The sequence below is a fragment of the Streptomyces sp. NPDC057900 genome (assembly GCF_042887885.1).
Classification (GTDB): domain Bacteria; phylum Actinomycetota; class Actinomycetes; order Streptomycetales; family Streptomycetaceae; genus Streptomyces.
This window is the reverse complement of the sequence record NZ_JBHVOI010000004.1, coordinates 280,990-338,660: the sequence shown is the minus strand read 5'-3', so window position 1 is coordinate 338,660 and position 57,671 is coordinate 280,990. Positions and strand designations below refer to the sequence as shown.

The 57,671-nt window shown below is 71.2% G+C and carries 45 protein-coding genes (2 of these 45 only partly in view); 16 read left to right on the top strand and 29 right to left on the bottom strand.

Annotated elements, in window-relative coordinates; all coding sequences use genetic code 11:
* The 3 genes in view from ACFVQ0_RS19030 to ACFVQ0_RS19020 are tightly spaced (each overlapping or abutting the next) and all read right to left on the bottom strand, a layout consistent with a single transcriptional unit that may run on beyond the window.
* Positions 1 to 143: the 5' portion of an SDR family oxidoreductase gene (locus ACFVQ0_RS19030; RefSeq protein WP_390089417.1), read on the bottom strand. Its footprint begins 751 nt before the window's first position; the window shows 143 of its 894 coding nt (coding positions 1–143); the start codon lies at positions 141 to 143; the stop codon falls past the left edge of the window.
* Positions 140 to 1,081 carry an alpha/beta fold hydrolase gene (locus ACFVQ0_RS19025; protein ID WP_390089416.1) on the bottom strand — a complete coding sequence of 314 codons (942 nt, stop codon included), beginning with the start codon at positions 1,079 to 1,081 and terminating at the stop codon, positions 140 to 142. Before ACFVQ0_RS19025 ends, ACFVQ0_RS19030 begins: the two co-directional genes overlap by 4 nt.
* Positions 1,078 to 2,598 carry a flavin-containing monooxygenase gene (locus tag ACFVQ0_RS19020; protein ID WP_390089414.1) on the bottom strand — a complete coding sequence of 507 codons (1,521 nt, stop codon included), beginning with the start codon at positions 2,596 to 2,598 and terminating at the stop codon, positions 1,078 to 1,080. Before ACFVQ0_RS19020 ends, ACFVQ0_RS19025 begins: the two co-directional genes overlap by 4 nt.
* Before the next feature lie 192 nt (positions 2,599 to 2,790).
* Between ACFVQ0_RS19020 and ACFVQ0_RS19015 the strand changes: the two genes are divergently transcribed.
* Positions 2,791 to 3,429 (top strand): MerR family transcriptional regulator, encoded by a 639-nt coding sequence (locus tag ACFVQ0_RS19015; protein ID WP_390089808.1) that lies wholly within the window; start codon positions 2,791 to 2,793, stop codon positions 3,427 to 3,429.
* Positions 3,430 to 3,743: 314 nt separating this feature from the next.
* Complete coding sequence (locus ACFVQ0_RS19010; RefSeq protein ID WP_390089412.1) at positions 3,744 to 4,160, top strand: hypothetical protein; 417 nt, start codon at positions 3,744 to 3,746, stop codon at positions 4,158 to 4,160.
* A gap of 72 nt (positions 4,161 to 4,232) precedes the next feature.
* Here ACFVQ0_RS19010 and ACFVQ0_RS19005 read toward each other — a convergent pair whose 3' ends face one another.
* Together ACFVQ0_RS19005 and ACFVQ0_RS19000 are read right to left on the bottom strand one after the other, a co-directional pair.
* Entirely contained in the window at positions 4,233 to 7,262 is a 3,030-nt protein-coding gene (locus ACFVQ0_RS19005) for a BTAD domain-containing putative transcriptional regulator (protein WP_390089411.1), read from the bottom strand.
* A 145-nt stretch (positions 7,263 to 7,407) separates the two neighbouring features.
* Positions 7,408 to 8,223, bottom strand: coding sequence for an exodeoxyribonuclease III (locus ACFVQ0_RS19000; protein ID WP_390089409.1), 816 nt, complete (start codon positions 8,221 to 8,223; stop codon positions 7,408 to 7,410).
* A 50-nt stretch (positions 8,224 to 8,273) separates the two neighbouring features.
* Between ACFVQ0_RS19000 and ACFVQ0_RS18995 the strand changes: the two genes are divergently transcribed.
* From ACFVQ0_RS18995 to ACFVQ0_RS18980, 4 genes are all read left to right on the top strand, one after another.
* The gene (locus ACFVQ0_RS18995; RefSeq protein WP_390089407.1) at positions 8,274 to 8,765 is read left to right on the top strand and encodes a GNAT family N-acetyltransferase; all 492 of its coding nucleotides are present in this window, start codon (positions 8,274 to 8,276) and stop codon (positions 8,763 to 8,765) included.
* A gap of 125 nt (positions 8,766 to 8,890) precedes the next feature.
* Positions 8,891 to 9,253, top strand: coding sequence for a DUF2089 domain-containing protein (locus tag ACFVQ0_RS18990; protein ID WP_390089405.1), 363 nt, complete (start codon positions 8,891 to 8,893; stop codon positions 9,251 to 9,253).
* Positions 9,250 to 9,513, top strand: a complete 264-nt coding sequence (locus ACFVQ0_RS18985) for a hypothetical protein (RefSeq protein ID WP_390089404.1) — start codon at positions 9,250 to 9,252, stop codon at positions 9,511 to 9,513. The genes ACFVQ0_RS18990 and ACFVQ0_RS18985 overlap by 4 nt, the downstream gene beginning before the upstream one ends.
* A 47-nt stretch (positions 9,514 to 9,560) precedes the next feature.
* Positions 9,561 to 9,992, top strand: coding sequence for a hypothetical protein (locus ACFVQ0_RS18980; protein ID WP_390089402.1), 432 nt, complete (start codon positions 9,561 to 9,563; stop codon positions 9,990 to 9,992).
* Positions 9,993 to 10,003: 11 nt separating this feature from the next.
* Here the strand turns inward: ACFVQ0_RS18980 and ACFVQ0_RS18975 are convergent, their stop codons facing one another.
* Positions 10,004 to 10,885, bottom strand: a complete 882-nt coding sequence (locus ACFVQ0_RS18975) for a barstar family protein (RefSeq protein WP_390089400.1) — start codon at positions 10,883 to 10,885, stop codon at positions 10,004 to 10,006.
* A 147-nt stretch (positions 10,886 to 11,032) separates the two neighbouring features.
* Here ACFVQ0_RS18975 and ACFVQ0_RS18970 point away from each other — a divergent pair, with 147 nt between their 5' ends.
* The 10 genes from ACFVQ0_RS18970 (at position 11,033) to ACFVQ0_RS18925 (ending at position 21,087) form a co-directional block, all read left to right on the top strand.
* Positions 11,033 to 11,776, top strand: coding sequence for a thioesterase II family protein (locus ACFVQ0_RS18970; protein ID WP_390089398.1), 744 nt, complete (start codon positions 11,033 to 11,035; stop codon positions 11,774 to 11,776).
* A gap of 96 nt (positions 11,777 to 11,872) precedes the next feature.
* The gene (locus ACFVQ0_RS18965) at positions 11,873 to 13,288 is read left to right on the top strand and encodes a cation:proton antiporter (RefSeq protein WP_390089396.1); all 1,416 of its coding nucleotides are present in this window, start codon (positions 11,873 to 11,875) and stop codon (positions 13,286 to 13,288) included.
* Positions 13,289 to 13,326: 38 nt separating this feature from the next.
* Positions 13,327 to 13,989 carry a 4'-phosphopantetheinyl transferase gene (locus ACFVQ0_RS18960; protein WP_390089394.1) on the top strand — a complete coding sequence of 221 codons (663 nt, stop codon included), beginning with the start codon at positions 13,327 to 13,329 and terminating at the stop codon, positions 13,987 to 13,989.
* Between the two features lie 63 nt (positions 13,990 to 14,052).
* On the top strand, positions 14,053 to 14,397 hold the full coding sequence (locus tag ACFVQ0_RS18955) for an ArsR/SmtB family transcription factor (protein ID WP_390089392.1): 345 nt from the start codon (positions 14,053 to 14,055) through the stop codon (positions 14,395 to 14,397).
* Between the two features lie 33 nt (positions 14,398 to 14,430).
* Positions 14,431 to 14,664, top strand: a complete 234-nt coding sequence (locus ACFVQ0_RS18950) for a hypothetical protein (RefSeq protein WP_390089390.1) — start codon at positions 14,431 to 14,433, stop codon at positions 14,662 to 14,664.
* Positions 14,661 to 15,449 carry a sensor domain-containing protein gene (locus ACFVQ0_RS18945; RefSeq protein WP_390089388.1) on the top strand — a complete coding sequence of 263 codons (789 nt, stop codon included), beginning with the start codon at positions 14,661 to 14,663 and terminating at the stop codon, positions 15,447 to 15,449. Before ACFVQ0_RS18950 ends, ACFVQ0_RS18945 begins: the two co-directional genes overlap by 4 nt.
* Entirely contained in the window at positions 15,421 to 16,215 is a 795-nt protein-coding gene (locus ACFVQ0_RS18940; RefSeq protein WP_390089386.1) for an ABC transporter ATP-binding protein, read from the top strand. Before ACFVQ0_RS18945 ends, ACFVQ0_RS18940 begins: the two co-directional genes overlap by 29 nt.
* The gene (locus tag ACFVQ0_RS18935) at positions 16,212 to 18,755 is read left to right on the top strand and encodes an FtsX-like permease family protein (RefSeq protein WP_390089384.1); all 2,544 of its coding nucleotides are present in this window, start codon (positions 16,212 to 16,214) and stop codon (positions 18,753 to 18,755) included. Before ACFVQ0_RS18940 ends, ACFVQ0_RS18935 begins: the two co-directional genes overlap by 4 nt.
* Before the next feature lie 150 nt (positions 18,756 to 18,905).
* On the top strand, positions 18,906 to 20,459 hold the full coding sequence (locus ACFVQ0_RS18930) for a tryptophan halogenase family protein (protein WP_390089382.1): 1,554 nt from the start codon (positions 18,906 to 18,908) through the stop codon (positions 20,457 to 20,459).
* A gap of 70 nt (positions 20,460 to 20,529) precedes the next feature.
* Positions 20,530 to 21,087, top strand: coding sequence for a flavin reductase family protein (locus tag ACFVQ0_RS18925; RefSeq protein WP_390089380.1), 558 nt, complete (start codon positions 20,530 to 20,532; stop codon positions 21,085 to 21,087).
* Positions 21,088 to 21,098: 11 nt separating this feature from the next.
* Here the strand turns inward: ACFVQ0_RS18925 and ACFVQ0_RS18920 are convergent, their stop codons facing one another.
* The 23 genes from ACFVQ0_RS18920 to ACFVQ0_RS18810 form a co-directional block, all read right to left on the bottom strand.
* Positions 21,099 to 21,932: an ArsR/SmtB family transcription factor gene (locus ACFVQ0_RS18920; protein WP_390089378.1), complete on the bottom strand. Its 834-nt coding sequence runs from the start codon at positions 21,930 to 21,932 to the stop codon at positions 21,099 to 21,101.
* A gap of 38 nt (positions 21,933 to 21,970) precedes the next feature.
* Positions 21,971 to 22,912, bottom strand: a complete 942-nt coding sequence (locus tag ACFVQ0_RS18915) for an ATP-binding cassette domain-containing protein (RefSeq protein ID WP_390089376.1) — start codon at positions 22,910 to 22,912, stop codon at positions 21,971 to 21,973.
* 30 nt (positions 22,913 to 22,942) lie between these two features.
* Positions 22,943 to 23,161, bottom strand: coding sequence for an MbtH family protein (locus ACFVQ0_RS18910; protein ID WP_390089374.1), 219 nt, complete (start codon positions 23,159 to 23,161; stop codon positions 22,943 to 22,945).
* A gap of 106 nt (positions 23,162 to 23,267) precedes the next feature.
* A complete protein-coding gene (locus tag ACFVQ0_RS18905) occupies positions 23,268 to 23,516 on the bottom strand; it encodes an acyl carrier protein (RefSeq protein WP_390089372.1) in 249 nt (82 codons plus the stop codon).
* Positions 23,516 to 24,412, bottom strand: coding sequence for a 3-hydroxyacyl-CoA dehydrogenase family protein (locus ACFVQ0_RS18900; RefSeq protein WP_390089370.1), 897 nt, complete (start codon positions 24,410 to 24,412; stop codon positions 23,516 to 23,518). The genes ACFVQ0_RS18905 and ACFVQ0_RS18900 overlap by 1 nt, the downstream gene beginning before the upstream one ends.
* Complete coding sequence (locus ACFVQ0_RS18895; RefSeq protein ID WP_390089368.1) at positions 24,412 to 25,632, bottom strand: hypothetical protein; 1,221 nt, start codon at positions 25,630 to 25,632, stop codon at positions 24,412 to 24,414. The genes ACFVQ0_RS18900 and ACFVQ0_RS18895 overlap by 1 nt, the downstream gene beginning before the upstream one ends.
* 17 nt (positions 25,633 to 25,649) lie before the next feature.
* Positions 25,650 to 26,807 carry an acyl-CoA dehydrogenase family protein gene (locus ACFVQ0_RS18890; RefSeq protein WP_390089366.1) on the bottom strand — a complete coding sequence of 386 codons (1,158 nt, stop codon included), beginning with the start codon at positions 26,805 to 26,807 and terminating at the stop codon, positions 25,650 to 25,652.
* A 46-nt stretch (positions 26,808 to 26,853) separates the two neighbouring features.
* Positions 26,854 to 27,816: a 3-oxoacyl-[acyl-carrier-protein] synthase III C-terminal domain-containing protein gene (locus ACFVQ0_RS18885; protein WP_390089364.1), complete on the bottom strand. Its 963-nt coding sequence runs from the start codon at positions 27,814 to 27,816 to the stop codon at positions 26,854 to 26,856.
* Complete coding sequence (locus ACFVQ0_RS18880) at positions 27,813 to 29,063, bottom strand: cytochrome P450 (protein ID WP_390089362.1); 1,251 nt, start codon at positions 29,061 to 29,063, stop codon at positions 27,813 to 27,815. The genes ACFVQ0_RS18885 and ACFVQ0_RS18880 overlap by 4 nt, the downstream gene beginning before the upstream one ends.
* Before the next feature lie 26 nt (positions 29,064 to 29,089).
* A complete protein-coding gene (locus ACFVQ0_RS18875) occupies positions 29,090 to 29,905 on the bottom strand; it encodes an ABC transporter permease (protein ID WP_390089360.1) in 816 nt (271 codons plus the stop codon).
* Positions 29,902 to 41,718: an amino acid adenylation domain-containing protein gene (locus tag ACFVQ0_RS18870; protein ID WP_390089358.1), complete on the bottom strand. Its 11,817-nt coding sequence runs from the start codon at positions 41,716 to 41,718 to the stop codon at positions 29,902 to 29,904. Before ACFVQ0_RS18870 ends, ACFVQ0_RS18875 begins: the two co-directional genes overlap by 4 nt.
* 211 nt (positions 41,719 to 41,929) lie before the next feature.
* Positions 41,930 to 42,637, bottom strand: coding sequence for a 2-hydroxychromene-2-carboxylate isomerase (locus ACFVQ0_RS18865; protein ID WP_390089356.1), 708 nt, complete (start codon positions 42,635 to 42,637; stop codon positions 41,930 to 41,932).
* A 72-nt stretch (positions 42,638 to 42,709) separates the two neighbouring features.
* Entirely contained in the window at positions 42,710 to 43,456 is a 747-nt protein-coding gene (gene fabG / locus ACFVQ0_RS18860; RefSeq protein WP_390089354.1) for a 3-oxoacyl-[acyl-carrier-protein] reductase, read from the bottom strand.
* A 2-nt stretch (positions 43,457 to 43,458) separates the two neighbouring features.
* Positions 43,459 to 44,577 (bottom strand): beta-ketoacyl synthase N-terminal-like domain-containing protein, encoded by a 1,119-nt coding sequence (locus ACFVQ0_RS18855; RefSeq protein ID WP_390089352.1) that lies wholly within the window; start codon positions 44,575 to 44,577, stop codon positions 43,459 to 43,461.
* Entirely contained in the window at positions 44,577 to 45,809 is a 1,233-nt protein-coding gene (locus ACFVQ0_RS18850) for a beta-ketoacyl-[acyl-carrier-protein] synthase family protein (RefSeq protein WP_390089351.1), read from the bottom strand. The genes ACFVQ0_RS18855 and ACFVQ0_RS18850 overlap by 1 nt, the downstream gene beginning before the upstream one ends.
* 56 nt (positions 45,810 to 45,865) lie before the next feature.
* Positions 45,866 to 46,126, bottom strand: a complete 261-nt coding sequence (locus ACFVQ0_RS18845; RefSeq protein WP_390089349.1) for an acyl carrier protein — start codon at positions 46,124 to 46,126, stop codon at positions 45,866 to 45,868.
* A gap of 54 nt (positions 46,127 to 46,180) precedes the next feature.
* Positions 46,181 to 47,170 (bottom strand): LysR family transcriptional regulator, encoded by a 990-nt coding sequence (locus ACFVQ0_RS18840; protein ID WP_390089347.1) that lies wholly within the window; start codon positions 47,168 to 47,170, stop codon positions 46,181 to 46,183.
* 118 nt (positions 47,171 to 47,288) lie between these two features.
* The gene (locus ACFVQ0_RS18835; protein WP_390089345.1) at positions 47,289 to 48,005 is read right to left on the bottom strand and encodes a BTAD domain-containing putative transcriptional regulator; all 717 of its coding nucleotides are present in this window, start codon (positions 48,003 to 48,005) and stop codon (positions 47,289 to 47,291) included.
* Between the two features lie 296 nt (positions 48,006 to 48,301).
* Positions 48,302 to 50,242 (bottom strand): MMPL family transporter, encoded by a 1,941-nt coding sequence (locus ACFVQ0_RS18830; protein WP_390089806.1) that lies wholly within the window; start codon positions 50,240 to 50,242, stop codon positions 48,302 to 48,304.
* A gap of 496 nt (positions 50,243 to 50,738) precedes the next feature.
* Positions 50,739 to 52,991 (bottom strand): pyridoxal-phosphate dependent enzyme, encoded by a 2,253-nt coding sequence (locus ACFVQ0_RS18825; RefSeq protein WP_390089343.1) that lies wholly within the window; start codon positions 52,989 to 52,991, stop codon positions 50,739 to 50,741.
* Positions 52,992 to 53,012: 21 nt separating this feature from the next.
* Positions 53,013 to 53,945: a kinase gene (locus tag ACFVQ0_RS18820; protein WP_390089341.1), complete on the bottom strand. Its 933-nt coding sequence runs from the start codon at positions 53,943 to 53,945 to the stop codon at positions 53,013 to 53,015.
* Positions 53,942 to 55,477 carry an argininosuccinate lyase gene (locus ACFVQ0_RS18815; protein ID WP_390089339.1) on the bottom strand — a complete coding sequence of 512 codons (1,536 nt, stop codon included), beginning with the start codon at positions 55,475 to 55,477 and terminating at the stop codon, positions 53,942 to 53,944. The genes ACFVQ0_RS18820 and ACFVQ0_RS18815 overlap by 4 nt, the downstream gene beginning before the upstream one ends.
* An 8-nt stretch (positions 55,478 to 55,485) precedes the next feature.
* Positions 55,486 to 57,671, bottom strand: the 3' portion of a protein-coding gene (locus tag ACFVQ0_RS18810) for an amino acid adenylation domain-containing protein (RefSeq protein ID WP_390089337.1). It continues 1,102 nt past the right edge of the window; 2,186 of the gene's 3,288 nt are visible here — the last part of the coding sequence; its start codon lies off the right edge, out of view; its stop codon occupies positions 55,486 to 55,488.

Below are 57,671 nucleotides of genomic sequence, written 5' to 3'. Positions count from 1 at the left end.
TTCTTCAGCTCGTCCGGCTCCAGGCCGACCAGCGCGAGCGTCGCACCGCGCGCGGAGAGCTTGCGGGCCAGCAGCTCGCCCACCCCGCGCGCCGCGCCCGTGACGACGACGACCTGACCTTCGAGACTGTGCCTGCCGCTCATGCGACCTCCTCCTTGCCCTCTACACCAGCCGTATCGCGCAACGGGAGATACCCGGTCGCGAGTTCCCGGATCTTCGCCGTGACCGCTTCCGGTGCCTCCACCGGAGTCATGTGCCCCAGGCCCGCCAGCTCGGTGAGCCCGAGGGATTCGGGGAGCGCCGCCGCGATGGCGCGGGCGTGGACGGGCGGCGTCAGCCGGTCCTCCGTACCCGCGATCACCGCGGTGGGCACCCGCAGCTCCCGTACGCCCTCTTCGAGATCGAGCTCCGCGAGGACGTGACCCCAGGCGAACCTGGGGGCACGGGGGCAGGCGTGCACGATGCGGGCACAGGTGTCGACCCGGTCCGGCGCCGAACCCGCTCCCATCGTCGCGTACTTGAGGATGCGGCGGGACAGCGGAGTGACGGGACCGAGGGGCGCGCGGGCGCCGAGGATCGCGCGGGTCAGCCGGGTCCGCAGCGCACCGGCCCGGATCGGCACGACCCGCGCTTCGGCGATCAGCCGTGAACTTCCGGTGCTGCACAGCAGTATGGCGGCGGCGTGCTCGCGGAGTCCGGCGCGGCGGGCGGCGGCCATCATCGTCATGCCGCCCATGGAGTGACCGGCCAGTATGGCCTTCTCGCCCGGCTCCAGGGTGGCGGCGAGTACCGCTTCGAGGTCGTCGGCCAGCGCTTCGGTCGTGTATCCGGCGGGGGCGGCCGCGGGCGAGGTGCCGTGGCCGCGCTGGTCGTAGGCGATGACGCGGTGGTCGACGGCCAGGTCCCGGATCTGGGCGTCCCAGAAACCGGTGTTGCAGGTCCAGCCGTGGGAGAGGACCACGGCCGGGGCGCCGTCCTGTCCGTGCACCTCTATGTGGACGCGGGAGCCGTCGGCGGAGACGGCCATGAGTTCGCGGGCGGGCACGGGGCGGGTGCTCCGGCCGGACGTCGGGCGGCTCATCCGGCGACCTCCTCGGAGACGGCCTTCTCCGTACTCCGCTGCGCGGGTACGCGGACGACCTGGTACTCCGCGATGTCGACCGCCCGGGTCGCCCTGCGGAACTCGGCGGTGGTGCCGGGCCAGACGGTGGTGTTGCGGCCGTTGGCGTCCAGGTACCAGCTGGTGCAGCCGCCGGTGTTCCAGACGGTGCGCTTCATCCGCTCCTGGACGCGGCGGTTCCAGGTGCCGACGGCGGAGGGGCGCGCGTCGAGGGCGACCTTGCCGCCGAGGACGTCCAGCTGGCGGAGGTAGTCGGCCATGTAGTTCAGCTGGGCCTCGATCATCAGGATCATCGAGGAGTTCCCGAGACCGGTGTTGGGGCCGATGATCGTCATCCAGTTGGGGAAGCCGGCCGCGCTCGCGCCGCGCAGCGCCTGCATGCCGCCCTTCCACGACTCCGCGAGGGTGTGTCCCTCCGCGCCCACCACGCGGTCGGCGATCGGCATGTCCGTCACGTGGAAGCCGGTGCCGAGGACGATCGCGTCGACCTCGGCCTCCGTACCGTCAGAGGCGACGACCGTGGAGCCGCGCACCTCGCTCAGGCCGGAGGCGACCACGTCCACGTTGGGCTGGGCGAGCGCCGGGTAGTACGCGCTGGAGAGCAGGATGCGCTTGCAGCCGATGCGGTACGACGGGGTCAGCTTGGCGCGCAGGGCCGGGTCCTTGATGGAGCGGGCCATGTTGGACTTGGCTATCCGCTCGATCATGCCCAGCTGGTCCGGGTGCTTGGTGAAGGCGGTGACCTGCAACTCCCGTATGCCCCAGAGCAGTCCGCGGCGCGCGGTGCCGGTGAAGGGGAGCGTGCGGTGCAGCCAGCGCTCCGCGCCGCTGATCTGCCGGTCCATGCGCGGCATGACCCAGGGCGGGGTGCGCTGGAAGAGGGTGAGCTTCGCGGCCTTCGGCTGGATCGACGGCACGATCTGGATGGCGGAGGCGCCGGTGCCGATCATCGCGACGCGCTTGCCGGTCAGGTCCGCGTCGTGGTCCCAGCGGGCGGAGTGGAAGACCTTGCCGGGGAACTCCGCGAGCCCGGGGATGTCGGGCAGCTTCGGGTCGGAGAGCGGGCCGGTCGCGGAGACGACGACATCGGCCACGACGGTCGTGCCGTTCGCGCTCTCGATGACCCAGTGCAGTTCCTCGCCGTCCCAGCGCATCATCGTCACCTCATGGTTCAGCCTGAGGTGCGGGCGCAGCCCGAAGGTGTCCGCGACGTGCTCCAGGTAGGCGCGGATGTGCTCCTGCCCGGAGAAGGTGCGCGGCCACTCGGGGTTGGGCGCGAACGAGAACGAGTAGAGGTGGGACGGCACGTCGCAGGCGCAGCCCGGATAGCTGTTGTCGCGCCAGGTGCCGCCGACCGAACCGGCGCGTTCCAGGATCACGAAATCGGTGATGCCTTCGCGGCGGAGCCGGACAGCGGCTCCGAGGCCCCCGAATCCGGATCCGATCACCGCCACTCGTACATGTTCGTGCTGGGCCATGCTGCCGCCTCCCCGAGTACGTCCACGACTCTGCCAGCAATCACTGGCACTGTTGGGAGACTAGAGCAGCCCCGTACCGATGGGTAGGGGTGCGGCGGAGGAAGTTACCGGCGGTACAACAAGCGCCCTCCGTCCTTGGGCGGCCGGTAGGGTGCGGGGGTGGCTGACGGACACGAGCACCGCGAATACCGCATGGAGGAGCTGGCCAAGGAAGCCGGCATCCCCGTCCGGACCCTGCGCTTCTACCGCGAGCGCGGCCTGATCTCACCGCCGCGCCGCGAGGGCCGCATCGCCTGGTACGACGACCACCACCTCGCCCGGCTGCGCACGATCACGGGCCTGCTGGAGCGCGGCCACACCCTCACCGGCATCGCGGACCTGGCCCGCACCTTCGAGAGCGGCCGCGACGTGGCCGAGGTGCTGGGCCTGGGCGAACCGACGGAGGAGACCCCGGTCCGGCTCACGCCCGAGCAGCTCGCGGACTACTTCGAGACCGAGTCGACCCCGGAGAACCTGGCGGCCGCGATGGAGCTCGGCTACCTCGGCACGGACGGCGACGCGATCGTGCACATCAGCCGCCGCCTCCTTGAGGTCTCCGCCGAACTCGTACGCGAGGGCGTCCCGCTCGCCACCGTCCTCGCCTCCGGCCGCCGCGTCCGCGAACACGCGGACGCCCTGGCGGATCTCTTCGTCTCGACCCTGCGTGATCACAGCACACAGGAAGAGCCTCCCCAACTGCGCCCGCTGGCACGCGCGGTGGTCGACGCGGAACTCTCCATGGCCCTGGACCGGCGACTGCGCCGGGAGAAGCCGGAGGCGGCGGAGCAGTAGCCGCCCGGACGGGGTGCGGGCGGCCACTCCGGAGGGCTCCCTCCGCGAAGGCGGCTCGGTCTGCAGGTCTTCTGCAAGGTTTTTGCAGCAGGGCACTGGCAGTGTCCCGGGGAGCGGGCGGCAGTCAGGGCACGTACCGCACGGTGCCTCAGGCCCGTGCGGTGAGGTGTCCGCCGTCGCCCGCCGTCGATCAGAGCGAAGGGGACCCCGGGACACGGGAGTCAGCCCGGCACACGTGGTGTCCCCACCGCTTTCCGTGCGGCACGCGGGCACAGTCCGCGCCGCACGGTTTCTCTCGCAGAAGGAGCCACCCTGTGAAGCCTCGTATCGGGCGGATACTCGCCGGCGCGACCGCGCTGGCCGCTGCCGCCCTCATGATGAGCGGCGCCACCGCCTCCGCCATGCCCGACCCCGGCATCGACTGGGACCACATCTTCAACCCCAACAGCGACGGCCCCGCCTCCGGCGTACGCGTGTACGTCGAGGAGTACGGCGACATCGTCACGGTGTGCGACACGGCGAAGGACGGAGAGTCCGCCCATGTCCTGGTCACCGATCTCAGCGTGACCAACCGCCAGTACTCCATGACCGTCAGCAGCGGCTACGGCACGTGCAAGACGCACAGGGCCAGCGACGGCGGGGTCTACAACCTCCACGAGAACGCCTACGTGTCCCTCACGTACTGGGCGAAGGGCGGCGACAGCTACGCCGAGTACTACAACGACCACTGAGCCGTCGTTGTAGTCGCCCCCAGGGCGTTGAGACGAGGGTCGCGGGTGAAGCGAGGCACGGGGGTTCCCGCTTCACCCCGACCCTCGGGCCGCGGCCAGGACGGTGCGGGCGCGGTGTTCCACCGGGCGCAGGCCCAGCTCCTGAGCTGCCGCCAGGGCGGCTTCCGCCAGCTCCACGGCGGCCTCGGCGTTCCCCTGCGCGTACCGCACCCGGGCCAGGACGGTGCGGGCCTCCGCCTCCTGATGCCGGAAGCCCGAGCGGCCGGCGATCTCCAGCGCTTCCTCCAGGTACACCACCGCCCGGGACAACTCTTCGCTGACAAGCGACAGTTCGCCCAGATTCATCAGGCAGTCGCTCAGCGCGGTGGGGTCAGCCGTCTCACGGGCGAACGCCAGCGCCTTCTCGGCCGGTGGGCGGGCGAGATCGAGGCGGCCGGTGTCACGGTGTACGCGTGCGAGGACCTCGTGGGCGTCCGCCTCGTTGCGGCGCTTGGCGTGCTCCCGGGACAGCCTCAGCGCCCGGGTTCCGTCGGCCAGTGCCGCCTCGTAATCCCCCCGGCCGTGGTGGGCTATGGCCCGGTTGACGAGCGGGCTGATGGTGCCCATCGGCTGCCCGTGGTGCAGGGCGAGCTCGATGGCCTCACTCGCGCGCTCGATCGCCGGCTCCGGCTCGCCGAGGTAGGAGTGGATCAGGGCCACGACGTTGAGGGCGAGACCGAGGAGTACCGGGCGGTCGAGGTCGCGGAGCAGTTCCACGCCGCGTTGCTGCCATTCCCCTGCCTGACGCATCTGACCGCGCCGCCCGTAGTAGACGGCCAGGTTGGACATGACGCTCACCTCGCCGGGGACGAAGCCGGCGCTGCGGTAACCCGCCAGGGCGCCGAGGAAGTGGTCCAGGTTGCTCCCCTGGTCCTCGGTGTGGTGGCCCAGCACGCCGAGGCTCTGCAGCATGGCCGCCCGCGCGAGGGGAACGCCCGCGGCCTCTGCGGCGTGCAGACCGGCGGTGGCTATCGCCTTCCACTCGACCCTGTGGTGCCGGTAGTAGACGTACATGCGCAGCTGGTCGGCGATCTGCCAGGCGATGTGAGGCGGGCCCGTCGCGGCAGCGGCCCCGACCACGGCGACCAGGTTCGTGAGCTCCTGGTCGAGCCATTCCAGGGCCTGCTTCCGGTCGGCGAACCGTCCGGAGGCGGCGCGCTCCCGCGGCAGTTGGGCGACACCCGTGTACTCGAAGGCAGTGGCGGCGTCGGCCGCGGCGAGATACCAGTCGCACAGCCGCTGCCATGCCTCCTCGTGCGCGGGCTGCGCCGCGGCGTGCTCCGCCGCGTACAGCCGCAGCAGGTCGTGGAAGACGAAGCGGTCGGCCGCGGTGCGCTGAAGGAGGCTCGCGTCGGCCAGTACGTCGAGGAGCTCCTCGGCCACGAACGGATCGGCCCCCAGCAGAGCCGCGGCGGCCTCCGCCCCGAAGTCCGGTCCGGGGTGCAGGCCGAGCAGCACGAACAGCCGGGCCGCGGCCGGATCCAGGACGGCGAGCGAGTGGTCGAAGGCGGTGCGGACCGCGGCCCGGCGGTCGCCGGCGATCGAGAGTTTGGCCAGGCGGCCGGCCCCGTCCAGGTCGGCGGTGTAAGCCTCCAGCGACCGTCCCGGCCGGGCCGCGAGATTGGCGGCGGCGATCCGCAGGGCCAGAGGCAGCCGCGCGCACTGCTCGGCAAGCCGCCGGGACGCCTCCGGCTCCGCGGTCACCCGCCCCTCACCGAGGACGCCGGCCAGCAGGGTGTGCGCCTCGTCCGGGTCCAGCACCTGAAGCCGTACGGCGTGCGCGGCATGGCTGACGCCGAGACCGCGCAGCTCGTGACGGCTGGTGATCAGCACGGCCACCCCCGCGGTACCGGGCAGCAACGGCCGGACCTGCTCGGCGTCCGCCGCGTCGTCGAGCACGATGAGCACCCGGCGGTCGGAGAGCCGGCCGCGGAAGGCCGAGGCCCGGTCGTCCAGCGCCTCCGGGATCGCGGCCGCGTCCAGTCCCGAGGCCTGGAGCAGGGCCGCCAGGACCTCGGCCGGATCGCGCGGCCGGTCACCCGCGCCCAGCAGCCGCACGTACCACTGCCCGTCCGGGAAGACCGGCCGCAGCCGATGGCCGAGATGCACCGCCATCGCCGTCTTGCCGACGCCGGGCGTGCCGGTGATGACGACGGGTGCGGCGGGTTCGCCGCGCGCAGCCGCCGCCAACAGGATCTCCAGATCCCGTATCGCCCCCTGTCGGCCCACGAACCCTGGCACGGCGAAAGGAAGTTGGCACTGGACGGTCCAGTCGCGTGCCGCGTCGTCCGTGGTGGCCGCCGAGGGCCGGGCGGGGGCCGCGCCCAGCTCCGGGGCGTCGCGCAGGATCGCCTCGTGCAGCTGCCGCAGGGCGGTGCCCGGGTCCACGCCGAACTCCTGGGCCAGGCTCCGCCGGAACGACTCGTAGTGGGCGAGCGCCTCGGCCTGCCTGCCGGAGCGGAACAGCACGGTCATGAGCTGCGCGGCGAGCCGCTCGTCCCACGGATGCTCGGCGGCGAGGCCCCGCAACTGCTCGGTGAGGCCGGCCCGCCCGCCCGCGGCGAGACGGCGGTCGACACGGTCCAGCAGCGCGGCGAGCCGTTCCTGCTCCAGGCGTGTGCGTACGGCATCGGCCCAGTCGCCGGCTATGCCGGACATCGGGTCGCCGTGCCAGAGGTCCAGGGCCTCGTCCAGAATCCGCTCCGCCTCCGTATCGCCGTCGGTGGTGCGGGCCTTCGCGGTCAGGCTCCGGAAGCGGTGCAGATCGACGTCGGCGGCAGGGGCCGTGAGCTGGTAGCCGCCGGCCCGGCGATGTATCCCCACCGTGCCGTCGCCCTGCGGGGACAAGGCGCCCCGCAGGCGTGTGAGGTAGCTGTGGAGCGTGCTTCGCGCGGTGGGGGGCGGGGAGTCGCCCCACACGCACTGGATCAGGTGACCGGTGGAGAGTGTGGCCCCCGGGGCCAGAAGGAACGCGGCCAGGACACATCGTTGCTTCGGCGAGCCGAGGGATATCGGGTGGCCGTCGCGCGACACCGCGACGGGGCCCAGGAGCTGGAATTCCAAGCGGTGCCACCCGTCCGTCGGTTTGCAGCTGGTACGGCATGCCATCGGCACCGCGCCAGGCCGGCGGAGCTCGGGGTCAACCTAGCGCGGCCCAGCCCCCGCGCCCAAGGAGGGGGCGGCCGCCCGAGGCCACCCCCCGCAACCTCTACGACTCGTACACAACGGTCACGGGCGCGTGGTCGCTCCAGCGCTCGCCGTGCGTGGCGGCCCGCTCGACGAACGCCTTCGCGGCACGGGCGGCGAGGCCGGGCGTCGCCACCTGGTAGTCGATGCGCCAGCCCGTGTCGTTGTCGAAGGCGCGGCCCCGGTAGGACCACCACGAGTACGGGCCCTCGACGTCCGGGTGCAGGGCGCGCACGACGTCGACGTACGTGGCCTCCTCGAAGACCCGGGTCAGCCAGGCCCGCTCCTCGGGGAGGAAACCGGAGTTCTTCTTGTTGCCCTTCCAGTTCTTGAGGTCCGCCTCCTGGTGGGCGATGTTCCAGTCCCCGCAGACCACCACCTCGCGGCCCTCGGCGGCGGCCCGCGCCTTCAGCCCGGACAGGTAGGGGAGGAAGGCCGCCATGAAGCGCTCCTTCTCCTCCTGCCGCTCCGTGCCGACCTCGCCCGAGGGCAGGTACAGGCTCGCGACCGTGACACCCGGCAGGTCGATCTCGACGTACCGGCCGCTCGCGTCGAACTCCTGGGCCCCCGCGTCCCCGAAGCCGCCGAACCCGATCTGGACCCGCTCGGGCGCCCGGCGGGAGTAGAGCGATACCCCGGCCCGGCCCTTGGCTGCGGCGGGGGCGTGGACGGTGTGCCACCCCGCCGGCTCCCGTACGTCCTCGGGCAGCTGCCCCGCCTCGGCCCGCACCTCCTGGAGGCAGATCACATCGGCGTCGGTCTGCGCCAGCCACTCGACGAAGCCCTTCTTCGCGGCGGCGCGGAGACCATTCACATTCACGCTGGTCACAGTGAGCATCCCGGCACGATACCGACATCCGGGCGTCGCATACATGTACGATTGCCCGCATGAATATCCACACCCGGGCCTTCGACCACCCCGACGCCGTCAAACTCAACGACTGGGTGCAGCTCGAATACGCCGAGCGCTACGGGGACGAGGGCGATGTCACACCGCTCGACGCCACGATGTTCGACCCGCCGCACGGCCTGTACCTGATCGCCTACGACGCGTCGGGCAGCCCGGTCGCCACCGGCGGCTGGCGCTCACAGGAGCGGAACGCCGAGGGGTACTCGGACGGGGACGCCGAGCTGAAGCGGATGTACGTCATACCCGAGGGACGCGGCCAGGGCCTGGCCCGCCGCATCCTGGCCACCCTGGAGGCCGACGCCCGCGCGGCCGGCCGCGTCCGCATGGTCCTGGAGACCGGCGACCAGCAGCCGGAGGCGATCGCCCTGTACCTCTCCAGCGGCTACGAGCCCTGCGAGAAGTTCGGGCACTACCGCACGTACCCCAACAGCCACTGCTTCGCGAAGCCGCTGCGGGACGGGACAGCCTGATCATTGAAGAGCAGTTCAAGGAAATTAAGTTTTCAGCGTTGACTCCTCAATAAACTCAATATAGAACTGCACATGAGCGCATGTACGTCTGAGTGCGTGCGGGTACGAGTGCAGAGGAGCCGAGGGTGGACTGGCAGGAACTGACGGACCTGACGCAGGGCCGGCCGTTCGTGGTCGAGCGGGTCCGGCTCACCGACAGCGACATCGCGGTCGAGGGGCGGTTCGAGCCGCCGCAGCTGGCGCAGCTGGCCGCCGACGACCAGGTGTTCGTCGCCGCGTTCGTGCGGTCGCACGGTTCGATCAAGGAGATGGAGCGGATCTTCGGGGTGAGCTACCCGACGGTCAAGTCCCGGCTGAAGCGGATCGCGGAACGGCTCGACTTCGTCGACACCGACCCCGCGCCCGCCGGAGCAGACGTCCTCGACCGCCTCCAGCGCGGCGAGATCAGCGCCCAGGAGGCGCTGGACGAGCTGGAGCGGCCGCGGTGATCCCGCAACTGCTGACGGTGGGCTACCGCCGCACCAACGGCAACCGGCGCCGCCTGCACATCCCGCTCCTGCCGGTGGCCGTGCTGCTGTCGCCGCTGCTGCTGCTCGCCGTGGTGGCCGGGCTGATCGCGTGCCGCCGCGCCTTCCGGCTGAGTCCGGTGAGCGCGCTGCGCACCGCCTGGTACCTGCTGTGGGCGCTGCCCGGCACCAGGTTCGAGATCGAACAGGGCCCGACCGCCTTCCAGATAGGCGTCAGATGACTCAGCTGACTCAGATGACTTCGATGACTCCGAGGGGGAGCACAGCCATGAACGAGCAACGCCGCCAGATCCTGCAGATGCTGGCAGAGGGCAAGATCACCGCCGACGAGGCGGAGCGGCTGATCGACGCCCTCCAGCGCCAGCAGCCCGAATCGGAGCAGGGAACCACGCCCCGCCCGAAGTCCCGGCCCAAGTACCTGCGGGTGATGGTGGCTTCGGAGGACGACGGCACCGGCGAGGGTCCGAGCCGGGTCAACATCCAGGTTCCGCTGCAGTTGCTGCGCGCCGGGGTCCGGATCGCGAGCCTCCTCCCTCCGCAGGCGCTCACCCGGGCCAACCTGGGCCTGAGCAGGTCGGGCGTACCGATCGACCTCACCGAACTCAAGCCCGAGCACCTTGAGGAACTCGTCGAGCAGCTCGACGAGGTCACCGTCGACGTGGACGACCCCAGCGGCCAGGTGCGCGTCTTCTGCGAGTAGCGCAGCGCTTCTCAGCGGCGTCCGGCGGCGGCCCACTCGTCCCGGTTCCACAGGACGGGCACGGCGCCGACCGGGTCGAACCGGATGTCCGGGTCGTTGCTGTGGAGGAGGCAGAAGAAGCGGCGGCGGAGCACGGCCGCGCGGCGGGCCTGGGTGGCGGCGATGTCCAGGACGGTCCGGGCCGTCTCCGGGCGGGCGGCGGTGAAGCGGTCGTAGTCGGTGATGGACAGGACGAGCCCCGTGCCTTCGGGTGAGTCGTCGTAGGGGCCGTAGCAGGCCACGTCCCCGAGGCAGTCGTTCAGCGCGTCGAGGTTGTGGCCGTAGTAGTCGGGGAACCGCAGCGCCGCGGCGAAGGCCCTGTGCATGTCGCGCTCGTGGGTCCACTCCCCCGCCGCGAGGTGGACGACGCGGAACCCCTGCTCTTCGAGGCGCTGTTCGGCATCCGTGAGGAGCTGTCGTCGCCGGAAGAGGGTGACGAAGGTGTTGTCCATGTACTCGATGCCGGGAAAACGGTTCGACGGGGGGATCCGTGCCGGATCCTCGGCCAACTCGCTCCGGTAGGCGTCCAGGAGCCGGAAGAACTCCTCGACCGGGGTCGAGCCCTCCGGGGTGTCGCGTTCGATATCCGCCACCCAGCCGCGCGAGCTGTCCGCGCCGCGCCACTCCTGGAGCCAGCGGTTGAAGTCGCCCTCGGGCCGGAAGGCGAAGTCCTCCTCGGCACCGTGCGCACCGAGCGCCGCCCGGTAGCCGGTGAGCAGTAGCTCCAGGTGTCTGAGCGAGCCGCCGGGAAGCCACATGCCGGGCCGGCGCCGGATCCGGTCCAGGAAGTCGTACACGTCCGTGCGGTCCTGCCAGGGCTCGGGTTCGCGGGCCGGGCCGTCTTCAGTCGCCATGCTCACGAGCCTACGGCGCGGACGGCTGCCGCCTCCCCGCTGCCGCCTCCCCGCTCCTGTCAGTTGGCTGTCAGCGGGGCCGGGTGCAATGGGCGGGCCCTTGGAACAGCCGAGCATGTTCGGCATACGACCAGCAGGAGCGCTTTGATGGCCTGGACGGAATGCAGAGAACCCCGCCCTTTCGCCACCCGACGGTTGGTCTGCTTCCCCCATGCCGGAGGGTCGTCCTACTTCTTCCGGGAGTGGCGCAAGGGCCTTCCCGAGTTCGAGGTGCACGCGGTGTGCTATCCCGGGCGGGCCGACCGGTTCGGAGAGGCCCCGGCCACTGATCTGGTGGCGATGGCCGGGGAGATCGCGGATGCCGTCCGGCCTCTGATGGACCGTCCCACGACGTTGTTCGGCCACAGCATGGGCGCTGTCGTCGCCTATGAGACGGCCAGGATCCTGGAGGCCGAGGGTGCTCGGCCCGCGCATCTGTTCGTCTCCGGAACCCGGCCGGCCCATTCGGTCCGGTCGGAGGCCCGAGCGGCCGCGCTGGACGACGAGAGCGCCATCGCGACGCTGGTGGACCTGGGCGGCACCGATGCCGAGCTGCTGGACAACCCGATGTTCCGTGAGCTGATCCTGCCGTACGTCAAGGGCGACTTCCAGATGCTCGGGGCCTACACCCACCGGGCGGGCCCGCTGCTGCGCTGCCCCGTCACCGCGGTGCTGGGGGACAGCGACTCCCGCGTGACGCCTGATCAGGCCGCCCGATGGGCCGAGCACACCACCGGCACCTTCCGGCAACGGGTGGTGCCCGGAGACCACTTCTACCTGGCCGCGTCACCGCCGTACGACGTGGTCCGGGAGTCCCTCGGCGCCGAGCACGACGAGACCCGACGCGGCTGAGCCGCATCGCCCGCCCATCGAGAACACGGAGAGTGTTGCATCGTGCGTGGAGAGAGCCTGTTCGGACAACGACGCTGGACCATCATGGTGTTGATCGTGGCAGTGCCCCTGGCGGTGATCGCCGCGGCCACCTGGATGGCCACCGAGAAGTCGGCTCCCGACGGGGAGGCGGCCGCCGTGGCGCACGGTCTCGACAAGGGCGGCCACTTCCTGATCGCCGTGGCGGTCATCCTGCTCGCCGCCTATCTGGGCGGACTGCTCGCCGACCGGCTCGGGCAGCCCCGGGTGATCGGGGAGATCTGCGCCGGGCTGGCGCTTGGACCGACCCTGCTGGGACGGTTCGTTCCCGGGGCGGCGGGCTGGCTCTTCCCGTCCGGCGTTCTCCCGATGCTCGACGGGCTGGCCCAGGTCGGCCTGGTCTTCTTCATGTTCGGGGTCGGCCGCGAGCTGACCGGAATGCGGCTGCGCGGCACCGGGACGCAGGCGCTCCTGGTGACCCAGGCCTCCCTGCTGGTGCCCTTCGCGGCCGGGGCCGCGGTGGCCGTGCCGCTGGTCGCGACGTTCATGGGGTCGGCCGGCAATCCGGTGGTGTTCGTGCTCTTCGTGGGATGCGCGCTGAGCGTCACCGCCTTCCCCGTGCTGGCCCGCATCCTGACCGACCTGGGACTCACCCGTACCCGGCAGGGCCAGCTGAGCCTGTTCGCCTCCGCGGCCGGGGACGGCGCGGTGTGGCTGGTGCTCACCGGGCTGCTGGCCCAGCTCCACGGCGGCGGCCCCGCCGGGGTGCTGCTGAACGCCTTCATCGCCGCGGCGATCACCCTGTTCTTCCTCGGGCCGCTGCGGAAGGGGCTGGCCCGCTGGGCGCACTCCCGCCCGGGAGCCGCTGAAGGCGGCGAGAGCGACGCGGTCACCATGGTCCTGCTCGCCGCCGGCATCGCCGCGACGGCCGCGCTGACGACCCTGATCGGGGTGCACCAGCTGATCGGGGCCCTGCTGATCGGGCTCGCCTGGCCGAGGGGCAGCGCACGGGCCGTCCGGGTGGCCGACAGGCTGTCCGGCACCGCGAAGACCGTGCTGCTGCCGTTCTTCTTCTTCGGATTCGGCCTGACGATCGATCTGGGCGCGCTCCACTTCGACCGGACCGCGGCGCTGGCGCTCGGCGGGCTGCTCCTGCTGGCCACCGTCACCAAGATCTTCGGACCGGCGCTGGGCGCGGTCCTCACGGGGATGCGCCGCCGGCCCGCTCTGGCACTCGGCGTGCTGCTCAACTCCCGCGGTCTGACCGAACTGGTCATCATCCAGATCGGTTTCCAGGCCGGCATCATCGACCAGCGGATGCTGAGCCTGCTCACCATCGTCGCCCTCGCCACCACGATGATGACCCGGCCGCTGCTCCGGCTGCTGGGCCCGGACGCGATCGAGCCGGCGCTCGAAGCGCAGCCGGACGGCGCCGGTGAACTGGGTGGCACCACCGGGCGCGGTGCGCCGGAGCTCGTCTCCCTTCCCCGATAGCCCTCGATAGCCCCCTCCCCCCTGCGCAAGGCGGTCAAATGATCGAGGAGATCGTGCCCGAGGGCGTCGCCTCCGCCGAGTCCTTCGGGGACGTGGCGGAGGCGACGCTCTATCCGCAGGAGCGGGAGGCGCTGGGCATTACCGGCGAGCCGAGGCGGCTTGAGTTCGCCACGGTGCGGCACTGCGCACGCGACGCCCTCGGAAAGCTGGGCCTGCCCCCGGCGCCACTGGTGCCGGGGGTCCGCGGCGCCCCGCGATGGCCCGCCGGTGTGGTCGGCAGCATGACCCACTGTGCGGGCTACCGTGCCGCGGCCGTCACGCACCGCTCCGGCATCCGCACCCTCGGCATAGACGCGGAACTGCACGAGCCCCTGATGGAGGGCTTGTTGCGGTACATCGCGCTGCCCGAGGAGCGGGAGCGGCAGAGCCTGCTCGCCGGCCAACACCCCGACGTGCACTGGGACCGGCTGCTTTTCTGCGCCAAGGAGGCCGTCTACAAGGCGTGGTTCCCCGTGACACAGCGCTGGCTGAGTTTCCACGACGCACGGGTCTGCCCACTGCCGGACGGCACCTTCCGGGCCCGGATACTGGCCGAGCGGCCGCCGGGGCAGCCGCCCCAGCCCGAGACCTTCGAGGGGCGGTGGCTCGCCCGGGACGGGTTCCTCCTGGCGTGCGCGACCGATCCCCGGCCTCTTCGTTGACAGCCTTTCTCTCCATGTGAAAGATTTGGCTGACACGTACAGCCGGGCGCGCTGGGGAGGCAGATGTTGAACAGCGAAGAACTGCTGACCTTCCTGTCCGCGGTGAGCCACACGCAACGGCTCCGGACCATCGCCGCCCTGGCCGGCGGCCGGAAGTACGTCAGCGAGCTGGCCCGCGAGCTGGGCATGTCCCGCCCCCTGCTCTATATGCACCTTGAGCGCCTGGAGAAGGCGGGCCTGGTCGTCGGAGCGCTCGAACTCTCCGACGACGGTAAGGCGTTGAAGTACTTCGAGCTGACTCCGTTCGAGCTGCGTCTCAACGTGCGGACGATTCTGGACGCGCTCCAGTCGGACGATACTCAGGCGGACGAGAATCATGCACGTGAGGCAGACGGCCCCACCAAATGAGAAGGACCAGAACGTTATGAGGGGGACCCGGACATGACCGGCGCCATCGTCGCTATCGCCATCGTCCTGATCATCGTCGGAGGAATCACGGTGTCTGTGGTCTCCCACTTCAGACTCCAGCGCCACCGCGCCGACGCCGTGGCCATGGCCTCCTACCGCAAGCTGGCCGAGGAGGCCGTCGCCCGGCAGGAGTCCCTGGAGACCGAACTGGCGGAGCTGAAGGCCCGGGTGGGCTCGATCGACGACATGCTCCGGAGGATCGAGTGAGCCGGCTCTCGCCGAGCCTCGTACGTACCCCCGCCTCGCTGGTCCGACTGCCGTTGTCCGCTGCCCCCTGGCTGGCCTCCGGCTACCTCGCCAGCTACCTCGTGGTGGGCAGCGCCCTCTTCGCCGTGGCGACCGCGGCCCTCCTGGTCTCCGTGGTGGCCAGCCAACTCACGGTGACGATACCGCTGTTGATCGTCGGTGCCTGGGTGGTCAGAGGCTGCGCCCAGGTCGAGCGGAGCCGTGCGTACCTCCTGGACCGGCCGATCCCGTACGCCTACCAGGACGTCACCGAGCCCGGGCTGCCCGCCCACCTCAAGGCCCGCTGCGCCGACCCCGCGATCGTCCGCGACTGCGTCTACCTCATTCTCCTCTTCCCCCCGCTGCTCCTGCTGGACCTCCTCGCACTGGCCGTCTGGCTGGTGCCGCTCGGCGTCGTGACGCTCCCGCTCTGGTACGGGCCCGCGACCGCTTCCGGCGGGACGGCGGGACGGATCGGCGCGGACCTCGCGATCGACACCCTGCCCGGAGCGCTGGTCGCCGCGGTCGTGGCGGCAGCCCTGCTGCCCTTCGCCGCCCGGCTCGTGGTGTCGGCGGCGCAGCTGCATCTGACCGTTGCCCAGGCGGTTCTCCGCCCTCCCGCCGACCCGCTCGCACAGGTCAAGGGTGTGCTCGCCCGCCCCGGCCCACTCGCCGCCGTCCTGCCGAGCCCCGCCCGTGCCAGTACTCCCACAGCGCCGACACTCGATAGGGAAACCCATGAACCGAACACCGGACGGCTCGGCTGAGGCCGTCGTCCTCCTGGACTCCGTGTACAAGACCTACGGCGGCGGAAAGAACAAGGTGGCCGCGCTCGACGGGGTCAGCATCGGCCTGCGCGCGGGCACCTTCACCGCGGTCATGGGCCCCTCCGGGTCCGGCAAGAGCACCTTCCTGCACTGCGCCGCGGGCCTGGACCGGCCGACGTCGGGCACGGTCCGGCTGGACGGCGTGGAGCTGTCCGGCCTCAAGGAACGCGACCTGACCAAACTCCGCCGTGAGCGCGTCGGGTTCATCTTCCAGGCGTTCAACCTGATGCCCGCGCTGAACGTGCGCGACAACGTGACACTGCCGTTACGCCTGGCCGGACGGCGCCCCAAGGCGTCCGACGTCGACGAGGTGATCGAACGCGTCGGCCTCGCCTCGCGCCAGAAGCACCGCCCCGGTGAACTCTCCGGCGGCCAGCAGCAGCGCGTCGCCATCGCCCGCGCCCTGGTCACCCGGCCCGCGGTGGTCTTCGCCGACGAACCGACCGGAGCGCTGGACACCCACACCGCCCGCGACGTGCTCGGCCTGCTCAGGGAGGCGGTGCAGTGGTCCGGCCAGACGATCGTGATGGTCACCCACGACCCGGTCGCGGCCTCCCACGCCGACCGCACCCTCTTCCTCGCCGACGGCAAGATCGTCGACTCGCTGGAGCGCCCGACCGCCGACATGGTCGCCGAGCACATGACCCGCCTCGGCGCCTGGGCCGATGACCAGGCACAGGGCGCGCAGCGCGGAGCGACCCGATGATCGGCCTCGCGCTGCGCTCGCTGAGATTCCACAAGGGCGGCTTCATCGCCTCGTTCATCGCCCTGTTCTTCGGTGCCTCGATCGTGATCGCGTGCGGCGGGCTGCTGGAGACCGGGGTGCGCGGGCTGGCCGCGCCGCAGCGGTACGGCGCCGCTCCGATCGTCGTCACCGGGGACCAGCACTACCCCGGCTCGAACAAGGTCTTCCAGGAGCGGGTCGGCCTCGACGCCGCCGACGTGGCGAAGGTCGGCGCGGTGCCCGGGGTCAAGGCCGCCGTGCCGGACCTGTCGCTGCCCGTCACCCTCTTCCGGGACGGCGGCAAGGGCGGCGTCCAGGCCACCGGCCACGGCTGGGCATCCGCCTCGCTCGGCCCGTACCGCGTCGCCGAGGGCGCGCCGTCGGTCGCCCCCGGCCACATCGCGCTGGACTCCCGGCTGGCCGCGAAGGCGGGCGCCCACGTCGGTGACCGCGTCACCCTGGGCATGCGGGGAGCCGCCCGCCCGTACGAGGTGGCTTCGCTGGTGAACGGTCCCGGGGAGAGCGCCACGGTGTTCCTCCCCGACGCCGACGCGACGCGGTCCGCCCCGCAGACGGGTGAGGTCGACGCCATCGGGGTCATCACAGAGCCCGGCGCCGACAACGAGCAGGTGCGGGCCGCTGTCGCCGAGGCCCTCAAGGGCGCTCAGGTGTCGGTGCTGAGCGGCGACAAGCGGGGCCGCGCGGAGTTCCCCGAGGTCGTCACCCACGGCAAGAACCTGGTCTCGATGTCCGCCGTGTTCGGCGGAATGGCCGCCATGGTCACCGTCTTCGTGGTCGCCAGCACGCTCGGTCTCTCGATCCAGCAGCGGCAGCGGCAGATGGCCCTGCTGCGCGCGATCGGCTCGACTCCCGGCCAGGTCCGCCGGATGATCCTCGCCGAAACGTTCATCGTCGGCGTCTTCGCCACCGCACTGGCCTGTGTGCCGGGGCCGCGGCTGGGCGAATGGCTGCTGGGCCGGTTCGTGGACGCCGGGGTGGTGCCCGACGTCATGATGTACCGGGCCGGCTGGGTCCCGCTGATCGCGGGCGCCGGCGCGGCGTTGGTGACCGCCGTGGGAGCCGCCTGGATCGCGGCCCGCGGTGCCGCCCGCACCCGGCCGACCGAGGCGCTGGCCGAAGCGGCCGTGCAGCGCCGCTGGTTGAACTGGATCCGGGCGCTCGCCGCCCTGCTCTGCCTGGCCGGCGGCGTCGTGCTCGCCCTCGTCACCATGCGGATGGACGGTGCCAAGGCGGGCAGCACGGCGACTCCCGCCGCCATGCTGTGGGCCATCGGCTTCGGACTGCTGGGCCCCGGGCTGACCAAGGTGGTGACGGCCGTGATCCAGTGGCCGCTGCGGGCGGTCACCGGCTTCGCCGGGCACCTGGCCCTCCTCAACGCCAAGGCGCGGGCGATCCGGATGGCCGGGGCCGTCATGCCCGTCATGCTCGCCACCGGAATGGCCACGGCCCTGATCTACCTCCAGACGACCCAGAGCGTGGGCGCGGAAGAGGCGTTCAAGGACAATCTGCGCGCAGATGTGGTGCTCACCTCCGCCACCGGCGGGATCTCCCCGTCCGTCATGGAGTGGGTGGACAAGCAGCCGGGTGTGACGGCGACGGCCGCGTACGTCCCCAGCTCCGGCTTCCTGGAGCCGTCGAAGGCCGAGATGGCCGACTACGACGGCAAGGGCAGGGCGCCGAAGGGCACCCCGGTGGAGATCAACGGCATCTCACCGAAGGGCATCGAGCGTACGACCGCGGTGCGCGTGGTGAGCGGCAGCCTCGCCGATCTGAAGGCGGACACGGTGGCGCTGCCCGAGTCGTCCGCGAAGGGGCACAAGCTCGGTGAGCGGATTCCCATGCGGCTGGGCGACGGCACCGGGGTCGAGCCCGAGCTGGTGGCGACGGTCGGTGAACAGCGCGGTTACGGAGCCGTGTTGATGCCCGCGCAGCTGATCTCCGAACACACCACCAAGGGTGGCGTACCGCAGATCCTGGTCGCCGCCGCACCCGGCACCGACACCGCCGCGCTGGCGGCCAGGCTCACCGGCCCCGGCGCGCCGGTTCCGGGACTGCGGGCCGCCGAACGGGCCTCGCTGATCAGCTCGCAGGTGAAGCAGAACGACACCCAGACCTGGGTGGCGTATCTGCTGGTCGCCATGGTGATCGGCTACGCGGTCATCGCCCTGGTGAACACCCTGGTGATGGCCACCGCCGAGCGTCGCAGGGAGTTCACCCTCCAGCGTCTCGTCGGCGCCACCCGCGCCCAGGTCATGCGGATGATGACGGTGGAGGCACTGCTGATCGCCTTCACCGGCATCGCGCTCGGCATGCTGATCGCGGTGGCCACGCTGGTACCGCTGAGCTCGGCGGTACTGGACCGGGCCATGCCCGCCGGCCCCCCGTCCATCCTGATCACCGTCATCGCCTCCGCGCTCGTCCTGACCCTGGGAGCCACCCTGCTGGCGACCCGGATCGCCCTGCGCACACGTCCCTCCGCCGCGATCGGCAGCCGGGACTGAGTCGAACCCCGGAAAAGCCGCCCGCTTTCACCTGCTGATTTCGCCCACCACTTAACAACGTGGTGGGCGAAGTCTTGTCAAACCTAAGCTCGCTCTTATGGCGTTGAAGCCCCTCGTCAACCGTCCTGCAGCGGAATTGGAGTTTGGCTAATGCTCAACAGAGTCGTGATCGTTGGTGGCGGCACAGCCGGCTGGATGACTGCCTCGTACCTCAAGGCCGCATTCGGGGAGCGAGTCGACATCACCCTCGTCGAATCCGAAAAGGTCGGCACCATAGGTGTCGGCGAGGCAACTTTCAGTGACATTCGTCATTTCTTCGAGTTCCTCGGCCTCAAGGAATCCGACTGGATGCCGGCCTGTAACGCCACGTACAAGCTGGCGGTCCGCTTCGAGAACTGGCGCAAGCCCGGCCACCACTTCTACCACCCGTTCGAGCACATGGGCTCTGTCGACGGCTTCCCGCTGGCCGACTGGTGGCTCCAGAACGGCCGCACCGACCGTTTCGACACCGACTGCTTCGTCATGGCCAACATCTGCGACGCGGAGCGCAGCCCGCGCCACCTCGACGGCGCGATGCTGAACCAGCCGTTCGACGAGAGCGCCGACGAGCCCCGCGGTCTGACGATGTCGGAGCACCAGGGCAAGACCCAGTTCCCGTACGCCTACCACTTCGAGGCCGCGCTGCTGGCCAAGTACCTCACCAAGTACACGGTCGATCGCGGCGCCACCCACATCGTGGACGACGTGGTGGACGTCAAGCTCGACGAGCGCGGCTGGATCAAGAGCGTGGCGACCGCCAACAACGGTGAGCTGGAGGGCGACCTCTTCATCGACTGCACCGGCTTCCGGGGGATGCTGCTCAACAAGGCCCTGGAGGAGCCCTTCATCTCCTTCCAGGACGTGCTGCCGAACAACAGCGCGGTCGCGCTCCAGGTTCCGCAGGACATGGAGGCGCGGGGCATCCGGCCCTGCACCACCGCCACCGCGCAGGACGCCGGCTGGATCTGGACCATCCCGCTCTACGGCAGGATCGGCACCGGCTACGTCTACTCCAGCGACTACATCTCGCCCGAGGAGGCCGAGCGCACGCTGCGCGAGTTCGTCGGCCCCGCGGCGGCGGAGGTCGAGGCCAACCACATCAAGATGCGCATCGGGCGCAGCAGCCGCTCCTGGGTCAACAACTGCGTGGGCATCGGCCTGACCAGCGGTTTCGTCGAGCCCCTGGAGTCGACCGGCATCTTCTTCATCCACCACGCGGCGGAGCAGCTGGTCAAGAACTTCCCCGGCGCGGACTGGAACCCCGTGCACCGCGACAGCTACAACAGCTCCATTGCCAACGTGATCGACGGCGTCCGGGACTTCCTGACCCTGCACTACGCGGCCGCCGCCCGCAACGACACCCAGTACTGGAAGGACGCGAAGACCCGGAAGCTGCCGGACGGGCTGGCCGAGCGGATCGAGCACTGGAAGCACCAGCTGCCGGACACCGAGTCGGTGTTCCCGCACTACCACGGGCTGCCGCCGTACTCCTACATGTGCGTCCTGCTCGGGATGGGCGGCATCGAGCTCAAGCCCTCCCCCGCGCTCGCCCTCGCCAACGGGGACGCGGCGCAGAAGGAGTTCCAGGCGGTGCACGAACGGGCCGCCGCGCTCATCGAGAAGCTCCCGACGCAGTACGAGTACTTCACCCACATGCGCCGCTGAGTCCGCGGGCGCCGTGGCGGCCCACCCGCCCCCACGGCGCCTCCGTCGTCCGTCCTCAGGAGCTTCCCTCATGACCGAACTGTCACAACTCACCGGACCGAAGCCCCCGGCCGACCAGGACCGGGCGGCCGTCGCCGACGGCCAGCGCGCGATGATGAGCCGCTTCCCCACCGGGGTCGCGATCCTGACCGCGGTGGACCACGCCGGCCTGCCGCGCGGGATGACCATCTCCTCGCTGTGCAGCGTCTCGCTGGAACCGCCGACCCTGCTGGTGTGCCTGAGGTCGGGCAGCCCCACCCTGGAGGCCGTGCTGGACAGCGGCCGGTTCGCGGTGAACCTGCTGCACGGCGCGGCGCACCCGGCCGCGGCCCTGTTCGCCTCCGGCGCGCCGGACCGCTTCGACCGGGTGCACTGGGAGCACGACACCGCCGATCCCGACGCCGGCGGTCCGCACCTGTTCGACGACGCCCATGCCATCGCGGACTGCCAGGTCGGCCAGCGGCACCGCAGCGGGGACCATCTGGTGGTCATCGCCCGGGTCCTGCGCGTCACCCAGTTCCCCGGGCGGCCGGAACTGGTCTACGGCCGGCGCGAGTTCCGCACCTGGCCGGTCGGCGAGAACGTCTGAACGCGGCTCCGTCACGCCGAGAGCAGCGGAGGAGCGTCGTAGCGCTCCTGGGACGGTGTCGGCACAGCGACCTTCCCGTCCAGCAGGGCGATGCCCAGCGGGGTGACGGAGTGCAGCACCGTGTTGCGCACCCGTCGGGTGGTGATGAGACCGGTCTGCCGCAGCACGGCGGTGTGCTGGCTCACGCAGGGGGCGGAGACCCCCAGCCGGTCGGCGAGCTGACCGGTGGTGCTCGACACCCTCAGCTCCTGCAGGGCCGCCGCCCTGGTCTGCCCCACGAGGGTGCCGAGCGAGTCCTGGGACAGGGAGGTCTCGTCCCACAGCGCGCCGGACTGCTCGCAGTCCGGCGGCGCGGAGAAGACCAGGGCGGCCTGGGGCCGCAGCGGATCGTGGAAGAGCCGTGCCGGGCGGTGCGCGAGGAAGACCGAGGGGCTGAGGACCAGGCCGTGGCCGCCGAGCCGGACGTTCTCGTCGGGACCGTCGTGCAGGGTCAGCACCAGGCCCTTCCAGGTGACCCGCCAGCCCAGGGTGGTGAACAGTTCCTCCACTCCCCCGCGCATGACCAGCCTGCCCCGGGCCTCGGACTCGGCCTCGCAGTGGGCCAGCACCCGGTTCCAGTAGGGGGCCACGGCGGCCTGCCAGAAGTCCCCCGTCGTCGGTGCGGACGCCGGCGGGCCAGGTCTGGCCCGAAGCCTTTTGTAGACCTGGCGCCGCCATCGCGCGTATACCGGGCCGACGCCGCGGGCGAAGAGCTCCTGGGCGAGTCGGGTCTCTATTTCCGGGCCGGCCGTCGTGCGCAGCCGCGTCCGGGCGAGATCGTCCGCCGTGAAGTGAATTCTCTGCATTACCTTTCCCCCGTTGTCCTGTTGCTCTGCAGCCTGATTCAGACGGCTTTCTGCCCGGTGAGTTCGGCGAAGGCGTCATCGAGGGTCGGCCGTTGTACGGAGAAATCCGCGACGCTCACCCCGGCCTTCTCCAATGCCGTAGCAGCGGCGGCAATACCGCCCATTCCGTCTCCGAGCCGCAACGAGATGACACCCCTTTCCCGGTCCACGACCGGTTCTTCGGCGGCATCCGCGGAAAGGGCCACGAACGCGTCGCTGACCGCGTCCTGGCCCATCACTCGAATTTCCAGCCGGTCCGGGCCGACGGCCCTCTTGAGTTCGTCCGGTGTGCCCTGCGCGATGACCCGCCCGGCGTCGATGACCGCGATGCGGTCGGCCAGGAAGTCGGCCTCCTCCAGATACTGGGTGGTGAGCAGGACGGTCACGCCGTCCGCGACCAGTTCGCGAACGGCGTTCCACAGCGACATCCGGCTCACCGGGTCGAGGCCGGTGGACGGCTCGTCGAGGAAGAGCACGGCGGGCGCGGCCACCAGACAGGCGGCCAGGTCGAGCCGGCGCCGCATGCCGCCGGAGTAGGTCCGTACGGGTCTGTCCGCGGCGCCGGTCAACTCGAACTGCTGCAGCAGCTGTTCGGCACGCCGGCGCGCGTCGCGCCTGCCCAGGTGGAGCAGGACGCCGATGAGGGTGAGGTTCTCCCTGCCGGTGAGCAGCCCGTCGACGGCGGCGTACTGGCCGGCCAGGCCGATCCGGCGGCGGACCTCGGAAGGCTGCCGGACGACATCGAAGCCGGCCACCTCCGCGTGTCCGCCGTCCGGTACGAGCAGGGTGCTGAGCACTCGTACGGCGGTGGTCTTGCCGGCTCCGTTGGGGCCGAGCAGACCGAGTACCGTGCCCGTTTTCACGGCGAAGTCGACACCGTTCAGGGCCTGGTGGTTCTTGAAGCGCTTGTGCAGGCCTTCGGCCCGTATCGCGGTTTCCATGTGCCCTCTCGCAGAACGGCGGGGTGTGCGTCAGGAAGCGTCACCGGCGGTTGCCGGGTGGAGGCTGCTGGGCCGCATATCGGTCCAGTTCTCCTCCACGTGGGCCAGGGCGGCCTCGCGGGAGCTCTCGCCGAGGGACACCGTCCACCCGTCGGGCACCTCTTTGAAGGACGGCCACAGGCTGTGCTGGCCCTCGTGGTTGACGAGCACGAGGAAGGTGCCGTCCTGGTCGTCGAAGGGGTTCGTCACGTCGAGTTCTCCATATCTCCGGGTGAAGAGACCACAGCGGGCCTCGGCACGAACATCGTGTCGAGGCCCGCTGACACAGCCCTGACTGAAGCCTGAAACGGGGTGCTTACGCGGGGGCCGTCTGGCGGCCTCCGATGAAACTCACCACGTCGTTCACGGTGCGGAAGTTGTCGATGTCGAGGTCGGTGGGCTGCACCGTGATGCCGAAGGTGCGCTCCACCCACATGACCAGCTGCACCGCGAACAGTGAGCTGACGCTGCCCGTCGCGAAGATGTCGTGGTCGTCGGTGAGTTCGGTGTCCCGCACGTGTTCGGCGATGAAGGCGCGAACGGTCTTGATGAGGTCGTCTGACATCAGGCACCTGCCTTGGTTCCGGCGCTCGCCGGTTCGTAGGGGTAGAAACCATGGCCGCTCTTACGGCCGAGCCGGCCGGCGGCGACCAGCTTGCGCAGCAGTGGCGCCGGGGCGAATTTGGGGTCGTTGAAGTTGTCCAGGAGGACCTCCAGCGAGTACATGACGGTGTCCAGGCCGATCAGGTCCGCCGTCTCCAGCGGCCCCATCTGGTGGCCCAGGCACTGCCGGAAGAGCCGGTCGATGTCTCCCGCCTGCGCGACGTTGTCCTGGAGCAGGAGGATCGCCTCGTTCACACTGAGCATCGCGACACGGTTGGTCACGAAGCCGGAGGAGTCCTGGACGACCACGATGTCCTGGCCTATGGCCTTGAACAGTCCGCGGGTCAGCTCGATCGTCTCCGGGGAGGTGTGGAACCCCTGGATGACCTCCACCAGCTTCTTCAGCGGTACCGGGTTCATCAGGTGGGTGCCGATCACCCGGTCCTGGCGGCCGGTGACCGAGGCCATCTTGGTGATCGGGATGGCGGAGGTGTTGACGCCGAAGACACAGTGCTCCGGGGCCACCGCGTCCATCTCCCGGTACAGCTTCTCCTTGATGTCCCAGTTCTCGGTCACGTTCTCGACGACGAAGTCGGCGTCGGCGAGGCCGTCGAGATCGGTGCGGAACTCGATCCGGGAGAGGATCTCCTCCGGGGTACTGGCGCTCAGCCTGCGGTCGAGCATCCCGTACAGCCTGGCGTTCCCCGCGATCAGTTCACGGGCGCGGTCCAGCGCCGCGTCGGTGGTGTCCACAAGCACCACGGACAGTCCGGCCGCCGCGAAGGCGTGGGCGCCCCCGATGCCCATCGTGCCGGCGCCGAGTACCCCTACGCGCCGGACCTGGCTGGTCTCGGTCATCACATTCCCCTGCCCGCTCGTGGTGTGTTCCGGCACCGCTCCTTCAGCGGTACCGGCCAGTCGTCGACGTCCCAGCCGTACTGGCACAGCAGGGCGTAGGTGAGGCGTTCCAGGCCGAATCCGACGCAGGCGGAGTAGACCGTCCCGCCGTCGGGGCCCTTGATGCCGAAGGCGTCACCGAAGTGCTTCTCGTGCAGGTTGAACGAACCGACCGAGATGCTCTCGCCGGGCCCCACGTCCAGGTGGAGTTCGTGCTTGAGCTCCAGCAGCCGCTGCGAGGAGACCTGCATCGCGGTCGCCGCCCCGGCGAAGAACGGGTCGCTGGCGACTTCGCAGCGGCCCGCCAGATCCAGTTGTTCGACCAGCTCGGTGGCGCGCCGGCGGAACCGGTCGCGCGCCTCCCGGACGAACTCCGCCGTCCCGAGGAAGACCGTCTCGCGGATGGTGAAGTCCGCGAGCCGCTCCATGGTCTGGTGGTACCGGGACTCGTGGCGGAAAGAGCCGCCCTTGGCGGTCACCACCGTGTTCTCGGCCGGCAGGGTGGCGCCGGCGAACTGGTCGAAGGTGTGGTAGCACATCGTGGGCGGCAGGCAGCGGTCCACGGGCGCGCAGCGGTGCAGCACCCTGTCGCCGATGTCCTCGCGCGCCGCCGCCTCCTGCGCGAACTCCCGGTAGGTGTCCACGTCCCCGTCGAGCCGGGCGGCGAACATCAGGTGCTGCGGGAAGGAGAACAGGTAGCCGCTGCGGTGCAGCGCGGTCACCGGGAGCAGCGTCGGGTAGCGGTACTCCACCGCCCCGAACTCCTCGTCGATGATCTCCCGCAGCAGTCCGTCGAAGGCGTCCAGGGCGGCCAGCGCCGGTGAGCCGAGCGCCACCTGGCCCGGTCCCGACTCGTGCACCACGCCGTCGGCCAGCAGCCCGGCGAACGTCCCGGTGCGCGGAGTGCGGACCGAGGGCGAGTTCCACAACACCTTCGGCGGTGTGCGCAGTTGGGGCAGCACCTCGGTCTCGATGACGTGCCGGAGCTTCTCGGCCAGGGCTTCGGGGTCGACCGGCTGCTCGGTCGTCACCACGACGGCGACGACCGCGTCGCTGTCGGGCGCGCCGGTGACCAGCTCGAAGCCGGTGATGGATTCGGAGAGGTAGTAGACCCGTCGGTGCAGCTCGTCGCGGTGCGCGCCCGAGACCGGTACGTCGAGGTCGAGTCGGTAGGAGTGCATATCGGGCTCACCCGTCCTTAAGCTGCCGTGGGCAGGCCCAGCAGGCCCGCGATGATGGCCCGCTGGATGTCCGAGGTGCCGCCGTAGATCGTGCCGGCGAGTACGTCGCGCACCTCGCGCTCGATACCGAGCTCCTCGGTGTATCCGCGGGCGCCGTGGATCTGCATGGCGTCCAGCGCGGTGGTCTTCAGGCCCTCGCTGACGTAGAGCTTCAGCATGGACGCCTCGTGCATCGCGAGCCGGCCCTCCGAGCGCAGCCAGCCGACCTTGTAGAGCATCAGCCGGGCCAGCTCCAGCCGGACCCGCATGTCCGCGACCTTGTTCGAGACGGACTGGAAGGAGCCGATGGCCCGGCCGAACTGCTTCCGGGTGGAGGTGTAATCGACGCAGCGGTTCAGCAGCCGGCTCATCACGCCGACCTGGCTGGCGAACATGAAGCCGCGTTCCCACTCCATCGTGGCGGTGAACAGCTGGTAGCCGGCGCCCTCCGCGCCGAGCCGCTGCTCCTCGCCGACCACGCAGCCGTCGAAGGTGATCTCGCCCATCAGGGTGCCGCGCAGACCGGCCTTGGGGATGTCGCGGACGCTGATCCCCTCGGTGTCCGCCGGCACGATGAAGGCGGAGACGCCTCGCTGGCGGGCGCCGGTGTCGCTGGTGCGGGCGAAGACGATGAACAGGCCGGCGCTCGGCCCGTTGCTGATGAACTTCTTGGTCCCGTTCAGCACATAGGTGTCACCGTCGCGCACGGCGGAGGTGGTGAGGGAGAGCATGTCGGATCCGGTGTCCGGCTCCGACAGGGCGTGGGCTCCCACGAGCGAGCCGTCGCAGAGCGCGGGCAGCCAGCGACGCCGCTGCTCCTCCGTGCCGTGGTCGGCGATGTAGACGGCGCAGGCGAAGAGGTGGTTGTTGATCGCGAAGACCAGGCCGTTGTCGACGCAGCCCTCACCGAGCGCCTCGTAGGCCATGATCGCCGTCAGCGGGTCGAGCCCGCCGCCGCCGTACTCCTTGGCGATCGGCCACCCCAGGACACCGAAGTCGGCGCAGGCCTTCCAGCCCTGCTCGTCGAAGGTGGCGTTGCGGTCGTGTTCTGCGGCCTGGGCTCCGAGGTTCTCCCGGGCGAACCGGAGCACCTTGTCGCGCAACGCCTGCTGTTCGGGCGAGGGAGCGAAATCCATCAGTCTTCTCCGTGGTCGTAGGTGGCGGTCCGGGCCGTGGCGGGGCTCATATCTCCCACAGGGTCACCGCCCAGGCGGCCACCGGACTGTTGTTGAGCACGATCACCAGGTCGCCCCTCTCCAGCTCCTGGCCCTCCAGCAGGGCGTTCAGGTTGAGGACCACGTCCATGGCTCCCAAGTGCCCGTACTCGGCCAGGTGTTCACCGCAGATCGGGTGGATGGGCAGGCCGAGCAGGGTGGTGTAGAAGTCGTACGCGCTCGCGGTGACGTTCTGCATCAGGGTGGCCTTGACCCGGTCCCGGCCCACTCCGGCGTCCGCCAGCACCTGATCCACCATGGAACCGAGCCTGCGCTGGCTGGTGGTGGCGAGCCCGAAGCGGTAGCGCGCCGGGTCCTCGCACACCTCGCGCCACTCGTACCAGGGCGATTCCTTGTAGTCGACGCGGAAGAGGTCGTGGAACCTGCCGTCGGTCTCCTGGCGGTGGGCCCGCAGGACCGGCCGGCCGCCGCGGACCATGGTCATGGCGTACGCGGCGTCACCGACGACGGTGACCGGGAAGCGGACGCGGTCCACTCCGGTGGGGCGGCTGGCGTGGGTGATCACCACTTGTTCCCGGGCGGGATCGGCGATCAGGAGGTCCCGGGCCAGGGCCCAGGCCACGCTGGAGCCGGTGCAGCCCAGGCCGTCCACGCTGAAGGCGAACGCCGAGGTCAGTCCGGCCTCCGCCTGCACCCGGCCGACGTCGGAGCCGAGGAGTACGTCCGGTGCGCGCGGCCCCACCATCAGCAGGGTGTCCGGATCGCCGGGGTGTGCGGCGAACAGCTCCTGGCAGGCCCTGGCGGCGAGGGGCGCCTGCTCGGTCTCCTTGAAGACGCCGACGGACCGCACGCCGGTGCCCCGGGCGAAGTCGGCGGTCTCCGTCGACAGCATGCCGAACTCGGGGAGGTCCTCAAGCGCCACCTTCTCGGTGGGCAGCAGGCAGTGGATCGCTCCGATCCCGATGCTCATGCGGCGCTCCGCTCTGTGGAGGGTTCCGGGGTGAGGACGACCGGCAGACCGCTGTAGCCGTCGACGAAGTTCGAGAACAACTTGGTGGGCGGGCCTGCCAGCTCGATGTCCGCGACCTGCGTGCGCAGGGCGGCGAGCAGGGCGTTCACATGCACCCGGCCGAGGAAGGCGCCGAGGCAGAAGTGCGGCCCGTATCCGAAGGCGACGTGCTTGTTGGGCGTGCGTGCCAGGTCGAAGACGTGCGGGGCCTCGAAGACGGACTCGTCGAAGTTGGCCGAGCTGTTCCACAGGGTGACCACGTCACCCGCCTCGATGGTCCGGTCCCGCAGGGGGACGTCCACCAGGGCCCGGCGCCCGAAGTGCATGGCGGGGGTGGTCCAGCGCAGCACCTCCTCCGTGGCGCTGTCCAGGCCGGCCTCGCCGGACTTCAGCGCCTGCCACTGCCCGGGGTTCTCCGCCAGGGCGATCAGGCCGCCGACGGAGGACATCCGGCTGGACTCGTCGCCGCCCAGGATCAGGCTGTAGCAGTTGAAGACGACCTCGTCCTCGGACAGCAGCTCGCCGTCGACGGTGGCGGTGGCCAGTGCGCTGATCACGTCGTCCCCGGGGTGGCGCCTGCGCTTGGCCGCCAGCTCGGAGAAGTACATGAGGATCTCGTTGCGCGCCATCCACTCGTCCATCTCGCTGTCCTCCGCGCTGTGCCGGGAGAGCGTCTGGGTGTTCCAGGCGACGAGCTGCTCGCGGTCCTCGCGCGGGACGTCCATGAGGTCGCCGATGGTGTTGATCGGGATCTGGTCCGCCACGTCATGGACGAAGTCCAGTTCGCCGTGGGCAAGGGCCTCCGCGACCAGCTGCCGGGTCCGCTCGTGCACACCGGCCACCACGGGCTCCAGCACGTGCGGCGAGAAGGACTTGAGCATCAGGTTGCGGATCTCGCGGTGCCGGGGCCCGTCGGTGACGGCCAGCATCTTGCGGGAGGCGGAGTCCTCGCCCTGGAGCAGGGTCGCCAGGACGTTGCCCTGCTCGGAGGTGAACCGCTTGTTGTCGCGGTAGAGGGTGACCACGTCCGCGTACGAGGAGATCACCCAGAACGCGGGCCCTCGTTCGGTGGCCCGGTGCCGGAACACGGGCTGCTCCGTACGGAACCTGCGCCACATGTCCGCCAGGTCGACGTCGAGGAAGGTCTGCGGATCGGTGAGGTCCACGGTTTCGAGATCGCCTGCGGGCGACCGTAGTCGGTGATTCATGTGCTGTCTTCCTCCAGGGCCGCGGATCAGGCGCCCGCGGTGCGGTAGCGGCGGAAACTCACCAGTGAACAGAGAGCGAGGAGCAGGCCCAGGGACACCCCGGCCACCACCCAGGGGTGGTCGGTGGGGAAGGTGCCGCCGGCCGTCGCGGGGTTGCCCCACATCCGGCGGCAGCAGGCGATCACGGCGCTGACCGGGTTCCACTCGGCGACCGGCCGGATCAGCGACGGCATGTTCTGCGGGGCCAGGAAGGCGTTGGACAGGAAGGGCAGCACGATCACCACGAACGGCGTGATCACACTGATCGTCTCCACGTTGCGCAGGGTGAGCGCGAACAGCACGCCCAGCCAGAGCATGACGTAGATGAATACGGCGATCAGTCCGAAGCCCCCCAGCACCCGCAGGGGATCGGTGTGCGCGCGCCAGCCGAGCAGCAGCCCGAAGCCCGTGACGATGACCAGCCCCAGCAGCCCCACCAGCAGATCGGCCAGGGTGTGCCCGAGGAGTACCGCGGGCCGGCTGATCGGCAGGGAGCGGAACCGGTCCGTCATCCCGCCCTGGAGGTCCAGCGCCACGGAGACGGCGGTGGGGCCCACGCAGGCGAGAGCGACCTGGACGGCGCCGCCGGCGAACACGTACTCCCCGTACGAGCCCCCGGCCGGCAGGTTGATGGAGTCCCGGAACAGATAGCCGAGCATGATCATGCTCACGAGCGGGCTCAGGGCCACGCCCAGGACCCGGGCCGGGGCCCGCCGCAGGTGCCGCAGCCGTCGGCCGGTCACCGCGGTGATCTCCGTGAACAGGGCCGACGCGGGGCGCGGGGTGAGCGCGAGGGACATCATGAGCGGCCGCCTTCGTGCTCGGCGTGCCAGCGGTCCAGCTCGGCGGCGATGGCCGGCCCGATCTCGGACAACGGCACGCGGCTCATCATCTCGTCATGGGTGCAGGCAATGTGGTGAACGTCCATGGGGCCGTCGAACACCGGCTGCCACAGAGCGACCTTGTCGGTCCGCTCCCCGTCGGAGAGCGGGGACTCGGAGACGAAGAGCTGCATCCTGCCTTCGTAACGGCCCGGTGCGTAGAGGGACTTCAGGGTCTGGTGATGGGCCATCAGGTCCACCATCCGCGCCATCCGCCGCTCGCCCATCTCCGCCAGCGGACTGCTGTCCCGGCGGAGCGTCTCGAAGATGTCCCCGATCGTCAGATCCCGTTCCCCGAACTCGGAACGGTGGTGGCCGATGCCCTCCAGCAGCCAGGCGAACAGCGACTGTTCCTCCCGGTCGTCGGGGACGCCGGTGCGCGGGTAGGCGTCCAGTACGGACAGCACTCCCACCTCCTCGCCGGCCCGGCTGAGCTGGAGCGCCATCTCGTAGACGATGGTGCCGCCGAACGACCAGCCGAGCAGGTGGTAAGGGCCCTCGGGCCGGACCTGCTTGATCATCCGTACGTAGTCCGAGGCGATCTCCTCGATGGAGCCCGGCAGCGGGGCGAAGTCCACCACGCAGGGGGCCTGGATGCCGTAGATCGGCTGCTCGGGGTCCAGGTGCTGGGCGAGCGGCAGGTACGGCAGGCTGAACCCGACACCGCCGTGCACGCAGAAGACCGGTGGCCGGGCGCCGTTCGGATTGATGCCGATCATCGCGCCGAACGGATCGGTCAGGTCCAGCTCCGCCGCGGAGGCGAGCGCCCCGGCCATCACCTCCGCCCCGCTGCGTGGCTCGATGTCCACGTCGGCCTCGGCTTCGGTTTCGGCCGGCTCCGGACGGCAGCTTCCGGCGAGCGCGGCCACGCTCTGGTGCACGAAGACATCGGCGATGGTGATCTCGAACCCGGCGGCGCGGGCCCCGCTGACCAGCCGCAGTGACTTCATGCTGTCCATGCCGACGTCGAAGAGGTTCTGCTCGACACCGAACCTGGACAGCCCCAGGACCTCGGCGACGACGTCGTACAGCGCTGTCTCGGTCGCATCGCGCGGTGGGGTGCCCGCCGTCGCCGTGGCCGCCTCGGGGGCGGGCAGCGCCAACCGGTCCACCCGCCCGTCGGCGGTGAGCGGAAGGGCGTCGAGCGGTACGAACAGGGACGGCACCAGGTAGCCGGCGAGGGCGGCCCGCGCGGCCTTGTCCAGCGCGGCCGGGTCGGCCACCGCCCCTTCGGCGGCGACGGTGTAGGCGACCAGCCGGACATCGCCCGGACGGTCCTCCCGTGCCACGACCACGGCCCGCTCGACCGAGGGTTCGCGCTCCAGTACGGCCTCGATCTCGCCGGGGGCGATCCGGAACCCGTTGACGCGCACCTGGCCGTCCGATCGGCCGATGTGGCGCAGGTTGCCGTCCGCGTCCCACTTCACCACGTCACCGGTACGGAACATCCGCGATCCCGCGGGACCGTGCGGCGCCGCCACGAAGCGCTCCGAGGTCGCGCCCGGACTGCCGGCGTATCCCCGGGCCAGGCCGTCACCCGCGAGGTACAGCTCCCCTGCCACACCGGGACCGACCGGCCCCAGCCAGGGATCGAGCACATAGGCCCGGACGTTGCCGATCGGCCGGCCGAGCGGCAGCGTGCCCGTCGGGGTCTCCTCGCCGGGCTCGACGGCGGAGGCGATCGCCCCGACCGTGACCTCGGTCGGCCCGAACTCGGTCAGCACGCGCGCCTGCGGGTGGGCCTTGCGCCACTCGTCCAGCCGCTCCCCGGTCACCGGCTCGTCGGCCAGCACCAGTTCGCCCGTCGGCGAGCAGTTGTCGGGCAGTACGTCGAACAGCTCCAGATGGCTCGGGGTCCCCTTGAAGAACCCGGCACCCTCGCCCGCCACGGCGTCGCCCTCGACCAGATCGCCGAGGAGCACCGTTCCGCCGGTGGTCAGCGGCAGGAAGAGACCGGACACCGAGATGTCGAAGGACAGCGGGGTGGCCAGCAGCGCTTCGGCACGCGGGGCGCGGTAGGCGTCCCCGGCCCAGTCCAGGTAGTTCACCACCGAGCGGTGCTCGACGACCGTGCCACGGGGGCGGCCACCCGCTCCGGAGGTGTAGATCACATAGGCCGGGTGGCCCGGCAGCAGCGGTGCGGACAGCTCCGCCGCGGTCAGCGGCTCGCTCGACGCGGACGTCACCGCGGGCCCGTCCAGCACGATCGGAGGCGTACCGGCGGCGAGCATCCGCCGCGCCAGGGCCGCCGTGGTGGCGATCCGGACCGGCGCCGCCTCCGCGAACATCCGCTTGAGCCGTTCGACGGGTTCGTCCGCCTCGACCGGAAGGTAGGCCGCACCGGACTTGAGTACGCCGAGGATCGCGACGAGCGCTTCCGGGGAGCGGGGCACGGCGACCGCCACGACCTGCTCCGGACCGGCCCCGCCCTCGATCAGCTTGCGGGCCAGCCGGTTCGACCGGGCGTCGAGCTCCGCGTAGGTCAGCGAGCCGTCCTTGTCCCGGACAGCGGTGGCGCCGGGGGTACGGGCCGCCTGCGCCGCGAACAGCTCGGGCAGGGTGGTGGCCGGCACCTCTTTCGCGGTGTCGTTCCACCCGGTGAGCACCTGGTCCCGCTCGTCCGTGCCGAACACGTCCATCCGGCTCAGCCGAACCTCCGGGTCCGCGGCCACCGCGCGCAGCAGCCGAAGGAAGGACTCCACGATCCGCTCGGCGCCCGCCCGGGTGAACAGGTCGTCGCGGTAGCCGAGGAGGCCCCGCATCGAGCCGTCCTCGGGCCACTTCAGCAGCTGGAGGGAGAGGTCGACCTTGATCCGGCCGGACTCGACGAACTCGGGCCGCACCGTGAGGCCGGGCAGTTCCAGCGGCGCTTCCTCGTTGTTCTGAAGCGTCAGCATGACCTGGAACAGCGGGTGCCTGGACAGCGAGCGCACCGGATTGAGCGCTTCCACGACCTGCTCGAACGGCACGTCCTGGTGGGAGTAGGCGGCCAGGTCGGACTCCCGGACCCGGGCCAGCAGCTCGCTGAACGCCGGGTCGCCCTCGGTGTCGGTGCGCAGCACCAGGGAGTTGACGAAGAACCCGACCATGTCGGTCAGCGCGTCGTCGGTGCGCCCGGCCACCGAGGTGCCCAGCGGGATGTCGGTCCCGCCGCCGAGCCGGGTCAGCAGTGCCGCGAACGCGGCCTGCAGCATCATGAACTCGCTGGCTCCGGTGGACCGGGCGATCGCCACCAGCGTGCTGTAGAGCTCGGCGTCGAGCTCGAAGAGGATCTCGCCACCGGAGTCGCCGCCGGCCACCGGCCGGGGGAAGTCCGTCGGCAGGGTGAGCTCCTCGGGCAGCCCGGCCAGCGACTGCTTCCAGTACTCCAGCTGGCGGGAGCCGGGGCTGTCGGGGTCCTGCGGGGAGCCCAGCAGCTGGTGCTCCCAGACCGCGTAGTCCGTGTACGTCACCGGGAGCGGCGCCCACTCGGGCGACCGCCCGGCGCACCGCGCACGGTACGCGGTCGACAGGTCGCCCAGCAGCGGCGCCATCGACCATCCGTCGAAGGCGATGTGGTGCAGGACCAGCAGCAGGACGTGGGTGTCCTTGGCGACGGTGAACAGCCTGACCCGCAAGGGGGGTTCGACGGTCAGGTCGAATCCGAGGTCGTACTCCTTGGCGAGCGCGGCGGCGAGCTTGGCCTCCGGCAGCGAGCGGACCTTCAGCACCGGGCCGCCGGTGGCCGCGTCCAGGACCCGCAGACCGGGCCGGCCGTCGGTCTCCGGGATGACCGTGCGCAGCACCTCGTGCCGCTCCACGATGTCGCGGAGCGCCGCCTGGAGGGCGTCGGGGTTGAGCCGTCCGGAGAGCCGGAAGGTCATCGGCGAGTTGTAGGTGCCGGTGGACCTGCCCTCGCGCCGGTTGAGGAACCACAGCCGCTGCTGGGCGAAGGAGAGCACCGGATCGGCGTCCGAGGGCGCCGGGGCCAGTGCCGGCCGGGCCGCGTCGGCGGTGACCAGCTGCTCGGCCAGGGCCGCCACCGTCCGCGCCTCGAACAGGGCCCGGATGGGCAGTTCGACGCCCAGTGCGGCGCGGGCCCGGCTGACCAGCCGGGTGGCCAGCAGGGAGTGCCCGCCGATGTCGAAGAAGTCGTCGTCGATGGTGACCCGGTCCAGGCCGAGGACATCCGCGAACAGCCCGCGGAGGATCTCCTCCGCCGGATTGCGCGGCTCACGGCCGTGCAGGGTGGCGCGGAGCTCAGGCGCGGGCAGCGCCTTGCGGTCCAGCTTGCCCTGGGGTGTCAGCGGCATCTCCTGGAGCACCACGACCGCGGAGGGGAGCATGTAGTCGGGCAGCGATACGGCCAGCTGCTCGCGCAGACCGTCGGCGACGGCGTCCTTGTCCGTGAGGACGACGTACGCCACCAGCCGCCGGTCCCCGTCGGCGTCCTCGTACACGGTGACCGTGGCCTGGGCCACCTGGTCCTGGGCCAGCAGGGCCGAGGAGATCTCACCGAGCTCGATCCGGAAGCCCCGCAGCTGGACCTGGTCGTCGGCGCGGCCCAGGTAGTCGAGTTCGCCGTTCTCCAGCCACCGCACCAGGTCACCGGTGCGGTACATCCGGGCGCCGGGGGCCCCGTACGGGTCGGCCACGAACCGTTGCGCGGTCAGGTCCGGGCGGTCCAGGTATCCCCGGGCCAGGCCGCCGGCCACGTACAGCTCTCCCACGCCGCCGACGGCGGTGGGCGCCAGATCGTGTTCCAGCACGTAGACCCGGTGTGCGGAGGTCGGGCGGCCGATGGGCGGCCGGCCGGGCGCGGTCAGCGGGCCGCTGACCGTGGAGCTCACCACGGCCTCCGTGGGGCCGTAGCCGTTGTACAGCCGCACCTGGGAGGCCCAGCGCTCGACGGTCTCCGCCGGCACCGCCTCGCCGGCCACCGCCAGCCGCAGGTCTGCGGGGAGCGTGCTGCCCTCGGGCAGGCCGTTCACCACGACCGGGGGCAGGCCCGCCAGGTTGACCCCGGTCTTGTTGATGAGGTCGACCAGCGGCCGGCCCGGCGTCCGGCACTCCTCGTCGGCGATCACCAGGGAGCCGCCGGTGAGCAGCGCCAGCATGATCTCCCAGACCGAGGCGTCGAAGCTGAACGAGGCGAACTGGAGCACCCGGGTGTCGCTGTCCAGTCCGAAGCGTTCCACCAGGCTCGCGATCATCCCGAGCATTCCGGAGTGTTCGACGACGACGCCCTTGGGCCGGCCGGTCGAGCCGGAGGTGTAGATGACGTAGGCCGGGTGACTCACGCTGAGCGGGGTGCGGCGTTCGGCGTCGGTGACGTCGTGGTCCGGCTGCCGCTCCAGCGCGGTGACGGTGTCGGCCGCGTCGACGGCGATGACGTCCGTCTCCCCGGCGGGCAGCCGGTCCAGCACCTCCTGGACCGTCAGCAGGGCCACCGGGCGGGCGTCGTCCAGCATGTACGTGATCCGGTCGGCGGGGTAACCGGTGTCGACCGGGAGATAGGCCGCGCCGGCCTTGAGCACCGCGAGGGCTGCCACGACCATCGTGGCGGAGCGGGGCAGTGCCACGGCGACGACGTCCTCGGGTCCGACCCCCCGGTCGATCAGCAGCCGGGCCAGCTTGTTGGCGCGGGCGTCGAGGTCTCCGTAACGGAACTCCTCCAGGCTCTCGCCGTGCACGACCGCGGTCCGCTCGGGGGTCCGCGCCGCGTGTGCCTCGAAGATCTCGGTGGCCGGCCGCCGCGCGTCGGGGCCCGGGGTGCCGGCCCACTCCTGGAGCAGTTGGTGGCGTTCGGCGTCGCCCAGGGCGTCCACGGTCGCCAGCCGGGCGCCGGGGGCGGCGACCAGTGCTTCCAGTACGTGGACGAAGCGCGTCACCACGGCCTCGACCTGTGCGGCGTCGAAGACGTCGGAACGGTACTGGGCCTCCAGCCGCAGCCGGTCGCCGGGGAACACCCCGAGGGCCAGCGGGTACTCCGCGATCACCCTGGCCTTCCAGTCCAGCATGGAGAGGCCGGGGATGTGGTCACCGATCCGGTCCAGCACACCCGTGGGGTAGTTGTGGAAGCTCACCACGGTGTCGAAGAGCTCTCCGATGCCGATGCTCTGCTGTACCTCGGCCAGGCCCAGGTGCAGGTGCGGTTCGAGGGCGAGCCGGCGCAACTGGAGTTCGACCAGCAGCTGTTCGAGGGTGGTCTCCGGGGCGAGCGGCACCCGCACCGGCAGTGTGTGCATGAACGATCCGACGATCTGCTCCACGCCCGGCAGGTCCGCCGGGCGGCCGGAGTCGACGGCTCCGAAGGTGACGTCGTCCCGGCCGGTCAGCCGGCCCAGGGCGACCGCCCAGGCGCCCTGCGCGACGGTGTTCATGGTCAGACCGCGGGCATGGGCCCAGTCGGTCAGCGCGCCGGTCAGCTCCTGCGGCAGCTCGGTCGTCCAGGTCTCCGGCAGCGTCTCGACCCGGGGGCGGTCCGCGGGGCCGAGCCGGGTGGGCTCGTCCACACCGGCCAGCTCCTGCCGCCAGGCCTCCCGTGCGGCTTCCTTGTCCTGCGCGTCCGACCACTCCAGGTAGCCGCGTACGGAGGCGACCGGCGGCAGCACCGAGGTGTCCGCGCCGTTGGACCACAGCGTGACGAGCTCCTGTGCCAGCACGGCGGAGAGCGACCAGCCGTCCACCAGGATGTGGTGGGCGGTCCACACCACGCGGTAGCGCTCCGGGCCCAGTTCGTAGACGGTGAAGCGGGTCAGCGGCGGCTGTGCCACGTCGAAGCGGCGCAGCCACTCCTCGTCCGTCAGCCGGACCGCCTCGGCTTCCCGGAGGTCCTCCGCCAGATCCGTCAGGTCGACCTCGTACCAGGGGAGTTCGACGGTCTCCGGGATCAGCTGTACGGGGTCGCCCGCGTCCCGGTCCCGGAATCCGGCGCGCAGCGCGTCGTTGCGTTCCAGCAGCGCGGCCACCGCGGCGCGGAGCGCGGCCCTGTCCAGCGGTCCGGCGATGTCCATGAGGACCTGGAGGGTGTACGCGTCCATGCCGTGGCGGTCGAACTCGGCCTGGAAGAGCAGGCCTCGCTGGAGCGGGGACAGCGGCAGGATGTCCGTCAGTCCGCTCGTGTACCCCTCTTCGCGCTCGTACGCCTCGATCTCCTTCTGGTCGACGGTGACCAGGGGGAACTCCGACGGGGTACGGCCGCCCGCGCCGGGGAGGCGGGCGTGGTCGGCCAGTTCGCCCAGGGCCCGGAACCAGCCCTCCGCGATCTCCTGGACCTCGTCGTGCGACAGCAGCCCGCCGGCGTACGTCCAGGTCGCCGAGAGCACGGGCCCCTCGGGGCGGTCCTCGGTCATCGTGACGATCTCGACCGGGTAGCGCAGCGGGGTCTCCGGGTGGGCGCTCTGGCCGGAGGCCTCGGCCTCCATCTCCCAGGCGGCCCCGGTGCCCGTGGTGAACCGGCCCAGGTAGTTGAAGCCGATCTGCGGGACGGCGTGCCGGGACAGGACCCGGGCGGACTGCGGGTTCAGGTGGCGCAGCAGTCCGTATCCGATGCCGTGGCCGGGCACCGCGCGCAGCTGCTCCTTGATCCGCTTGAGCGCGGTGCCCGAGGCGGATCCGCCGTCCTTGAGCCGGTTCCGGCCGAGTTCGCCGAGGTCGAGGGAGACGGGGTAGACGCTGGTGAACCAGCCGACGGTGCGCGAGAGGTCCAGCTCTCCCGCGACCGGCTCGCGGCCGTGGCCCTCCAGCTCGATCAGCGTCCGGGTGGCCTGGACCCCCCGGGCGCGGCGCCAGTCCGTGACCGCCAGCGCGAGGCCGGTCAGCAGCACCTCGTTCACCTCGGCGTGGAAGGCGGCCGGGACCGCGCCGAGCAGTTCGGCGGTCCGCTCCGAGGAGAGGGTGACGCGCACCTGTCGCGCGCCGGCCTGGGTGTCCACGGCCGGGTCCAGCGGGCGTCCCGCGAGCAGCGGGTCGTCGTCGGCGCTCCGGTTGTTCCAGTCGGGCAGTTCGCCCACCAGCCGGGCGGTACGGGACTGCTCGGTGAGGGTCCTGGCCCAGCCCCGGTAGGACGTGGCGACGGGGTCGAGCCGCACCGGGCGGCCCGCGGCCACCGCGTTCCACGCGGCTTCGAGGTCGGGGAGCAGGATGCGCCAGGAGACCCCGTCCACGGCCAGGTGGTGGATGACGAGCAGCAGCCGCGCCGGTCGGGCGGCGCCCTCGTCGAGCACCACCGCCTGCACCATCAGCCCGTCCTCGGGGCGGAGCCGGGAGCGGGCGGCCGCCAGTTGGCCGGGCAGCGGGTCGCCGTCGGTCCCGGAGACGTCCACCCGGCTGATCATGTCGGCCGCGCTGACGGCGCCCGGGGGCAGCGTCTCCAGGGACCACAGCCCCGGTGCCGGTGCCACCAGCCGCATCCGCAGCGTGTCGTGGGTGTCCACCAGGGCCTGCAGGGCGGTGCCGAGCCGCTCGTGGTCGGCGCCCTCGGGCAGGGTGACGGTCATGTACTGGCTGAACTCGCGTGTCGCCTCGGGCAGGTGGGCGAGTTCCTCGCGCAGCTGGTCCGCGACGGGGGTCAGCTCGACCTCGCCGACGCCGTCCCGCGCCGCCTCCGTGACGGTGTCCTCGGCCGGCCGGGACGCCGCCGCGATGGCCGAGGCGGTGCGGTGCAGGAAGACATCGCGCGAGGTGATGACGAGCCCTGCCCGGCGGGCCCGGCTGACCACCTGGATGGAGCTGATGCTGTCGCCGCCCAGGGCGAAGAAGCTGTCGTCCGGACCGACCGAGGCCAGCCCCAGCACCTCCGCCAGCACCTGGCTGACGATCTCCTCCGCGCGGCTGCGGGGCGCCGCGGAGGGCAGGGCGGCCGGTGCCGCGAAGTCGGGCACGGGCAGGGCCTTGCGGTCCACCTTCCCGTGCGCGGTCAGCGGCATCCGGTCCAGGGCCGTGAGGGCCGCCGGGACCATGTATCCGGGGAGCACCCCGGCCAGCCCGGCACGGATGTCCTCAGCGTCCAGCGGCCCCTGGTCGGCGACGAAGTAGCCGATGAGCCGTTTGTGCCCGGCCTGGTCCGCGCTCGCGGTCACCACCGCGTCACCGACGCCGGGCAGTCCGCGCAGGGCCGTCTCGATCTCGCCCAGTTCGATCCGGTGTCCCCGGATCTTGACCTGGTGGTCGCGGCGCTCGATGAAGTCCAGCCGGCCGTCCGCCCGCAGCACCACCCGGTCGCCGGTGCGGTACATCCGTGCGCCGCCGCCGGCGAAGGGGTCGGGGACGAAGGTGGTGGCCGTGCGGCGCGGGTCCGCGAGGTAGCCCCGGCCGACTCCGGCGCCGCCGATGAAGAGTTCGCCGGGGACGCCCTGCGGCACCGGCAGCAGTTCGTCGCCCAGTACGTACAGCAGGGTGTTGCGCAGCGGCCGGCCGATGGGGACGAACACACCGTCCAGGACGTCGCCGTGGCGGACGTAGTCGTGCGTGACGTCGTCCGAGCACTCGGTCGGCCCGTACATGTTGACCAGCGGGATCGCCGGGTAGCGGCGGAACCAGCGGGCGCACAGTTCGGGTGCGAGCGCCTCGCCGTTGGAGATCATCCAGCGCAGGCCCGGCAGTTCGGGGGCGCTGCCGGTGGTGTCCCACGCGTCGAGGGTGGCGCGCAGCAGGGACGGAACCACTTCCAGCACGGTCAGGCCCTCGGCCCCGATGGTCCCGAACAGGGCGTCGGGGTCGGCCGCCGCGTCCCGGCTGACCACCCGGACCCGGCCGCCGGCCAGCAGCGTCGTCAGGGTCTGCCAGACCGTGATGTCGAAGGTGACGGGGGCGTTGTGCACCAGGCTGTCGGTCCTGGTCAGCGAGAGTTCCTCGACCTTGGCCAGCAGGTGGTTGATCATGCCGCCGCGCTGCACCATCGCGCCCTTGGGGCGGCCCGTGGACCCGGAGGTGAAGATGACGTACGCGAGGTCCTGCGGCCCGCCGGCCACCGGCGCGAGGGCGTTCTGCGGGTCCTCCGCGTCGTCCAGCGCCACCAGGGGGACGTCCCGCCCGGCCGCCGCGGCCAGCCGTCCGGCCAGCTCCTGGCAGGCGGCGTCGGTCACCAGGGTGGTGGCGCCGCTGTCGGACAGCAGCGCGGTCAGCCGGGCGAGCGGGGAGCGGGAGTCGAGGGGCAGGAAGGCGCGGCCGGAGCCGAGCACACCCAGCTCCGTGACGACGAACTCCCGTCCGGGCTCGACCAGTACGGCCACCAGTCCGGTGGTCCCCGCCAGCCGCCGGGAGAGGGCGCTCGCGCGGCCGGTCAGCCGGGCGTAGGTCAGGCTGCCGGAGTCGTCGGTCACCGCGACGGCGTCGGGCCGCTCCGCCGCCCTGGCCCGTACGCGTTCCACCACACCGAGGTAGGGCTCGGGCCGCTCCGGACCGGTGAGGGTCCCGGTGAGCAGCTCCGCCTCCTGCGGCAGGAGCAGTTCCAGCGTGCCGAGCCGGTCGTCGGGGCCGGCCGTCAGGAAACGGTCGAGGTAGCCGATGAACCTCTGGAGGTGGCCGCGGGCCTCCGCGCGGTCGTACCGGCTCTCGTTGGCGCTGAGGTCGATGCCGACCCCGTTCGCGCCCTTGTCCGCGATGGTGAACTCCAGATCGTCCACCAGCCCGGTGGACGGGCTGTGCAGGACGGCCTCGCACGGGCCGATCGTCAGCTTCTCGATCTGCGGCATCATGTTGAGGAACGGGCCGAAGGGGCGCCGGTCGTCGCTGCCCAGGCCCATGGAGCGCCGGATCCTGCTGACCCGGTGGCGCTGGTGCTTGAGCGCTCCGGAGATCTCCTTGTACGCGGCGGACAGCAGCTCGCCGCGGGTCGTCTCCGGGCGGATCCGCAGCCGCAGCGGCAGGTAGTTGACGACCATGCCGGGGATGTTCTGCATCGTGCCGCCGACCCGTGCGGTGACCGGCAGCGACAGCAGGGTGTCGTCCGTGCCCGTCATCCGCCGGGTGTACGCGCCGAGCGCCGCGACCAGCACGGTCTGCCAGGTCACCCGGGCGTCCCAGGCGACCGCGCGCAGCCGCTCGGCGAGCTCGTCGGCCAGGACGGTCTCCTCGCGCAGGAAGGACTGGGCCGGCTCGGCGTCCCGGCGGGCCAGGGTCACCAGCTCCGGGGAGTCCGCGAAGTGCTCCTGCCAGTAGGCCTGGTCGCGCTCGTGGCGGGGTGAGCCGACGTAGGCGGCCTCCGCCTCGATCAGCGTGTTCAGCGGGGCGAACCGGTTCTCCTCCAGCGAGGCGCCGGCGCTCATCGCCTCGTAGATGGCGGACAGCCGCTGCCAGTAGATGACGTAGCTGAAGCCGTCCGAGACCAGGTGGTGGTTGAGGAGGCAGAACACGGTGCGGTCCTCGGCGAGGGTGAACACGCTCAGCCGGAACAGGGGCTCGTGCCCGCCCACGGTGAAGGGGACCCGCAGGTCCGCCGCGATGGCCTGGCGGACCAGCGCCTCCGGGTCTTCCGCACCGCGCGCGTCGGTCACCGTCAGCGGCAGCGCGGCGAGCTCCTCGACGATCTGCCGGGGCTCGCCGTCCACCTCGAAGAAGCGGACCCGCAGGCACTCCGACTCCTCGGCGAGGCGGGCCAGCGCCGCCGCGAAGCGCTCCTGGTCCAGCGGGCCCTTGATGTCCCAGTAGATGGCGGTGTTGTACGTGGCACCGCCGCCGGTGAGCTTCTCGTCGAACCAGATGTCCTTCTGGCCGGCGGTGAGCGGCAGGCCACCCGTCGGAACACGAGTCATTGCAATCCCCTCGGAAAAAAGGCTCATCAGGTCCATGCCGCCGGGCGGCCGTCAGCGTGTGAGCACCCGCTCGACGTCCACAGGCGTGGGGCCGCGCACACGTGCCGCTGCCCCCCTTGCCGGCCGTTCGAGTCGGTAGGGGCAGCGTCATGTTTCATGGTGTCCGGGCGCGCTGACAGCGCACTGACGGCCCGCCCGGACGGCGGCCGGGTCAGCCGCAGCCGCCCGCGTGGCCGTCGTCGGCGGAGCGGCCGATGCCCACGGCGCCGGCCGACGCGACGGGCGCCGGCGCCTCGGCAGGCGCCTTGTCCCGCAGGTGTTCCACGAAGGCGTCCAGGCGGTCCAGGCCCCAGTAGCGGTTGAAGCCGCGGACGAAGAAGGGCACCCCGAAGACCCCGTCCTTGCAGACGTCCATCAGGATGTCCGCGCCCTGTTCGCGCAGGAGCGGATCGGCCTCGGCCCGGGAGACCTTCTCCGGATCGAGGCCCAGTGCGGAGGCGATGTCCGCGATGGTCGCCGGATCACAGATGTTCCGGCCCTCGCCGAACCTGGCCCGGTAGACCGCGGCGATGTAGTCCTGGCCTCGGCCCTCCCGCGCGGCCACCAGGTATCCCAGGTGCGGGACTTCCCAGACCGGTTTCTTGTCCACCGGCCAGTTGACGGTGATGCCGCGCGCCTTGGTGATCCGGCCGATGTCCTGGAGCACGTACATGTTCTTCGCCCGCGACATCTCCGAGTACGGGAACTGGCCGCCGCGCTCCTGGAGCAGCCGCCCGCTCTCCTCGTCCGGTTCGAAGAACGGCACCCACTCCAGCCGCTCGACCAGTTCCGGGTGGCGGCTCGTCAGTTCGCGGTGGGCGAGCCACGAGTAGGGGCTGCGCAGTGAGAAGTAGAACCGAGGCGTCTTGTTTCTGGGCATGCTGCCCTTCCCCTTCGAATCGCTGGGTACCGCCGGACAGGCCTCGGGGCCTGTCCGGGGGGCCGTCCACGCTCAGACGACGAGTCCGCCGTCGACACCGAGCACCTGGCCGGTGATGTAGGAGGCCCGGTCGGAGACCAGGAAGGACGCCAGGTCGGCCACCTCTTCCGGGCGGCCGAAGCGGCCGAGCGGGATGCGCTCGGTCATCTTGCCGATGTGGTCCTCCGCGAGACCGGAGAGCATGTCCGTCTCGATGAACCCCGGGGCCACGGCGTTGGCACGCACCCCGTAGCGGCCGGCCTCCTTGGCCAGGGCCTTGGTGAAACCGATGATCCCGGCCTTGGAGGCCGAGTAGTTGGTCTGGGTCGCGTTGCCGTAGACGCCCGCGACGGACGACATGGTCACCACGCTGCCCGCCCGGCGCTTCATCATCGAGAAGACGGCGGCCTTGCACAGGTGGTACGTAGCGTCCAGGTTGGTGCGCAGGACCGCGTCCCAGTCCTTGTCGGACAGCATCACCAGCGGGTTGTCCCGGACGATTCCGGCGCAGGAGACCACCGCGTGCAGCGGGCCGATCTCCTTCTCCGTGGCCCGGACGAAGTCCCGTACCGCTTTCGGATCCGCGACGTCGGTGCGGGCGGTGAACACCGCCGCGCCTTCCTTGCGCGCCTCTTCCGCGGTCCGCTCCGCGGCGTCCTCGTCGGACCGGTAGCAGAACGCCACGTCGAAGCCGTCCCTGGCGAGCCGGGTGACCACGTGGCGCCCGATGCCCCGGGAGCCCCCGGTCACCAGGGCGACCCTGCGGGCGGTTGTCTCCACGATCAGTTCTCCTCGTCCCCGGGGGCCGCCAGCAGCGCGCACCCGACTGTTCCGTCCCGGTCGACCGCCGTGACCAGCGCGAGCGCTCCGGGAGTGGTCTCTTCGTCCTCGATCGCCGTCAGCAGCGCCGCGAGCTGGAGGCTCGACGCCGCCGCCGAGGTGTCGCCCAGCAGGGCCCGGCTGCCCAGCCACCGGGGCCGGACCCGGCCCAGCACGTCCTCGACCGCCAGCTCCTCGACGCCCGCGAGGACCCCGCCGGTCTCCACCGGGGCCACCAGCTCGATGTCCTCGGCCCGGCCGCCCACCTGTTTCAGGGCGTCGCGCACGCACTCGGCCAGGGCCTCCCTGGCCTCGCCCGGAGCGCCGAAGGCGCGGAAGCGGGTGGTGAGGAACCGGGCCCGGACGCGTCGCCCGGCGTCGCGCGCGTCCTCGGCGGTCTCCAGCAGGAAGACCGCGCCGCCCTCGCCGAGCGGGGTCTCCCGGTCGTCCCCGTCCCGGCCGTGCCATTCGAGCCAGGCCCGCTGCACGGAGTACTCCTCCGCGGCCCCGCACAGGATCCGGGCGCAGTGTCCGCCCCGGTGCAGCCGGGCGGCGTAGCTCAGCGCGGTCAGGCCGGTCAGCCGGCCGCCCGCGATCGTGGTGTTGGGGCCCTTGATGCGGTGCCAGATCGCGCTCTGCCCGGCGGCCCGGTTCATCACCGTGTTGGGGAAGCGGGCCGGGTCGACGTGGTAGGGCCGCTCGGCGGTGAGCGAGTCCCGGGTGAAGTCCATGATGCTCTGGACGCTGCCCGAGCCGGTGCCGAGCACCAGCCCGGTCTCCTCGGGCCGGTCCGTCAGCCCCGCTCCCCCTTCCGCCAGCAGGCCCGCGTCCGCGAGCAGCTGCCCGACGGCGGTCACCGCGATGGCGGTGACCCGGTCCATGCTGCGGGTGCCCTTCTTGCCCAGGTGCGCGGCGGCGCTGAAGTCCGGTATCAGCGCGCCCTGTCGGAACGGTCCGGGGTAGGCGTCCAGGTCGAGACCGGCGACGGCGGTGCGGCCGGCCCGTATCCCCTCGGCGAACGGGTCCGCGCCCACCCCGAACGGGGACACGGCGGACCAGGTGGAGAAGACCAGCGCGGACATCAGGAAGCCTCCCGGTGCCGTCCCAGAACCAGCACGGCGTTGTTGCCCGCGAAAGCGAGCGCGTTGTTCTGCACCACGGACAGATCTGCCTGGCGCGCTTCGTTGGGGACGCAGTCGAGTCCGCAGTCCGGGTCGGTCTCCCTGTGGTTGATCGTGGGCGGGATGAACCCCTCCGCTATGGCCAGCGCGCAGGCGGCGGAGCCCAGGGCGCTCGCCGCGCCCATGCTGTGCCCGACCATCGACTTGACGGAGACGGTGGGGGGCGGCACGTCGAACACCTGCCGGATGGCGCCGGTCTCCGTCACGTCGTTCGCCTTGGTGCCGGTGCCGTGGGCCGAGATGAAGTCGACGTCCTGGGCGGTGATTCCGGCGTTGCGGTGCGCCAGTGTCATGCACCGGGCGAGGCTGTCCCGGTCCGGTGCGACGGGGTGGTGGGCATCGCAGTTGAGCCCGTAACCCAGGACCTCGGCGTAGATGCGGGCACCGCGGGCCCGCGCGGACTCCAGGCTCTCCATCATCAGGATCCCGGCGCCCTCTCCGGTGAGGATGCCCTTGCGGTCCCGGTCGAAGGGCTGGCAGACCTCGGGCGCGATGGTGCCGAGCCGGTAGAAGCCCGCGAACGTCTTACGGCAGACCGCGTCGGCTCCGCCGCAGAGCGCCACCTCGACGTCACCCGAGCGGATGGCGTCGTACCCGCTGCCGATCGCGTAGTTGCCGGCGGCGCAGGCGGTGGGGATGGTCAGCGTCTCGACGTCGACCAGCCCGAGCTCCCGGGCGATGCCGGAGGACAGCCGGCTGGCGTGCGCCCTGCGCACGATCCCCCGGGTGAGCTGCTCCGGGCCCCGGTCGAGCTGCTCACCGGCCAGCACGTCGAGGTCGCGGGACTCCGCGTCGGTCGTACCGACCGACACCAGTGCTCGTCGGGCCCGGAGCTCCTGCGGACTGATCCCGGCGTCGGCGACCGCCATACCGGCCGCCGCCACCGCGAACTGGGTGGCCCGGCCGAGTTCCTCGGGATCGACGGTGCGGATCCAGTCCTCGGGCCGGAAGTCGGTGACCTCGCACCCCTGGGAGTGCGCGAACCCGGTCGTGTCGAAGGCCGTGATGGGCTTGGCCCCGCTGCGGCCCTCGCGCAGGCCGTCCAGGAACTCCTCGACTCCGAGCCCGATACTGGTGACCAGGCCCAGCCCGGTGATCACCACCTGGCGTGGCCGCTGATCGTTGTCGTACACCTTGTACTCCAATCCTCCACGCCCGGCCGGGATGCAACCGGGCCGGACAGCGGCGGCTACTTGGCGGCCACGGCCTCGTCGACGACGGCGACCACGGCGTCGAGGTTGGTCATGCGGGCGAGTTCGCTCTGATCGATGTCGACGCCGAAGGCGCGTTCGAGGGAGGAGAGGATTTCGATGGCACCCATGGAGTCGGCCTCGTGGTCCTCCTTGAACCGACTGGTGTCGGTCATCTCGGCGGGCTCGATCTCCAGGATGTCGCAGATGATGTCTTTGATCTGGGCGCGGCGCTCGGCGCTCGTGGCTGCAGTAGTCATGCGCTCGATGCTGAGGTATCCGCCTGACAACCGGCTGACTGCGAGCTGACGGCCCTACCGCGAGACGGACCGCTGCCGGGACCTCCGCGGCAGGTAGTGCCCCACTTCGCGGAACTGTTCGGGGTGATCCACCATCCACGCCCAGTAGCTCGGAATGGTGCTCGCGTACACGCAGTAGTAACGGCGCACGCTCTCCAGCAGTCTGTGCAGGACCGTCCGGCTGATCGCCTCGCTGCGCCACGCCAGCAGCAGTTCACAGGTGTGGGCGTTGGCGACCGGTACCAGTTCCACGTCCTTGGTGGCGCCGGTGGGAATGGTCAGCGCGGCCATTCCGGCGTCCCGGACCCAGCTCATCGCCTCGTGGTGCCCGCCCACGCGGTGCGCCGAGGCGGAGGTGTCGCCGGCCAGCGCGGCGAACGCCTCCTCCTCGATGCCCTGGAACCAGTGCCCCCGTGCATAGCGGACCCAGCTCAGGGACCTGACCTGCTCGGCGTCGACCGGCTCCGGGCCCGATATCCGGTGGCCGATCGGCAGCGCGAGCCACACCGGCTCGTTCACCACGACAGCCGTGCTGAGCGGCACCAGTCCGGCCTCGTTCACCGGACCGGTCCGCACCCTGGGCACCAGGGCCAGGTTGAGCCGCCCCTCCCTGAGCGCGTCCATGGCATCGGCCGGGTCCACCGTCTCGGTCCGTACGTCAACGGCGGGCAGCGAAGCCGTGATCGCCTCGCGCAGGGCGGGCGGAGTCCACTCGACGTTCCCGATGAGCAGGGTGTCGGTGGTCGCCGCGGTCGCCTCGGCGAGCAGGGCGTCACCGGACCGGGCGAGGTCGATGAACATCGGCATCAGCCGCTCGCCGAGCGGCGTGGGCACCACGCCGAGGTGCGAACGGGCGAAGATCTCGCCGCCCAGTTGCCTTTCTATGCGCCTGAGTTGGTTGGACAGGGCAGGTTGCGGAAGGTCGAGTCGGGCAGCTGCCTTGGATATGCTCCGGGCGGTTGCGATGGCGATTACCAGTCGGGCATGCCGCAACTCGACGTCCATCGCAGACTTGGCTCCTCGGCTCGCAACCCAGATCCCAGAGCGAGGCACCGACACCGGATTCTTCCGGCAGGCCCCCGCCTTTTCGATCCTAGGCTCGATCGGCGGGCAGGCCAGTTGCTCACACAGTCTGTGTCAGGAAGCGCCGCGGGCGCCCGAGGATATCGTCCTGTTTCAGGATGGCCTGGTAGATCTCGTGCAACGAGCGCCCCGGCTCCAGGCCGAGATCGTCGGCGAGACGGCGGCGGGTGCCGTGGAAGACCTCCAGCGCCTCGGTCTGCCGGCCCTCGCGGTAGAGGGCGAGCATCAGCAGCTCGCTGAGCCGTTCCCGGCCCGGATGTTCGGCCGCCAGGTGCCGCAGCTCCGGGACCGACACCCGTTCCACGCCGACCGCCAGCTTCGCGGTGATGAGGTCCTCGTACGCGGTGAGCCGGCGCTCGTCCAGCTGCGCGGCCTCCATCCGGCACCTGAACCCCTCGGCGAGATCCAGCAGGGCCATGCCGCGCCACATGCCGAGGCCCTCCTCCAGCACCTCGACCGCTCGCGGCGCGTCGGTCGCGACGAGCGCCGCGCCCTGCTCCGCCAGCACCCGGAACCGGTGGGCGTCCACCGCCTCCGCGGGAATGTCGAGGGCATAGCCGCCGCTGACGGTACGGATCACATCGCTGCCCTGCCTTCCCGTGATGGAGGCCAGCAGCTTCCGCAGCCGGGTGACGTTCGCCTGAAGGGCGTTCTTGGAATTGGCGATCCGTTCGTTGCCCCACAGCTCGTCCACGAGCTGGTCGAACGGTACGGGCTGGCCGGGAGAGAGGGCGAGAAGCGCGAGTACGACGCTCATCCGCTTCGAGGCGACCCCCCAGCGCTGGAACCCCTGGGTCAATGTGAGTGAACCGAGTATGTGTATCTCCACCGTTTCTTACCCCCGTCTTTCGTGCCTGGATCCAAAGCCTGGCCTGCCGGGGGCAACGCTGGGAAATACCATCTGCCGGCTCCTCCCATACCGGCACGCGTATGGCCCGAGCGGTGGCCGGTGTCCCGAACGCCTGCTGGGCCACTCGTGGCGAGCGGCCCAGCAGGCTGCCCTCCCGGGGGTGGAGGGCCGATCGGAGAGCTGCCGAAGCCGGCAGCTGTGGTCTAGAACCGCCCGGTTTCCTGGGCCTGGCGGAGTTCGGGCACGACCGGCTCCGCGGGTCCGGCGGATCCGGCAGTCTGCGTCAGGGCCCGGTGAATGCTGCGGGAGGGCCACCAGCTCGCCTTGCCCAGCAGGGTCAGGGCCGAGGGCAGGATCATGATGCGCACGATGAAGGCGTCCAGCAGGACCGCCACCGCGAGGCTGAATCCCATCTGCTTCATCTCGACGAGGTTGAGGAAGATGAAGCTGGAGAAGACGGTGACCATGACGACCGCGGCGCTGGTCACCACCCCCGCGGAGCTGCCGATGCCCTCCAGTACCGCCGTACGGGTATCGACTCCGCGCAGCGCCGCCTCCCGGATCCGGCTGACCACGAAGACCTGGTAGTCCATGGACAGTCCGAAGAGGATGACGAAGAGGAACAGCGGCACCCGGGACCCGACGGCGCCGGTGGCGTTGAAGTCCAGTAGTCCCTGCGCCCAGTTGCCCTGGAAGACCACGACCAGCAGACCGAAGGCCGCGGCGGCGGACAGCAGGTTCAGTACGACACCGAGCAGGCCGATCACGACCGAGCGGAACGCCGCGACCGTCACCAGGAACGTCACCAGCAGCAGGAACCCGACGATGAGCGGGAGCTTGGAGTTCTGGTGGTCGAGGTAGTCGACGTCGCGGGCGATGTCACCGGTGACATACGCCTCGGTGCCGGCCACCTTGCCGACCGTCGCGGGCAGGTAGTCGTCACGGATGTGGTCGAGCGAGTCCAGCGCCTGGGAGGAGCTGGGCTTGAACGGCACGGACAGCGTCAGACTGCTGATGAGGCCGTCGTCGGAGGTACGCACCGCGGCGTCCGCGTCCTTGGCGAACAGCGGGTCGGCCTGGGCGCGCTTGCGGAGGTCCGCCAGCGCCTGCGCTGTCTGCGGCTCGTGGGACTTGTCCGAACGCACCACGACCTGGTGCTGGACCAGCTTCTCCGGGAAGGCCGACATCAGCCTGTCGTAGGTCCGCACCGCCGGGATGTCGCGGGAGAAGGTGTCCTTGCCCAGCACGCTCAGATTGAGGCCGAGCGCGGGTGCGGCCAGGCCGAGCATCACCAGCGTGGAGACCACCAGGGTGATCACCGGGTGCTGGGTCGCGGGCCGCAGGATCGTCTGCCACACCTTGCTGGTCCCGCCGTGGTCGCGGTTCCGTTTGCCCTTCTCCGCGCGGCGGGCGGCCCGGTGTTCCGAGCGCGCCCCGAGCTTGGCCAGCAGCGCGGGCAGCACGGTCAGCGAGCTGGCCATGGCCACGAGGACCACGACGATGGTGCCGGTGGCCAGCGACGAGAAGATGACGTCGGCCGCCAGGTAGAGGGTCGCGGTGGAGACGATCACCGCGAGGCCGGAGACCACGATGGCCCGGCCTGCGGTCTCGGCCGCGAGCTGGACAATGGCCTGTGAACCGAGCCTGCCGCCCGCGCGGGCCCGTTCCTCACGGTCCCGCTTCAGGTAGAAGAGCGAGTAGTCGACGCCGACGGCCATACCGATCAGCAGGATGATGTTGTTGCCGACACCGGCGTCCGGGAGGACGTGCGACGCCAGGGCGGACAGGCCCATCGCCGCGGCGATCGAGGACATCGCCAGCAGCACGGGGACACCGGCCGCGATCACCGAGGCGAAGGCGATCATCAGGGTGATGATCGTGACCGGCAGGGTGAGCATCTCCGAGAAGAGGAGGTCGTCACCGCGCTGCTTGTCCAGGCCCTTGCTCATGGAGGGCCCGCCGGTCTCCGCGACCCGCAGCTCCGGGTGGCTCTTCTGGACCTCGGCGGTCTGTGCGACGAGCGGGTCGACGCTCTTGCGGGCGGCGAGCTCCTCGCCCTTCATGACCACCTCGACCAGGAGCACCTTGCCGTTCTTCGAGACGACCGGCTTCTCCACCCGGTCGACCTCCGGCAGCTTCCCCATCCGCGTCGTCACGTCGGCGGCGGCCGCCCGGGCCGCCGCCAGGTCCAGCGGACGGGACGGGGAGTCGATGACGATCTGCTCGACCGGCCGGCGCTCCAGGCCGCCCTCGGTGGCCAGCGCCTCGGCCTGCCCGGCCTTGCCGACCCGGTAGTCCTCCGTGGTGGCGCTGTTGGTGCCGACGACGGCTGCGGCGCCCAGGCACAGCACAACGAAGACGAACCATCCCACGATGGCCCGCCAGGGGTGAGCCGCGCTCCAGCTCGCGATCCTGACAGTGGTCGATTTCTTCTTCACTGGTTGCAACCCCCTACTTGCGTAACACTGTGCTGATACCTGTCAGCGATATATTACATGCGAAAGTCGGGTCGTCAATCGGGATGCTCAGGGAAACGCCTTGCGCTGACGGGGAGTTGGGCGACATCCGGCCACTCGGCACGAAGGCCCCCGCCCTCCTCGATCCGGGGACGGGGGCCTTCGCCGACACGCTGCGGTGCCCTCAGCGGCCGCGTAGCTCAAATCTGATCAGCGCGGCGGCCCGGTCCAGGGCCTCGACGACCGCCGCCCGGCTCTCCCCGACCGCGACGATGTGTCCGGCGCGCCCGTAGGCGTCCGTGGGCGGGGCCACCGCGGTGCCGGCGGCGGCGACCGTCACCCGTTCGACCCCCGCGACGGCACGGGCCTCCGCCAGGCCGTCGACGCGTTCCAGCACCCCGGCCTCCGGCGGCAGGAGGAACTGGATGCCCGCGTACCGTTCGAAGCCCCCGGGGAGCGTCGGGACGCCCCCGCTGGCATAGCGCACCTGGGCCGTGAGCAGGTCCACCCCGGTGGCCAGGCGGTAGAGCTCGGGGATCAGACCGCCCGCGAGCCTCGGGTTGATCTCGACCACCGCGCCGCCGGACGCGGTGACCTTGACCTCGGTGTGGGTCGGGCCCCGGCCCAGGCCCGTGGCGGTCAGCGCGTCCCGCACGGTCCGCTCCAGCCGGCCCGCCACATCGGCCGGCAGATCGGCCGGAACGATGTGCCGGGACTCCACGAAGTTCGGCGCGCCGGTCACGGTCTTCTCCGTGATGCCGACCAGCCGCTGGTCGCCGTCGAGCCCGAACATCTCCACGCTGTACTCAGGGGCGTCGAGATACTCCTCGACCAGGGCCCGGCCCGCCGTGGCCTGTCCGCGCCCGTTGGTCCGTACCGCCACGATCTCCTCGGCCAGGGCGGCCGCCTCCGCCGGGGAGTCACAGCGCCGCACCCGTGTCGAGCCGGAGTCGTCGACCGGCTTGACCACACAGGGCGTACCGATCCGGTCCGCCGCCGCGGCTGCGGCCCGCCCGTCCCCGACCACCTCGAAGGCGGGCTGACCGACGCCGGCCCGTGCGAGGGTGCGGCGCAGCTCGCCCTTGTCCCGGCAGCCGGCTATCGCCGCCTCGCTCTCCGCGGGCAGGCCCACCGCGGTGGCCAGCGCGGCGGCGCTCACCAGATAGAACTCGCTGGTGGTGGAGACCCCGGCGACGCACCCGGGCTCGAACGCCTTGGTCACCGCCCGAATCAGCGCCTCCGTGTCGTTGGTGGCGCAGTCCACGACCGTGGCACCGGTCTCCTCAAGACCGGCGTACCGGCTGGGGTCCGCCGTCGCGAGCACCGCCTCGTATCCGGCCTCCGCCGCGATCCGCAGCGCCAGCATGCCGGTTCCGGTGGTGTTGGACTCCACGAAGACGAACGCCGGGCGCGGGGCGTCGGCGCGGTTGCGGCGGAACGACCAGCTGTGCACCTCGGTGCCGTCCAGGACCTGGCGCGGCACCGTGGCGAGCGGCAGCCGCTCCAGGTCCTGCTCGGCCCAGTGCTCGTCGCTGTGCACCGTGTCCGTGTAGCGGTCCCCCCGGTCCGGGAAGATGCCCACGATGCTCGTCCCGGGGGCGGCCCGGTCCGCCATCGCGCCCAGCACCCGGTAGACCGAACCGGAGGTGTTCCCGGCGAACAGCTTCTCCTCCCGGGCCAGGTCCCGGGTCGCGCCGAACGCCTCGTGGTCGTTGAGCCAGTGCACCTCGTCGAGCAGGTCCTGGTCGAGGTTCTTCGGGTGCAGGCTGTTGCCCAGGCCGCTCTGCAGCCGCTTGGGCCGGTCGGGCTGGCCGAACAGCACACTGCCGACGCAGTCCACCCCGACCACGTACAGCTCGGGAAAGGTCTCGCGCAGCACCCGCGAGGTACCGCACAGCGAACCGCCGCTGCCCACCGCTCCGACCACCACGTCCACGGTGTCCAGATCGGCGAGGAGTTCGCCGGCCAAGTACCGGTAGGCGGCCGGGTTCTGCGGATTCTCGTACTGCTTGGGCCAGAACGTACCGGGGAGCCGGTCCATGATCTCCCGCAGCCGGGTCAGCCTGGCGCCCTGCCAGCCCTGGGTGTCCATGGCCGTGACCACGTGCACCTCACAACCCAGCGCCTTCAGCTTCGCCAGCGTCGTCCGGTCGATCCGCGGGTCGGTGACGATGTGCACGGGGTGGCCGAGCGCGGTGCCCACCAGGGCGACCCCGAGGGCCATCGTGCCGGAGGAGCTCTCCACGATCGGGGCGCCCGGCGCCAGCACACCGCTCCTGCGCGCCTCGGTGATGATCTGCTTGGCCACCCTGTCCTTCATCGCGAACAGGTTGTTCATCTCCAGCTTGGCGTAGACGGCGACATCCCGTTCGGCTCCCAGCCGCAGACGTACCAGCGGCGTGTTGCCGATGGCGTCGATCACGTTCCGACTCAGCATGTGCGCTCTCTCTTCCCATCGTCATCGGTCGAAGCTCAAGGTCCGGTAGACCGCCACGTTCCCGGCGAGTTCCGAGCAGGCGCTGGCGGCGTCCACCAGCCGCTGGGGGTAGGCGGGATCGGCCTTGTCCAGCAGCACGCCCAGGCTCGTCCCGCTGTGGCCGACCACCACTCCGAGGCCGCCGACCTGCCCGCAGATGTCGATCAGGGACGACAACATCCTTTTCGGGCGCAGCACTTGGTTCATCAGGGCGCTGCGCGTGGTCACCGCGCCCACCTCGGCGAGATCCCCACCCGCCACCGCCGTCGTCATCCGCGCCAGCAGCCGCGCGTACTCCTGCCGGTCCGCGGCGGAGAACGGCTTGGGGATCCGGTTGAAGGCGACCGTGTCGATCTCGCCGCCCTCGTCGACGCCCACCACGCTCATCGGCGGCAGCGGGCCCAGCTTGGAGTGCAACGCCACCCGCCGGTGGTAGAAGGCCACGATGCCGGGGTAGAGCACGCCGTCGGTGGGCTCGATACGGGCGAGCAGTGTCTCTATCCGCCGCGGCGGCATCGGTTCCCCCAGCGCGTTGGCGACCGCACGCGCCGTGGCCACCAGGTCGGCGGAGGAACTGGCCAGTCCCTTCCCCTCCGGCAGGGTGCTCTCGACCGTCAGCACACCGCCCATCGGTGTCGCGGAGGACCGGACGATCATCTCCGCGAGGCGGAGCGCCTTGCGCTTGTGCGGGGGCTGCACCCGCAGCTCGTCCTCGCCGGGCATGCCGTGGAACGTGGCGCGGGCCCAGCGGGCGATCGGCAGGGTGACCAGGAAGTCGCTGTCCTCCTCGGGCAGTACGCCCTGGAGCAGCTCTCCGAACGTGCCGAACGCGGTGCTCACCCCGGTCACCGCCGCGTTCGCGGTCTCGTGGCGCTCCGTGCCGGGCTGCCGCAGTGTTCCTTCGGGGACCCTCAACTCCGCCGCCCTTCCGGCCCGTCCAGCAGCCGGTCCAGGCCGGCGGCCGCCTCCTCGATGCCCTTGCGACGGGTCTGCCAGCGCTCGGCCGCCTCGTCGAACGCGGACGACTGCTCGGCGAGCAGGGCCCGTACGGCGTCCGGATGGGTCGAGCCGTCGGAGGACTTGGCGGTGAGCCCGCCCGGCACACTCATCGCCTCTGTGAGCAGTGCGACGGCTTCGCCGGTCCGGTGTCCCTCCTCCGCCAGCAGGGCTTCCAGCAGCCCGCCGTCCGGCTCCGCGGGCGGCAGGCCGGCCTCGACGGCGCGCACGATGTAGCGGCCGGCCACGACCTGGGCGGTGCGCCAGGGCACCGCGGCCCGCAGCGTCAGCAGGTTGGCGAGGGTGAAGCCGCCCAGGTACTCGGCGGCGCAGGCGTCGCGCATCCGGTCCTCCCGGAACTCCAGGTTCTCCAGCACCGCGCCGAACAGCCGCAGCACGGACCCGAGTGCGTCGAAGGCCGCCGGAACCCCCGAGTTGGCCTCCTTGGAGACCTCCACGGAGTTGCTGTACGGGGTGTTCCGCTGGCCGGTGGAGATGTCCGTGTAGGCGGCGCTCAGGTGCGCCGTGCGGGCCCGGACGCGTTCCAGTACGGGGAAGTTCTTCTTCTGCGGCATGGCGGAGGAGATGCCCGACCACTGGTCCGGCAGGTCGATGAAGCCGTATCCGGCGCCGCCCCAGGTCATCAGGTCGGTGACGAACCGGCTGAGCGCGACACCCAGCAGCGAGAACTCCGCGCACGCCTCCAGCGCCCAGTCGCGTTGCGCCACCGCCCGCAGCGCGTGGGTCCGTACGTGGCTGAATCCCAGCAGACCCGCCATGCGTGACCGGTCCCAGGGAAGCTCCTGTCCGGCCATGGCCCCCGCGCCCATCGGCGAGGCGTCGGCGGTCCGGTGGACCGCTTCCATCCGCTCCAGGGTGTGCAGCACCTGGTCGCACAGCCCGGCGAAGTAGAACCCGGGGCTGATCACCTGGGCCGGCTGCATATGGGTGTAGCCGGGCATCGCCAGGTCGACGCCGCGGGAGGCCAGTCGATGGGCGGTGCGGCCGAAGGCGACCAGTGCCTCCGCGCTGTCCAGCAGCCGGCCCCGGCCGTACATCAGCTGGGCTGTGGCCTGCAGGTCGTTGCGGCTGCGGTCCACGTGCCAGGCGGGCGGCACCTCGGCCAGCCGCCGGGAGACATAGCGCTCCAGGGTGAAGGCGATGTCGCTCATGCTCTCCCCGGCCTCCTCCGCGACAGCGTCCGGGGTGACCTGGTCGAGCAGGGTGGCGACGGCTCCGAGCTGGGCGCCGTCGAGCAGTCCGAGCCGTCGGTACTCCAGCAGCAGCACCTTCTCCAGCTGGATGTACCCGGGCAGCAGGGCCTCGATCTCGAAGCGGAGCTGTGGTTCGAGCACCTCGTCGCGCAGCAGCGCGTCCGGGCCGGACGCGATCCGCCCGGTCAGCCCGCCTGCGTCGCCGGAGCGGGGCGCCGGCACATCGTCGTTTGGCATGCTTTTCCTCACGGGAACGAAGGGGCGGGCCGCGACAGCGCAGCGGTCACGGCCTCGGCGGCATCGGCCGCCCTGGTACGAAGGAAGTGCGCTCCGGGGGCGGGCAGTTCACACAGCTCCACCGTGTCGGAGAGGTACCGCCAGTCCGCCACGTGGTCGCGCCGCGCAGCGCCCGGCGGGCCGGGGTCCTCGGCGGGGACGACGACATCGATGCCCGTCGCGATCCGGTGGTCCGCGGGCCGCTGCCCGGCAGCGAGCAGGAATTCCCCCGCGGAGCGGATGTCGTGCCGGTAGGCGGGGCCCAGCAGCCGGGCCCGCTCCGGCTTGAGGCCGTCGAACTCGACGTAGGCGCCCTCCCGGAGAAGGGTCTCCGTGACCTCCTTGTCGCTCATCGCGCGGGCCCGGTCCATTCGCTCCCGCAGCCCTGCGGGACCGCCCGGCAGGCCGCCGCCGACCAGGACCCGGCGCGGCGCCAACGGGCCGCCCTCCAGCAGCCGGGCCAGGGCCAGGGCGGGCGCCGCCCCCTCCCCCTGCCCCCACAGCAGCAACGGCGCGGCGCGCAGCCGTCCCAGCTCGTGCGCCACCCGCCGCGCCACTTCATCCACTTCCACCAGGGTCCGCGGGCCGGGTACGAAGTCGTGGCCGGGCAGCTCGACACCGTGCACGTCGATGCCGCGCGGAGCCAGCTCCCGGGCGAGCCCGAGGAAGTTGACCGCGTTGCCGCCCGCGCCCGGGAAGCAGACCAGCACCCCCGCGGGCGCCGCGCGCCCGGCGGGTGCCGTCGCCAGCGGCCGCAGCAGGGTGCGGACGGGGTGCGGTCCGGCGTCGATGGCGGCGGCCAGTTCGGACAGCACGGGGTGGGCGATGATCTGGGACAGCGAGACGAGCCGGTCCAGCTTGACGACGAGCCAGGCCGCCGAGAGCGAGGTGCCGCCGAGCGCGAAGAAGTCGTCCGCCCGTCCGATGCCCTGGAGCGGGGCGTTCAGCGCCTCGGCCCAGGCCACCGCAAGTCGCTGCTCGGTGAAGGTCGTGGGGGCCACCGTGGGCCCCTCGGCGTGTCCGAGTGTGTCGGCCAGCCCGACGAGCGCCTTGCGGTCCACCTTGCCGCTCTCGGTGAGGGGCAGCGCTTCCAGCCAGTGGTAGTACGCCGGGATCATGTACTCCGGCAGGTCACCGGCCAGGGCCTCGCACACGCTGTGGTCGTCCAACCGCTCGGTGCCGACGAGGAAGGCCGCCAGGGTCTTGTGCCGGCCGTTGCCCGTCGTGGCGACGACCGCGGCGTCCTTCACCCCGTCCACCGCGAGCAGCCGGTTGTCGATCTCCCCCGTCTCGATCCGGAAGCCCCGGATCTTGACCTGCTGGTCGCGGCGGCCGAGGAACTGGAGCCGGCCCCCGGGCAGCCAGCGCCCGAAGTCGCCTGTCCGATACATCCGTTGACCCGGCCGGAACGGGTCGGGCACAAAGGCCTCCCGGGTCCGTTCGGGGTCGTTGGCGTAGCCTCGGCCGACCGCCACACCGGAGAAGACGATCTCTCCGGTGGCGCCGAGCGGTGCCAGCCGGCCCTGCTCGTCCAGCACGTATCCACGCACGTTGCGCCGCATGCGTCCGAGGGTGACGAACCCCCGGTCCGGGGCGCGGTCCAGGATCTCGTGCATGGTGTCGTCGCTGAGCTCGGTCGCGCCGTAGGCGTTGACCAGCGTGATGTCCGGCCGGCACGCGAACCACCTGCGCACCGGTTCGAGCTTCAGTTCCTCGCCGGTCACCGAGACCACGCGCAGCGCGCCCAGGTCGCGGGGGTGCCGCTCCAGCGCGCTGATCAGCGCGTCGAAGTAGGAGGGGACGAGTTGTACGACGCCGACCCCGGAACCGGCCAGTTCCGCCACGAAGCGGTCCACGTCGAGCAGCACCTCGGTGTCCACGATGCGGGTGCTGCCGCCGGTCAGCAGCGGTGCGATCAGCTGCCACAGCGAGATGTCGAGGGACTGGACCGCCGTCTGGGCCACCGTCTCCCGCGCGCCGATGTCCAGGTCCTCCACCTTCATCAGGAGGTGGTTCAGCAGCCCCGCGTGCTCGCACATCACACCCTTGGGCGTGCCGGTGGAGCCCGAGGTGAAGTAGATGTACGCGAGCTGCTCCGGCGCCAGGGCCAGGCCCGGGTTGCCGGCGGTGTCCGCCCCCGCCGCACCGGCCGCGT

Coding starts and splice junctions, on each gene's coding strand:
- ACFVQ0_RS18870 (WP_390089358.1), bottom strand. CDS start 41,718: ATGACTCGTGTTCCGACGGGTGGCCTGCCGCTCACCGCCGGCCAGAAG.
- ACFVQ0_RS18880 (WP_390089362.1), bottom strand. CDS start 29,063: ATGAATCACCGACTACGGTCGCCCGCAGGCGATCTCGAAACCGTGGAC.
- ACFVQ0_RS19000 (WP_390089409.1), bottom strand. CDS start 8,223: ATGCTCACTGTGACCAGCGTGAATGTGAATGGTCTCCGCGCCGCCGCG.
- ACFVQ0_RS19015 (WP_390089808.1), top strand. CDS start 2,791: ATGGAGGAGCTGGCCAAGGAAGCCGGCATCCCCGTCCGGACCCTGCGC.
- ACFVQ0_RS19020 (WP_390089414.1), bottom strand. CDS start 2,598: ATGGCCCAGCACGAACATGTACGAGTGGCGGTGATCGGATCCGGATTC.
- ACFVQ0_RS18845 (WP_390089349.1), bottom strand. CDS start 46,126: ATGACTACTGCAGCCACGAGCGCCGAGCGCCGCGCCCAGATCAAAGAC.
- ACFVQ0_RS18825 (WP_390089343.1), bottom strand. CDS start 52,991: ATGCTGAGTCGGAACGTGATCGACGCCATCGGCAACACGCCGCTGGTA.
- ACFVQ0_RS18915 (WP_390089376.1), bottom strand. CDS start 22,912: ATGGAAACCGCGATACGGGCCGAAGGCCTGCACAAGCGCTTCAAGAAC.
- ACFVQ0_RS18885 (WP_390089364.1), bottom strand. CDS start 27,816: ATGAGCATCGGGATCGGAGCGATCCACTGCCTGCTGCCCACCGAGAAG.
- ACFVQ0_RS18935 (WP_390089384.1), top strand. CDS start 16,212: ATGATCGGCCTCGCGCTGCGCTCGCTGAGATTCCACAAGGGCGGCTTC.
- ACFVQ0_RS18920 (WP_390089378.1), bottom strand. CDS start 21,932: ATGCAGAGAATTCACTTCACGGCGGACGATCTCGCCCGGACGCGGCTG.
- ACFVQ0_RS18975 (WP_390089400.1), bottom strand. CDS start 10,885: ATGGCGACTGAAGACGGCCCGGCCCGCGAACCCGAGCCCTGGCAGGAC.
- ACFVQ0_RS18960 (WP_390089394.1), top strand. CDS start 13,327: ATGATCGAGGAGATCGTGCCCGAGGGCGTCGCCTCCGCCGAGTCCTTC.
- ACFVQ0_RS18865 (WP_390089356.1), bottom strand. CDS start 42,637: ATGCCCAGAAACAAGACGCCTCGGTTCTACTTCTCACTGCGCAGCCCC.
- ACFVQ0_RS18930 (WP_390089382.1), top strand. CDS start 18,906: ATGCTCAACAGAGTCGTGATCGTTGGTGGCGGCACAGCCGGCTGGATG.
- ACFVQ0_RS18875 (WP_390089360.1), bottom strand. CDS start 29,905: ATGATGTCCCTCGCGCTCACCCCGCGCCCCGCGTCGGCCCTGTTCACG.
- ACFVQ0_RS18815 (WP_390089339.1), bottom strand. CDS start 55,477: ATGCCAAACGACGATGTGCCGGCGCCCCGCTCCGGCGACGCAGGCGGG.
- ACFVQ0_RS19025 (WP_390089416.1), bottom strand. CDS start 1,081: ATGAGCCGCCCGACGTCCGGCCGGAGCACCCGCCCCGTGCCCGCCCGC.
- ACFVQ0_RS18890 (WP_390089366.1), bottom strand. CDS start 26,807: ATGGATTTCGCTCCCTCGCCCGAACAGCAGGCGTTGCGCGACAAGGTG.
- ACFVQ0_RS18970 (WP_390089398.1), top strand. CDS start 11,033: ATGGCCTGGACGGAATGCAGAGAACCCCGCCCTTTCGCCACCCGACGG.
- ACFVQ0_RS18840 (WP_390089347.1), bottom strand. CDS start 47,170: ATGGACGTCGAGTTGCGGCATGCCCGACTGGTAATCGCCATCGCAACC.
- ACFVQ0_RS18905 (WP_390089372.1), bottom strand. CDS start 23,516: ATGTCAGACGACCTCATCAAGACCGTTCGCGCCTTCATCGCCGAACAC.
- ACFVQ0_RS18950 (WP_390089390.1), top strand. CDS start 14,431: ATGACCGGCGCCATCGTCGCTATCGCCATCGTCCTGATCATCGTCGGA.
- ACFVQ0_RS18830 (WP_390089806.1), bottom strand. CDS start 50,242: ATGGGGAAGCTGCCGGAGGTCGACCGGGTGGAGAAGCCGGTCGTCTCG.
- ACFVQ0_RS18925 (WP_390089380.1), top strand. CDS start 20,530: ATGACCGAACTGTCACAACTCACCGGACCGAAGCCCCCGGCCGACCAG.
- ACFVQ0_RS18895 (WP_390089368.1), bottom strand. CDS start 25,632: ATGCACTCCTACCGACTCGACCTCGACGTACCGGTCTCGGGCGCGCAC.
- ACFVQ0_RS18995 (WP_390089407.1), top strand. CDS start 8,274: ATGAATATCCACACCCGGGCCTTCGACCACCCCGACGCCGTCAAACTC.
- ACFVQ0_RS18980 (WP_390089402.1), top strand. CDS start 9,561: ATGAACGAGCAACGCCGCCAGATCCTGCAGATGCTGGCAGAGGGCAAG.
- ACFVQ0_RS18900 (WP_390089370.1), bottom strand. CDS start 24,412: ATGACCGAGACCAGCCAGGTCCGGCGCGTAGGGGTACTCGGCGCCGGC.
- ACFVQ0_RS18955 (WP_390089392.1), top strand. CDS start 14,053: ATGTTGAACAGCGAAGAACTGCTGACCTTCCTGTCCGCGGTGAGCCAC.
- ACFVQ0_RS18855 (WP_390089352.1), bottom strand. CDS start 44,577: ATGTCCGCGCTGGTCTTCTCCACCTGGTCCGCCGTGTCCCCGTTCGGG.
- ACFVQ0_RS18940 (WP_390089386.1), top strand. CDS start 15,421: ATGAACCGAACACCGGACGGCTCGGCTGAGGCCGTCGTCCTCCTGGAC.
- ACFVQ0_RS18835 (WP_390089345.1), bottom strand. CDS start 48,005: ATGAGCGTCGTACTCGCGCTTCTCGCCCTCTCTCCCGGCCAGCCCGTA.